This window comes from Streptomyces sp. NPDC001292 (assembly GCF_042896465.1).
GTDB lineage: Bacteria > Actinomycetota > Actinomycetes > Streptomycetales > Streptomycetaceae > Streptomyces.
Genome location: NZ_JBIAXG010000015.1, coordinates 115344 through 157372, shown reverse-complemented (window position 1 = coordinate 157372; position 42029 = coordinate 115344). Strand labels below are relative to the sequence as shown.

The following is a 42029-nucleotide window of genomic DNA, read 5'->3' as shown; positions in this document are numbered from 1 at the left end:
GGACCGGGGACCGAACGACACCGACACGGGGACCGAGCCCACCGGGGACCGGGGACCGAACGACACCGACACGGGGACCGAGCCCACCGGGGACCGGGGACCGAACGACACCGACACGGGGACCGAGCCCACCGGGGACCGCGGACACACGGTGCCTCTGCGGAGCAAGACGGCCACGAAGCCCCGGACTAAGACCAAGGGGAAGCGCGCCCGGTCCCGCAGCCCGCAGACGCAGCGCGCGCCGCGGGAGCTCGAGCAGTCGGTGGACCAGCTCGTCCAGCAGGTCCGTCCGCACGTCTCTGCCCTGCTCGAACGGGACGGCAACGAGTCCGTCACCCGGGTCCAGCTGCGGGAGATTCTCCGCCGTGAGGGCCTGAAGGGCGGCCGGAACGACCGGCTGAGCCTCGTCCTCCAGGAACTGCGGAGTGACGCCACCACGACGACAAGGAGCTCCGCCCGATGAAGACCTGCCACCAGTTCGACACCGTCCGTGCGGAGTACGAGCGGGAGATCGGCTTCATGCTCGCCCACTCAAAGCGGCACGAGGGCAGGCCGGCGGCGAAGTCCAGCGCGAAGCAGGCTGCCTCGACGAAGCAGCGGATGGCCCGCGCGCTCAACAGCCACGTCGGTCGCTGCCCCGAGTGCGGCTGAACCGGCAAAACCCCGCTCAAGGCCCCCTAATCGCAAAGGGGGGCCCGGCTCCGTGCCGGGGCCACCCGCCCCGCTTGAGGAGACACGCCTTGATTCCGCGTCCTGTTCGCTCATCCGAGGCCACGGTCGTCGAGGCCAGCGCCTGGGCGGACGTCCTGGTCCGCCGGAGACTCCTGCACGCCGCCGTCCTCGCGCCTACCGGCCAGTGGCTCGTCCAGGGCCACTCAGAAGGATCCGTCCGCGTCCTTACGGGACCGGCCGACGTCCTCGCGCTGGCCGCGAGCATCCAACAGCACACCCGCTCCACGAGGCCCGAATCCTGATGACGAACCCCACCCAGACCGGCACCGCCCCGGAACCTGCTCCCAACTCCAACTCGGTCTCGGGGCGAGCAAGTTATCGGCCAAGACACTCTTCCCCGTCGGGGAAGCGCGCCTTGGCCAAGCCCGCCCCGGGGGTGGCGAGAGCGGACCAGCACCGGGGGGTGCTGGTCCGTGAGACAGCGACCGAGGGCGGATCGCAGCCGGAGGAGACGCCTTCACTGCACAAGCCGCGCGCCGCGAAGAGAACCTCGCGCAAGCGCTCGCCCAAGCCGCCCTCGCACAAGCGTGATTACGTCTGCAGCGTCCGCCTGAACGGCGACGAGAAGACCCTGCTCTGCGCTGCCGCCACCGCGACCCGTACGAGCCTGCCAGGCTTCCTCGCCCGCAGCGGGCTCGCCGCCGCTCACGACCTCGACAGCACCGCCGCCGCCATCGCCGGCCACCGCGAGCTGATCGCCGAGCTGTTCGCCGCACGCCGGCACCTCGGACAAGTCGGCAACAACCTCAACCAGATAGCCCGGGCCATCAACTCCGGCGGCCAGCCAGCGGAAATCGACGCGGTCGTCGCGGCGGTCCAGCGCGCCGTGACCCGCGTACAGGCAGCCACAGACCGACTGCTGGAGCAGCGCTGAGCTGGCTCCCCTTACCGCCCCGCATCCCGCCACTCCCAGCGACGACCTCGGACAGCAGCATGATCCCCCGGATACAAAAGCGCGGGCAGCGCACCATCGGTCTCCTCTACTACCTCTACGGGCCCGGGAAGCACGAGGAGCACATCGACCCGCACCTGGTCGCCTCGTGGGACCACAACGCTCCCGACCCCGGCCGCGACCCGTCTGCCACCCTCAAGCAGCTCCAGCAGCTCCTGGACCAACCCGTCGAGAACATCGACCAGGCTGACCGGCCGAAGAAGCACGTGTGGCATCTGTCCGTCCGCAACAGTGCCGAGGACCGGATCCTGACCGACGAGGAGTGGGGCGAGGTGGCCCGCCGGATGGTCGCCGCCACCGGTATCGACTACCCCGAACAGGGCGCGGGCTGCCGGTGGGTGGCCGTCCGGCATGCCGACGACCACATTCACATCGTCGCCACGCTCGTCCGTGAGGACGGCTACAAGCCCGACCTCGACCACGACGCCGCTCGCGCCCAGGCCCAGGCCCGCGCCTTGGAAGCGGAGCTGGGCTTGCGCCGGCTCAACAAGGGCGACGGCACCGCGGCCCAACGCCCCACCAGCGCCGAGCGCCACAAAGCCGAACGTCAGGGCCGCGAGCGCACCGCGCGGGAGGAACTGCGCGAAACCGTGCGCCGCGCGGTGGCTGGCGCCAGCAGCGAGACCGAGTTCTTCGACCGGCTGGCCGCCGCCGGCCTGATCATCCGTAAGCGCGTCGCCCACTCCGGCGACCTGCTCGGCTACAAGGTCGCCCTGCCCGACGACCGCAACAAGGACGGCGAACCGGTCTTCTACCCCGGCGCCCGCCTGGCCCCCGATCTTTCCCTGCCCCGTATCCGGGAGCGCTGGTCCGCCGACACTCGCGACCAGGACGCCACACCGGCAGATGTGCCCGCCCCTGCGGCGCCGAGCGACCCGGCCGCCGCCCGCCGACGCACGGCCTCGGCCGCGTGGAACGCGGTGCTCGTCATCGAGCACGGCGACGACGCCATCGCCGCCGCGTACATTGCCGCTGCCGGCGAGGTCCTGGACGCGCTTGCGAAGACCTCCGCGGCCCGCACCAGGCGCGAACTGCGTGACGCCGCCTTCGCGTTCGAGCGGGCCTCCCGCTCCCACGTCCGCGCCGAGCGTGGCCACGACCGAGCGCTGCGGCAGGCCGCCCGTGACCTCGTCTATAGCGGTCCGGCGTTGGGCCGCGGCGAGGACGGCGCGACCACCGCGATGGCGATCGACATGCTGTTCTTCCTCATCACCGCCGCCGCCCACTGGCACGCGAAGAAGAACCACGCCCAGCAGGCCACCGCCGCCCGCCAGGCCGCCGAACATCTGCGCGCCGCCTACCAGGCCGCCGCCGCCCAACCCCTCGGTGCCCTCTACCAGCGAGGCCGGCGCCTGGGCCGGGCGCTGCGGCAGCGGCAGACGACGGTGCTGCGCACAGCGCTGCCGGAGTTGGCCGAGCAGATCCTCGCCGAGCCCGGCTGGTACGCGCTCGCCGCCACCCTCGCCGACGCCGAAGCCGCCGGCCACGACCCGGCCGCCCTGCTCGCCGACGCCGCGGGTCGGCGGGAGCTGGACACGGCGGAGTCCGTCAGCGACGTCCTGGTGTGGCGGCTGCGCCGGGCAGCGGACCTGCCTGCGGATACCGCCGGCATGGTGCCCGACGCTCACGCCGCACAGCGCTCGGCACAGCGCGCCGGGCAGCACATCCCCGGACAGGCCCGGCCTGGGCGTGGCCGGTCGTGACTGTGGACTTTGTGAATTGAACAGGTCAGCGGACTTCGCGCACGATCATGACGCGTGCAGGACGAGACGAGGGAGGACACCGGGTGTTTCACCGGATACGACGACGCCGCCGCGCGAAAGAGGAAGAGTTCAGTGAGGTGCAGCGCCAAGCGTGCGAGGCGTGGCTGCGGATGGCCGACCAGGTGCCGCCGGTCCTGCAGATGCAGGAGGAGCATCAGCTCGCGGAGCCGGCGCCGGTTGTGGACGACTTCCTCCCGCCGGAGCTGCGCGTCCCCAGCCACGACCAGCTCGACGGCCGGGTGATGCCCTGGCCGTGGCCGGTCGTCCTGGACGGCGAGGTCGTCGCCTGCGCCGAGTGCGGCGCCTACCGCGAGTGGCTCATCCTCTCCACCCACGACCAGGTCTGGCTGCGCTGCCAGGCCGGCCACGAGCAGCACGAGACCCGTCTCGACACCGCGTGGTTCAACCGACACTCCGGCCCGGGAGATGCCATCCACGCCACGTTCGAGGACTGCCTGCGGCACCTCGGCCACCGCTGACCTCCACTCCTTCGACCCCTTCTCGGGCCCACGGGCCCGCACTGTCCAACCGTCACCGAGCACCACAGGGGTCAGTTCACCCATGCGCGTTCGCCTCACCATCACCGCCCTCGGCCTCACCGCCGCCCTCACCCTGCCCGCCTGCTCCGCCGGCACCAGCCAGGCGAAGTCCACCTCCCCGTCCTCCGCCCCCGCAGACCACCCGGCCACCACCAAGCAGAGCGACGCCCCGCTGTCGTCGGCCGCGCTTCAGCCCCGCCTGCTCGACGAGAGCGACCTCGGGTCCGACTACACCCGCAAGCCGGAGGACACCTCCAGCCACGACGACGTCACCGTCACCGGCTGCCCCGCCCTGGAGAAGCTGGGCGGCGACGCGGCGGCCAGCGGCTCCCTCGACTTCCCCAACAAGGCGAAGGTGTCCTTCACCTACACCGGCGGCAGCGCCGGTTCGGAGGTCTCCGAGGAGCTGTACAGCGACACCTCCACGAAGCTGTCCGACGGCATCGATCGGATCTTCGACGCCATGACCGGCTGCCCGACCTACCAAGTCGTCTCCGGCAGCACCGCCATCAACGTGACGTCACAGAAGACGACCGCGCCCCGGCTCGGCGACCAGCAGTGGAGCCAGCTGATGACCTTCACCTCCGGTGGGCAGGACAGCGTCGTCAAGCAGACCGCGATACGTGAGGGAAGCCTGCTCCTCATCGTCTCCGGCGCGCCAGCCCTGGTCGGCCAGCATCTCGACAAGGCCCTCGCCAAGGCGACAGCAACCCGCTGACGCGCCCGCAACGGCGCCCTCGACCACCACGGTCGAGGGCGCCGTGTCGATCCGAGGATTCAGAGCATCCGGGTGAGCGTGCTGGGCGTCGCCGAGCAGCGGCCGGCCTAGGGTGGCGGGTCAGACGGCCCTCGACTTGAACCGCCATACCGCGTGCTCCATCCCGCCCGGTTCGTGTCCGAGGGCAGCGGCGGCCTCCTCGTACACAGCTCGCAGCTCCTCGTACTGCAGGCCCGTGACGCCGGCATCCGCAGCGAAGGCCCGCAGGTGTACGTCCACAGCGACGTGCGATCGACCGACAAGGTTGCCCTCCACCAAGAGCAGCCTGCTGGTCGCCGGTGAGGAGCTCACGGCCGTCCACAGCCGGTACGACAGTCTCCGGTCCGACAACGCTGGGTCCTCCGGTGATGCCCGCGGCCGGGTGGGGACAGCAAGCTGGCCATAGCCCGTGCGCGACGCGACAAGGGCGAGAGCGTCACCAACATTGCCAAGGCGCTAGGAGTCCACCACGCCACCCTCTTCGCCACCTGGCAGAGAGGGCCTGAGAGAGGCGCACAGGGGCGCAGTCAGGCGCTCACCTCGGAGTGCACCGGAACGGGCGGGCGCACTCCCGTGAGTGCCTCCGCTCGGGCGAGAAGGTGGGGCGCAAGGTCGGGGTACCAGCCACGGGCAACGGCTTGCAGCATCTCGGCCAGGGCCGCGAGTTCCCCGATTCGACCGGCGGGGGTGTCGAGGATGGCCGCGAACTCTTTGCGGATGCGGGCGGCTACGTCGGGTACAAGCAGGCTGTTGGCGTGGAGAAGCCCCGCGTCATAGCCGAAGGGCACCAGGCCCCACCGCTCCCAGTCCAGCAGGCACAGGGGCTCGGCGGTGAGGTTGCCCCAGTGCAGGTCACCGTGACCGGTCACCCGCTCCACCTTGGCGGGGGCCGGGATGCCGAGGAACTGGGGGAAGGCTCGTTCGATCCATCCGTCCCGGACGGTCGTCTTCACACCCTCCGCTTCAGCGAGCAGGGCAAGGGCTTGGCGAAGGTTCGCCCACCATTCGTCAGGCAGCGCCGGATCGTGGTCGATGTCGGCTCTGTCCGGGGACACCACGGGTTGCCTCAGGTAGTCCAGGACTTCGGCCTCGAAGGCCCACTCGCCGTCAGTCCAGTCGTGCACCCCGTGCAGGCGGGGGCGCGGGACGCCTTCGGGTAGGAGCTGGGAAGCCCCGACGATGCCCTCCCCCTGCTTCCTACCCGCGTTCCTCTTCGCCGTCCGGCTCACCCGTAGCCACCGGTCCTCCGCTCGGCGTCCGAGGGTGACACCGAGGAAGCCCCACGCCAGCGGACCCGTGCAGGTGAGGCCCAGTGCCTTGGCCGCCCGGTCGTGGGCTGCCTCCATCAGGGCTCGTACCTCCTCATTCACCGGCGAGTTCATCCGTCACCCTCCTGAGTTCCTGGGCCGTCAGCGGCGCAGCCAGAGCCTTGGCCATATCGTCCCAGTGCTCGCGGGTGCTCGCGGAGGTGAGGACGACATCGAGGCCGGGGCACGAGCCAGCGGCCAGCATGGCAGCGGCTGCGGCCGACAGGCCGGGGCGGATGAGGTTCACCAGTTCGGGTGTCATGGCGTCGAGGAGTTCGCCGCCGTGCAGGGGCGCAGAGCCGAACGTGATCAGCCCGGCGTCCTTCGCCTGTACCAGTGGTCCGCCGCCGTTCAGGGCCTGTGTGATCGGGGCATCCATGATCAGGCTGACGGGCATCTGCATGCCCGTGAAGTGATGCTCGGCGGAACCAGCCGCCTGGCGTGCGAGCGCGAGCAACTCGGCGACACTGAACGCTCCGGAGGTCAGGCCCGACCAAGTGGCGACGCCGTACCCACCGATCCTGCCCGCATGGGCGAACTCCTCCAGCGCCGTGAAGGCTTCCCGCACACGCCCGTGCAGAGCGGCGCGGTCAAGGCCGTGCCCGTGGTGCTCTGGGTTGTGCACGAACACCAAGTCCACGCGCCCGAGCGCGGCCAAGGACCGCTCCGTCTGCCAGCGGAGGAAGCCTCGCTCAAGGCTGTGCCTACCGGCCGCCTCTTTCCGGGTGAGCACGCCCTCAGCCAGGGCGCTGCGGCCTTGTTCCTCCGTGAAGAACCCCGTCTTCGTGGCTACCCGCACGGTCGGGTATTCCCCGAGCACCGGGCGCAGCTCCTCATGCGCCTGACCACGACCATAGTTGGGTGCCGTGTCCACCCAGGGGCTACCTGCGGCCAGGGCGGCGCGTGCCGCCTGACTGACGGCACGCACGCGGTATGTCCCCAGGCAGAGCGTGGCGGTCACAGCGCCGTCCCCACGACTGCGACGGCGTGGCCGGCGATGAGGACGGAGACCAGTTCGGCCACCTCCTTGACCTCAAGCCCGGCGGAGTCGGCCACCTCCCCCAGCGTGGTCGGCTGGTTGGTCAGCAGCGCGCCCAGCGCGGGCGCCGCGGACTCAGCGAAGTCCCACGCGGTACCCGCCGCGGAGAAGGTGACCGTGCCCTGTTCGCGGTTGGCCGTCAGGCGACCTCTCGGAGCGGTGAGCTTGACCGTGATCTCTCTCCGTGCGGGGAGTCCGTCCACGTAGGGCAGGGACGGAATCGCGTGGCCCAGGTCTGTCGTGTCGATCGACTCCGCCCACCGCTCCACGAGGCGGGGGTCCGCCATCATGTCGGCCACCTCACGTCGTACGGCGTCGATGAAGTCCGACTGTTCCGCCAGCGAGCCGAAGCGCGGGATGTCCCTGCGCAGTGCGAGGGACGCCCGGAGCTGATCGACGACCCAGAGCATCAGGTCAGCGCCGGTGTGCGGGACCATGCCGAACGTGAGGTGTAGGGATTCCGTCCCCTGATCGGCGGTGACCGAGTGCCACCAGCCCCGCGGCAGGTAGAGCACGTCGCCCGGGGACAGAACGAGGTCCGCCACAGGGTCGCCCTCCGGCTCCTCCGGTGACTCCACGTCCCGGAAGGTGGGCGCCTCACGGGTCATTCCCCACAGGCGCCACCGCTTCGAGCCGTGCAGTTGCACCACGACGACATCATGGTCGTCCCAGTGCCGGCCGAAGCCCTCCCGCTCGGTCCACGAGGCGTACACGTTGGCCTGCACGGAAGTCCCGAGGAAGCGTTCCAGCCCCTCCGCAGCCGCCCCCACGGCGGGGTGGATCTTCTCCACCGCGTCGAGGACCAGTGACGCCCCATCCCTGAGCTGGGCGTGGAAGTCGGACGGCTGGATACGGGACCAGGTGACCGCGCGGCGGTTCGTTGTCGGAATCGCGTAGCGGTGCAGCGGGACCATCTCGCCGTCAGCCGACAGGCGCAGCCGGGGCGGCTCCAGCCGCTGCGTGGCAATGATCCGGTTCAGGTCGTCCCAGGAGAACAGACCCGCCACGTCGGCGACGCCGGGGAAGTGCGCGTACGAGCGGTGGTACGTCTGGGCGAGGAACCTGTCCCCGCCCAGACGCCCCGCCCACGAGGCTGCATCACGCAACGTGGGCGCTCCCGTCAGTCGTTGCCGTCGGAACGGCCACTGCTGACGTCCGACTCCTGCTCGGCACGCGTGCGCGCGGCCACGATCTTCCGCTTCGCGACGAGCAGTCCACCCCCCTCGGGGGCGGCCGACGTGGTGTTCTCTTCCACCATCGGACTTACCTCTCTCTTCTCGGGGACTCCCACCGGGATTCCGGCAGGAAGCAAAGGGACAGCGACGAGCGCGGCGGACGCCGACCTTGGCGACGACGGGCGCCCCGTGCACCGCGGGCACCCGCACGGCGGGGACTTGGTCGGCGAACCCGAGATCACTGCGTTGCGGTGGTTCACCCGCACCATGCGCACCGAGTCGTACATCCGGCCCCCGTCGTATGACACCCGGAGAGTCATGCACCCGGTCGTCATGAGCGCACACCAGCGTCAGGGCCGAACCTCCGCCGGTACCCCAGCCGCCACCCCACGCCGTAGCGGACCCACTTTTCGTTTCGCCCGGTCGCTGCCATGGGGGAAATCATTGGCCTACAAAGCGACGGCTGTGTAGTTCTTTCCCGTCATGGACTAAAGATCATGAACGGCAGGCGGCGGACCACTCCGCCAACAAGGCTCGCACTTCGTCCCCGAACAGCGCATAACCCTCAAGCGTGGAGAACAGTTCCAAGTGCATTTCGATGTCACGTGGATCTCTCAGGATCACGACACCGGTGGTGTTCTCCACGGTGGCCAGGGTGTCGTCATAGATGGTGAAGGTGTCCATCGGAGCCATGGGCTTGTATCCCGCGATGGGGATGACGCCGAGCTTCACGTTCGCAAGGTGGGTCAGTGAGGCCAGCCGGTCAATCTGCATCGCCATCGCAGCCGGGGGCAGGAGTGGCCACCTCACAGCCTGCTCGGTGAGAATGAAAGTGAACCGCTTCTTCGTGTCGTAAAGAACCTCCTGCCGCTCCAGCTTCCTCGCGATCGTCTTAGTGACATCGGCCGGAGAATGGGCAAGGCTGGCGCGGATGTACTCAGGGGTGGACAGCAGTCCTGTAATCATCGAGAGCAGGAAGAAGCGGAACTCCGTGGACGAGGATTCAAGGGCGGCAAGTTCAGTCTGCTTCTTCTCCAGGCCCCTACGCCGGAGCGAGCGCAGGTCTTGCCATTCGGTGTTGGCCAGCCTCGCGAGGGCAACGACCTCCTCGATGACCTCGGGCGGAGCCACCACGGCCCGGAGGATCCTTTCCAGATCCAGCAGACTCGGCTGAACTTTCCCATTCTCGATCCGACTGATCTTCGATTGGGACATGTTGCAACGCCGAGCGAGCCGGTCCCCAGTGAGGCCGGCTCGCTTGCGTAGTTCTTTCAGCAGGGCCGCCAGTTCCTGTTTCGGCTGCCCGAGCTGCTCAGGATCGAACGTCACCCGCTGCTCACGTACTCCAGGAACGGCACGGATTTGGCAATGGCAATCCGCTTCCACTGCCGGTAGGGCTCCGGGTCGCCCTCGTACAGCTCCCGGTTTATCTGTGTCCCGTCCGCCCGGTAGTTCATCAGGACCACCTTGGACTCGTCGAACATCCAGAAGTCCTGATCTGGAAGTCCCGGGTTCTCCCGGTCGGTGAGGTCGAGGATACGGATATCCTCGCCCGCCTTCACGTGGTGCCGGTAGTAGTACTCGAATTCGAACCGAAGGTAGTCCGAGAGCGGGCGGGTCACGACGTGCACCCTGCCGACTCTCTTTCCTTCCGAGGCCCACTGCCGGACCTCATCCATCCAGGCCGATGTGTAATCGTCCGGCGACTTCTCCCCGGCGAGGAATCGCTTCAGCTTCTCCGCTTCCTGGGGCATGGTGTAGACGGGCAGCGTCTCCAGCCTCCACGCCTCACGCTCCATGGAATCGAAGCAGTCGTTCCAGGCGTCACCATCCAAGTGCACGGAACGCCTCCCTGAGAACCGCCTCCGGGATTTCCACAAGCCCTTCCCCGGCGGGCGGGGTGAAGGCGTCGGACACGTCACCCTGCACCACGAACGACCCCGCGGCCGTGCGGTACACGTTCGGGCAGTCCTTCTCTCCGCACTCGCCGTTGCCATTGCCCGTGAGCCGGGTGAGTGCCGAACGCTCGGACATGCCAAACCCCCTTGCTCTGGCCCCGATTGGGCCGCCTGCCCATGACGTTAGAGGGGGCCGGGCGCAGCGTCTATGCACGAACACGACTATGCGTGTCCTCGCATAAACCCGTGCGGCCGGAGGGGCGCAGCCGAAGGGGAGGAAGAGGAGCGGCAGGGTGCGGGGGCTGACTGAGGGACCCCGTCCTACCTGCTCCCGGCAGCAGGCCACCCCGGTGCAGGCTGCCTTCAGGGCCGCCTACCGCCTCCCGCCCGTGAACGCGGTAGCGGTCGGCACGGACAACCCCGACCACCTGCGAGAGCTGACCAACGCCCAGAGCTTCGCGGTGGACGAGGAGGCCGTCCGCCACTACCGCAGCCTCCTGCGCAACCGCCGTCAGGAGTGAAGCTCGGCGATGAGCCGCGCCGCCTCCTCCCGGGCGGGCTCCAAGCGGGGATCCTGGGGATGGGCGTGCGGCCCTACGACCTTCGCACAGAAGAACAGGGCCATCAGCCGGCCAGACCTGCTCTCCAGGTCTGGCCGACGCTCCGCCCACACTCGTTGTGCCAGGGCAGGGACGGCGAGGGAGTTCCCCCAGAGGGTGACCGCGTCCAGTCCGCGCGGCGCCATCCCCCAATCCTCCCAATCGATGATGCAGAACTCGGGCCCGGTCACGTTCGCCCACGTCAGATCCGCATGTGCTGGCGTCCACTCATCCACGGTGGCGTCTACTTCGGGGAAGACTGCTCGGATCGTCCCAGTCACCAGTTCCTGGGTGGCCGTCTCTGTGTCCGGAGTGGCTAGGCGGTGCGTGCGCTGCGCGGCGAGTGCGTCCAGCGAAGCATTGAGTGCCGCCCACCAGCCGTCCGACAGTTGAGGATCCTCGATCACCAGAGCGGCTTGCCCAACGGGCGGGGCGGTGACCAGCACCATTTCGTCTGCCCGCCACATCACCGGCTCGTCCCGCTCGCGCCACGCCAGCCCCGCGTACCACTTCGGCATAGACACTCCATGCAAGACCGCTGCGGCCTCGGTGCCGTTCCAGCCCTGTGCTCCGATCCGGTCGAAGCTGCGCCGCTCAACCCTCACCCACGTTCCACGGTCCGTCCGCGCCCCAACCGAGCGCCGCTTGCACACCACGGTGTCACGGAGCAACTGCATTTGAAGGGACCGCTCCACGTGTTCGAGAACGTCATCAACCGGCTCAACACGCAAGTCCACGGCCCGTGCACCAGGCGAAGAGAGCGTCATCTGGACTCCTTGGGCCCTCGCTGTGGGGTAGGGGCGACCTGCCGTCAGGTGAAAGCACCCGTAAGTTGATTAATGTAGTGGGTGATGTGCGGCATCCTGTGCGGCAGTTGATCGAGCGGGAAGAGGCGGAGCGCCTGGCATTCGCCAAGGACGAGGTCGGTTGCGGCAACTTCCCCCCTCTACGGAGCGAGGAACAGCTGCGGCGGGATGATCTGCGGCAGGAGGGACCGCGACGGCCCGCGAGACGCTGGATTAGACGGGCGTGTGCTGTGCTGTACGGCGCGGTCTGGTTGAGCGGATCCATCCGGCGACGGGTGTCCACTGCGTGTACCTGGCAGGGGACGCAACGAACAATGATGCGGTTGAAGAGCGGCTTGGGTGGCGAAGAATGCGGCGGGCCTGTAGGTTCTCAATTTCAGTGTCAGGCGCCGACCCTGTGACCTGGATATTTCCCTTGAGTCTCACGTTGTGTCGGCAGGCGGCTGTCTCAGATCGGTGTCATTTCCTCAGGCTGTCCAGCAGGCTGCAACGCGGCCCGGGGCGTCACGAACCTGCATCGGCAACCATCCGTTCCACCCACTCACACACCTTCGTTGCACACGAACGTCCCGAGCGTCGTCGCTGACAAGCGCCTGCGGGACTACGGACGGGTTGATCAGCCCATAATTGGAGTCAGTGCCGAGCGACCCGGCGCATCGCACCCGCCCCGGGTGCACTCACCGCGATCGGAGAGCATCGTGAAGAACAGCGCGTTGTGGCGAGTGGTTGACAACGAGAGTGGTACCCAGTCCATCGTCAGCTCGCCCTCCGAGGCGGTCGCGTTCGTCAACAGCCGGTTCGACACCGATGACGACGACGAGCCGTTCAGCATCACCGAGGTCGGTCCTCTCCTTCCGAAGCCGCTCGGGGTCATCACTGCATGGGCTGCCGAGAAGGACGGCGAGCGAACCGACGGGCGTACTGCCCCGATCACCATCAGGCCGGTTGTGACGGACAACGCCAGCGAGTGCGATGACGTCGTGCTCTGGGGCGACGTGTACGTCTCCTGGGACCACGACATGTACACCGTCGAGGAGCCGGACAGCTCCGAGTACAGCGAGGCTTACAGCGCAGCCGAGTTGAGCGCGATCCTCGACGAGTACGCCGATGACTACGAGTACGCGCCTGAAGGGCCTGAAGGGCCCGACAGCCACAGGTGGCCGAAACCGGAAGAGTTGATCACCTACGGCGCCCAGGAGTGCGCCAAGCGGTTCGGGCACCTCGACGACGACGCCCTGCTGTGGCTCGCTGCCACCCGCATCACGCTCGCCGTGTGGCGCAACACACCCGTCGAGAACTGGCATGCCGGGAAGAGTCCGCTGCACGACGGCACAATGATGCGGATCAACGCGGCAACCACCCGACTCGTGCGCTCGATGCTGTCGTTCGACCATGTCGACTGGATCGGTCTCGGTCTCGCGATCGTCAACCCGTCCCGGGTTCTACCGACCGGGCAGTCTGTGCTCGAGCTCGGGCTGGCCTGCCACAACCCTGACGACCCGGCACACGAGGATGATCCGCGCGTAGAACTCGCGGAGATGGCACAGGTCGCGATCTCATGGGGGCGAAGGTACTGCCTTAGCGAGAAGGAGTTCGGTCTGCGAACCCTGGTCGAATCCTTGTGCGCGTTCGACAACGGCTGGTTCGGAGCACCGAGTTGGGGGCGCATCGTCGATCGGTTCCTTACGGCTGTCGACGACCGGGAGAATGCGCACTGGCGCATACACCGGGACAAGCCTTGGTTCGACGAGTGGTTCACCAACCGGCCGGCCGACATTGCGGACACCACGGAATTTCGTCGGCTGCTCCTTGCCGGGCCCGACCTGCTGTCCGAGGAGGCCGCCGAATGGTGCGTGGATGGCGCCATCGGCTACGTCTGTCAGGACGACCACGCAAACGGCTGCCCGCTGTGCGGTATCCCGCTGGCAACGGAGTCCTCAAACGAGTGACGGCAGTGGCCAGCGATTCTCAATCCCGTGTCAGTTCGGCCAGTCACATGACATCGCGACTGAGAAAATGACACGGGATCTGAAAACCTACAGGGCCGCTTCATGTCCGTCGACACGATCTACCCGCCGATGCTGGCAGCACTGGAGGAAGACGTATGACCGAGCAAACGGCACAAGAGCGACCGGGCATCGCAGCCGCGATCGTGGTACAGGACGGCGCCGTGCTCATGGTTCGCCGCCGGGTCACGGAAGGTCAACTGTCTTGGCAGTTCCCGGCGGGCGAGATCGAGGGGACGGAGACCCCTGAACAAGCAGCCGTGCGAGAGACGAGCGAAGAGGTCGGCATGGAGGTGACCGCTCTCAAGGTCCTCGGAGAACGGGTTCACCCCAAGACTGGCCGGAAGATGACCTACGTGGCCTGTGTCGTAGAGTCCGGCGCTCCTTACGTGGCGGACGACGATGAACTGGCTGAGGTGGCATGGGTCCGGCATGCCCAGATTCCCGCGTACGTGCCATACGGCCTCTTCGACGCGGTGCAGGTATATCTCGACGCCGCACTGAGCCGGTAACACCTCGGTGCGTGCTGCGGACGGAGGACGAGGCAGCTTCGGGTAATCAGACCGCCCTCCCGACGAGCTAAGGAACTGGTCGTGGACACTGAAATCGGCCTGATCTGCCTGCTGTTGGTTAGCCGTGGCTTCGCCATTGCCTCGTCGACCAAGTGTTCACTCATGGAGTGCCAGAGCTTCAGGTTGTATAACTCTCGTGCCACCTTCGTGTCTCCCGCGGACCGCGCTCGGCGGCCGACGTCTCATTTGTGTGCGTCCGGTGGCGTAAGACGCTGCCGCCATGGGTGGTCCGGCACGGTTACTGCGATGGCGTTCGCCAACCAAATGCGTTGAGGTTCGCCGAGCAGCGGCAGTACCGCTTCGAAGTCTGTCTCATCCTTCTCCCGTGTCGCCTTCGCCTTGTAGTAGAGCTGCACCTCGGGCGCCAGGTAGGGGATACCAGTCCCGCTTCTTCGTCCCAACCGCTCGATCGGAAGCCGGATCCGTGGGGTACGCCGAGAGACCCAATGGGTGCCCTCCGCCTCGTCCAGCATGAGCTGCACGGACCAGGGTGCCTCAGGCGTGCGTCGGCACCAGGTGTCGTGGAGGGGCGGCTGAAGAGTCTCCCCAGAACGCCACGGGCGCAGCCGCCCCATGCCAGGTGGGTCCGCCACGTACAGGTCCCAGTCGGTCAAGAGATCGCGCACGCGAGCTTGGTCCCGTCGGAGGACGAGGACATCGAGATCGCCGTGCGGGCGTAGCTCACGGCCGACGGCGAGTTCGATCGCGTACCCGCCAGCGATCCTCCACGGGAAGTCGGCCGCAGCGAACATGACAGCTAGATCTTCGGGACGAGCCGGCACCCAGCGCCCCACTCCCTCAATACTCACCTGTCCATGCTCTCAGTGAACGAGGCCCCGGAAGGGAAATCCGACGTAGGCCAGCCATGCACAGAGGCCAGCTATGGGGTGAGCCGGTTCGGTCCGCGGAAGAGGAAGGTGGCCTCGCGGATCGACTCCAGACCGAGCAAGACCATGAGTACGCGTCCAAGGCCCATGCCCAGCCCGCCGTGCGGTGGGCACCCGTACCGGAACGCGTTCAGGTAGTCCTGCATCGGCTCCGGACTCATGCCCTTCTCGGCGGCTTGCTTCAGCAGCACGTCGTAGCGGTGCTCGCGCTGGGCGCCGGTGGTGATCTCCAGCCCCTTCCAGAGCAGGTCGAAGCTCAGGGTCACGCTCGGGTCGTCGGCCGGCCGCATGTGGTAGAAGGGCCGGATGCCCACGGGGTAGTGGGTGATGAACACGAACTCGTGGCCGGTGGCCTGCTGGATGTGGGCGCTGATGCTCCGCTCGCCCTCCGGGTCCAGGTCCTCCTTGGTTCCTTCCGCGTCCCATCCGCCCTTGCGCAGGATGTCGTGCGCCTTGGCCATGGTGATGCGGGGGAAGGGCGTCGTGGGGACGGTGATCTCCACGCCGAACTGCTCCCGGACCGCATCGCCGTGTGCACCGGCGACCTTGGTGATGGCGTGGGCGAGCATCTGCTCCTCGAACGCCATAACGTCCTCGACGCCGTCAATCCAGGCCAGCTCGACGTCGACGCCGGTGAACTCGGTGGCGTGCCGGGAGGTGAACGACGGCTCTGCACGGAAGACGGGGCCGATCTCGAAGACCTTCTCGATTCCGGCCGAGATCGCCATCTGCTTGTAGAACTGCGGCGACTGGGCGAGATAGGCGCTGCGATCGAAGTAGCCGAGTTCGAAGACCTCGGCGCCAGACTCCGAGGCGGTTCCCATGAGCTTGGGGGTGTGCATCTCCGTGGCGCCCTGGGCATAGGCGTACTCGCGCATCCCCTGCTCAAGGGTGGTCTGCACGGCGAACATCAGCTGAGCGGCGGGACGGCGGCGTACGTCCAAGAACCGCCAGTCCAGGCGGTGCTCCAGGCTGGTGTGCTCGTCGATGGGCAGCGGTGTCGCGGCCCGGTTCAGGACCTCGACCCGCTCCGGGATGATCTCCAGGCTGTGGAGCTTCACGATCGGGTTCTCGACGACGCGGCCGGTGATCCGCACCGCGGACTCCGGCGTGAGCTGCTGCAGGGCGGCCTCGATGTCGTCGCCTGCGCTGCCGCGCCGGTGGGTGACCTGCACCATGCCCGTGTGGTCGCGTACGACGACGAACTGGACCTTACTCAGCAGGCGCAGAGTGTGCGCCCAGCCCGACACGGAAACGGTTCGACCCAAGTGCTCGTGCAGGTCAGATACCAGTACACGATCGGTCGTATGGATCATCGCAGCCCTCCCGGGCGTCATGGTGATCCCTTGGGGCCGCGGGCGAGAAGGGGACTCGCGGTTCCACCACGCCTTCACCACCACTCGACAGTGGCGGCCTCATTCGTGGCCGGTAACGGGGCCAGCCGGCGGGGCATTGGACCACATGGCCGTTCCTCCCCGCACTCAGGAGGGTCTTCACTCTGGGGCGCGAGGCTGCCTTCCCAGCTGCCAGCAGCTCTCTCGGCTCGCGTGATCCCGGGCTACTCGTCTCCGTCATCGCGTTGTAACGGAGGATAGCGAGCCAGGGCCTCGAGACGACAGCGAGATTTCTGCTAGGTCGTGATCGTGCCAGTGGGCAGGTTCGGAAGCAGGTGCGGCCACCTGACGATCAACGGCGCCAGGAAGGAGGAGGTGTAGTCGCACTGATGATGACGCTACCCGGGGCGCAGCCTACGAGGCTCAGTCAGCGAATGGACGGACACGGATCCGCGTGACAATTTCGTGGCGCCGGGAAACACAGCTCCCCCATCCTGACGGAATGCCCGACATCATCACCTCGCGCCTTCAGTACAACGCCACAGCGGTACGCCCAGACTGGAAGGACCTCCCACAAGACGTTCGCCAGCTCATCACCCGACGCCTCGGAGGCTCAGTACAGGCCGGGCGCAGCGCAGGGAGCGGATTTACCAGCGGCTTCGCCGCTGTACTCCGCGGGGCCTTCGGACCTCTGTTCGTCAAGGCGGTCAAGAGCCTCGACAACAGAGTGGTGGCCGACTCCTACCGCAGGGAAGCGTTGATCAACCAGGCGCTCCCGGCAGAGATTCCGGCGCCGCGCCTGCAGTGGATTGAGGAGCACGACGGATGGGTCGTTCTCGGCATCGACGCTGTCCCCGGTGGCCGCATGCCCACCACACCGTGGAAGCCTGATGAGCTCACGGCCACCCTCGACACGTACAGGATCACAGCAGAGGCACTCTCCACCCCACCCACAGCACTCCAGCATGTGGGCCTCAAGCCGGTGGGTGACGGCGGTGACTTCGCCGACTGGCGCAACCTCGCCCGAGGCGCCACGCCCACGAACGCCCTGCCTTCCTGGGTACCACTCGACCTACTGGACGTGCTGGCCAGCCTGGAAAGCGGATGGCGGGAGGCCGTCGCAGGCAATGCCGTCCTCCACCACGACCTACGACAGGACAACGTGCTGATCGATGCGTATGGCGCCGCGTGGATCTGCGACTGGAACTGGCCCTGCCTGGGTGCAAGCTGGTTCGACCTCGTCCTGCTCCTGGCCACCGCCTACGCCGACGGGCACGACGCCACCGCCCTGTTCACCCAGCACCCCACCGCCCGCGGAGTCGCCGACGAACAGCTCGATGCGGCGCTCGCCGCTCTCTCCGGTTTCTTCCTCACCTCCGGCGGACAGCCCGCAGCAGACTGGTCACCGCATCTTCGCCAGCAACAGACGTGGTGTGGAGAGGTCACACTGCGATGGCTGGCCAACCGGCGTGGTTGGGCACTCTGACCTGGGGCCCACCCGTTCAGTGTGCGACAGACAGCCCGCTCAACTCAGGCCGAGGGCGGTGCTGTCAGGACACCGCTCGGGATCCACTTGCGCAACACCTCGGGTACCTCCACCGTGCCGTCGGCCCGCTGGTGCTGCTCCAGCAGCGCGGGCACAAGCCTGCTCGTGGCCAGACCTGAGCCGTTCAGCGTGTGGACGAACGTCGACTTCCCCTGTTGCGGCCGGTAGCGGATGTTGCCACGCCTCGCCTGGTAGTCGCGGGCGTTCGACACCGAGCTGACCTCGACGTACGCCTCGATGCTCGGCAGCCACACCTCGACGTCGTACGTCTTGGCCATCGCTGCGCTGGTGTCCCCGGCCGCCAGTCGCGTGATCCGATAGTGCAGGCCCAGTCCCTTTACCAAGTCCTCCGCTCTGCCGAGAAGCTCCTGGTGTGCGGCGTCCGAGGCGTCCGGGTGGGTGAACTGGAACAGCTCGACCTTGTTGAACTGGTGACCGCGCAGGGTCCCCCGTTCAGCCGTGCGGTAGCCGCCGGCCTCCTTGCGGTAGCACGGCGTGTACGCGACGTACTTCCGAGGCAGCTCCGTCTCGGGCAGCGTCTCGTCCCGGTGCAGATTGACCAACGCTGTCTCCGCGGTCGGTAGCAGGAACCGCTCCGGACCTTGCTCCCCCTGCTCCAAGGCGAAGACCTCGTCCGCAAACTTGGGGAACTGGCCCGCGGTGTACCCGGCCGCGAAGGTCAGGATGTGCGGTGGCAACACGAACTCATAGCCGTCCCGCACATGGGCCTCCAGGAAGTGGTTCAGCAGCGCCCACTCCAGGAGCGCGCCGTCACCCCGGTAGATCCAGAAGCCGCTGCCGCCGAGCTTCGTGCCCCGCTCATAGTCGACCAAGCCCAGAGTTCGAGCGAGCTCCACATGGTCCCTGGGCGTGAAACCGAACTCCGGACGCTGGCCGGCTTCACGAATGACCTCGTTGTTCTCCTTGCCCCCGGCCAGCACGTCCGCGTCGGGTAGGTTCGGCAGCGGATCAAGGAAGACCTGACGCGCCTGCTCCAGTTCGATGAGCCGCGCCTCGACGGCGGTCAGCTGCTCGCCCACGGCCGATGCTTCACCGTGCAGACTTGGCACGCCCTCGCCAACCCGCTGCCGTTTCGCGATCTCGCCCGAGATCCTCTTGCGCTCCCCACGGAGGCGTTCCATCTCAGCCCGCACCTGTCGGTAGTCGTCGTCCAGTCGAAGAAACTCGTCGAGGTCGACGTGGACCGCCCGCTTGGCTAGCGCCTGCTGGACATGGGCTGGGTTCTGGCGAATCAGGGTGACATCGATCATCCTGCCGTGCTCCGTTCGATCAGTCATCATGACGTGATCCCTTGGGAGCGCGGGCGAGAAGGGGCAACTCGCGGTGCCACCGCGCCTTCGCCACCAGCAGATGGTGGCCTCATTCACGACCCGGTCACGGGGGTCAACCGGCGGGGCATTGGACCTTCCCTAAGGCCGTTCCTCCCCGCACTCGGGAGGGGATTCACCTGGGGCGCGAGGCTGCCTTCCCAGCTGCCAGCAGCTCTCTCGGCTCGCGTGATCCCTGGCTACTCGTCTCCGTCAACGCGTTGCCCGGAAGAATAAGTACGCGGCGATCAGGTCCGCAATCGAGAATCGCTTCAGCGGCTCCCGCAGCGTCCAGGCTTCCCCTTTTCTCACGGCCACGGATGCCCAAGACCTCCTCGCCGTTGCTGCCATATCCTCCCCAGGTGGCAACGACCAAGGTTGACTGGGCGTACGAACTGGCTGGTGAGCTGCTGAGTCGCAGCCTCCCGCGCAGGTGGGCACACTCGCAGGGCGTTGTCGCTTGCGCCCAGACGCTGGCGCCGCTGGCCGGTAACAGCGCCGAGGTGCTGGAAGCGGCTGCGGTGCTGCATGACATCGGCTACGCGCCCCCGCTCGTCTCTACTGGATTCCATCCGCTGGACGGAGCACGGTATCTCCGGGACGTGCACGGGGCGGAGGGACGGGTTGTCCGCCTGGTCGCGAACCACTCGTATGCGCTGCTCGAAGCCGAGGAGCGTGGCCTCCGGACTGAGCTGGCCGACGAGTTCCCCCTCCTGGATGATCCGCTCCTCGTGGACGCGCTGGTCTACTGCGACATGACCACGACGCCGGACGGCCGACGGACGACGCCCCATGAGCGGCTGCAGGAGATCTTGGGCCGCTACGGCGAGGACAGCGTGGTCGGGCGTTTCATCCGCCGGGCCGCCCCGCACATCCACGCGAGTGTGGATCGCGTGCGGGCGGCTGCGGTCGAGGCCGGCGTGGAGCTGTAAGTCCGAGCAGTCAGCCGAGGTAGGGGTAAGCCCCGGTCAGGTAGTGGCCGATCTGCTCGTGCATGCTCGGGTGGATGTCGAGCTCGTCCAGGTCGTCCGGGTGAACCCAGCGCACGCCGTCGGCCTCCTCATTGACGGTTGGCTTGCCCCCTACGGGGCGGCCGATGTACACGGCCTCGTACTGCTGCCGGATCTCGCCGTCGGTGTACTCGATGATGTGCTCCGGGTTGGAGTAGACGCCGAGGAAGCCGGTGACCTCCGCGACGATGCCGGTCTCCTCCTCGCACTCGCGGACGGCGCACTGCGCCGGGCTCTCGCCGATGTCCTGGGCTCCTCCGGGCAGGGCCCACTGGCCGGTGTCGCGGCGTCGCTGGAGAAGGATGGCGCCTTCGTCGTTGATCACGAGCAGGTTGCTGGCAGGGATAAGGGTGTTGGCCTTGGGGGCCTTGGGGTCGTGGTAGTACTCGGTCCTGCCCACGGCAGTGCTACTCCTGTCTGTCGGGCGCCCAGGGGCGCGCGGATGCCCACACGGCCTCGAAGCTGTCGCCGTACCGCTGGAACCACTCCCCGCCGTCTATGTTGCGGAGCTGGAGTAGCGGGTTGGCGCTGGCCAGCTGGCCCCAGATGTGCGGGTTGACCATGAGGTGGTCGTCGTAAGGGTGAACCTGGACGAACGATGGCACTCCGGTCTGACAATCGGGGCGAGATCGTGGAACGCATCGTCTGGGCAGGCAAGATGGCACTGCTGGTGGGGATTACGGGCTCTGTCGCCGCTGTCGTCACATACTGCCGTCACGGTCCGAACCCCTCAGCGCACCGGCAAACACAGCAGCATGAAGCCCGCCCTTCCCGAAATCGGGGAGGGCGGGCTTCATGCGTCGAATGAAGGACGGAAGCCGGCGTTCAGCCAGCCGGGGCGCGCAGGAGCCGGTCCCGCGTGCTCGCCGGCAGCACCCGGCGCAGGACCGGTGCGGTCGAGCTGAGCGAGGCGGCGAACGCGGCGACCAGGTCGTGCGGGACGCTGGCTGCGAAGGACGCCGCCCACAGGCACTGCGTGCCCAGCGCGGGCTCGGCCCATGCCTGCCATCCGGCCGGTCCCGCAGCGTCGGCCCCAGCGACCAGGGTGCGCGGGTCGGCGTCCTGGATGAGGGGCGGGACCTCGCCGAGGCTGAGGTGGGAGGTGAAGGTCGGGTCCGTCGCTGCCGCGTGGGGCTGGTCGATGTCGCGGAGCCAGCCGTGGGCGGTGACCGCGTCGAGGACCAGCTCGGGCCCGGCGAAGGACACGGCGGGCTGGTCCCGGGCATCGAGCGCGACGAGGAAGTCCGTGAGGACCTCGCCGGGGACGTCTGGGGTGAAGTAGGCCGACCACTGGGCGAGCGGGTTGTTCGTGTCCGCACGGGCGGAGATCTGCCAGGCGATCGGCAAGTCGCCCAGGTGGAACGGCTCGTCCGCCAGGCTCCACTGCGCCCAGCAGCGCGCGTCGGGGCTGATGTGCAGGACGGTGCTGCGCAGGACTTGGCGGTCCTCGGGTGCTTCGTCCGGCTCGTGCCGTCCACGGACGATCGTCAGGCTCGTCCAGCCCAGGCCGGCGAGCGTGTCGGCGACGGTGTCGTAGAGGCGCCCATCGTCACCGGCCAGGTGCCGGGGGCCGACCCAGAACGCGAGCTGGCCGCCGCGTGGAGTGGACGGGTTGGGCGGGAATTCGGGGTACAGGGGCGCCTCCAAAGGGCTCGGTGCGGGTCTAGTTGCCGCCGGCACGGCGGCGGGGGCGGCGCGGCGGTGCCTGCGTGTCGCCCTGCCAGGTCAGAGCGACGGCGACCTCGGGCGGCAGATGGCCGAGCTGTGAGCCCTCGTCTCGGCCTTCGGCGAGGTAGACGACGGTTTGGCCGGTCTCGTCCACGGACTGCACGACTTGCGCCAAGCGGTGTGCCATCGGAAAGAACGGGTTCATGGCCTGGCGGACGGGAGCACTGCGGTCGCAACCAGACAGCAGGTCGATGAGATCGCCGACGGTCATCTCCGTGGACTTCATGAACGGCCTCCTTGGGTGAGGAAAACGGTGAGCGGTGGAATCAGCCGGCGGCCTGGCAGTCAGCCGGCCACCCTCCCAGCGAGGACTACGCGTGGGGCACTGTCATACGCGACGTGAGGTTTCCAGCACGCGCGCCACGGCGGCAGCGACGATGTCGGCCGGCGTCTCGGTGTCGAACGACAGCTGGTAGCCGCGTACGTTGGCCGTGCCGGTGACGGCGATCTTCCATCCCTCGCCGTCGGTGCCGGGACGACCGAGCGGGAACCAGCCGAGGTAGAACCGGCCGTCCTTGGAGCTGACGTGTACGTCCGCACGATCGTCCACGATGAGGTTGAAGTCCTCTGCGGAGAACTGGTCCATGACGAGCGTGGGCTGGCCAGGACCCAGCTGCCACTCGCGCAGCCGCAGGGCTTCGACGGTGGTGGAGAATCCAGGGCCGGCGGGAGCCACGGTCACGGGTAATCACCTCTCTGACCTGGGGTTTCTTGCAAGGTCGTCTACGTTGACATGCTCTCGCGCACGTTGGCCAGTCCTTCCGCGATCTTTCCTGTCTGCCCCCGGCGAACTGCTGTCCTTCGACACTGAAGTTAGTCGACGTCGTCGCTCTGATCTGGGGCGACTGGCTTCCTTGTCAAGGCGTCTGCCCTCTCGCCACCGGGCACAGGACGGCGAGGAGTCCTTGGCTTCGCCAGGCGCGAAGGGCCAGCCCGTCGCAACGTCAATCCCACCGTCGTGGCAGACGTACTCGGCCCCGGGAAACTCGCGCAGCCACGCGGCCAGAGTCGGGGCGGAGCGGTCGGGCAGGACGTCAATCCGCTCAATTGACGGCGTCGATGCCGAGGTGCTTCGCCACCCCGGCGATCTGGCAGCCAGAGGCGCAACCGTCCGGCGATCGCCATCCGGGATCAGGTTTAGGTTTTCCGGGCCAGTCCGGTGGCGATGAGGTGTTCCCAGACCGTGAGACCTCGTCTTTCGCCCATGTCCCACGCGATGTCGGTCTCGTCGGGACGCCACAGGGAAGCGGGGGCGATCCCGGGGTCGTTCCAAACCGTCTAGCAGGGAGGCGATTTCCGATTTCGCTGTCAAGGCGTCTGGGTTGGCGACGCGGGGCTTCGGCTTCGCCTGGGGGGAACTGCGCGACCCCAGACGTCGCCGCGGCGACACCCTCAACCGCCCGCGAGGCATGGGGAGCTCAGCACCGGAGTATTCCGGCGGGCGACGTAGTGCGTCAGCTGATCCTCAAGACCGCGAGTTGGCAGACCCCATCAGGCCCGTGTCCGGCGTGTCAGTCTTCCTCGTCCCAAGATTCATCGAGTTCGATGTCCAGGGCTCCGATGCCCATCGGCGGACGGGACGCAGCCGCTCGGACGAGCCAGTCATAGGTGCGGATCTCAATGCGATTCTCTTCCAAGAACTCGTTGCGCATCGCCTCGGTCGGCGCGCCAGGGTTGTCGCGTCCAATGATGATGAGTCCGGGGGGATTCACCCGGATACCTTCAAGCCCTGTGCCGCCGCGGTCCTCGGGAGAGCCAGCTGTGTGGAAGTGTTCTGTGATCCACCGGCGCCAGTCCCGGATCTGCTGCGTGGCCTTGCGGAGCTCTTTTGAGGGTTGCCCGTCGTTGAGGACTAGCCGGGCGGTGGGGCTTTCCAACTCGACGAGCCGCCAGATCACGCCCATGGACGTGACCCCGCCGACTACGAAGTCGGCCACGAACTTGTCAGCGAACCGCACTTGGTGCCTGACGAAGATGTGGTGGTTGCCGGTGACCAGGTGCCCGAGGATCTGCGGGTGCTGTTCCAGGACGAGCTGCATCGGTCGTTCGTCCGGAGCCTGAGCGAGAGCATCTTCCAGAGCGCGCAGATCACCCAGGTTGGGCGGGTCTTCTACCCTCCACTTGTGCAGCCGCTCCAGCTGTCCAGTGCCCAGCACATGCGCGTTCTTCCGCCGAAGCGCGGACTGTTGCTGCGCCTTGGCAAGGGCATCCACGTACTCCTGCTCGCCTGGCCGAATGATGCGCTGCACGTGCTGTGGCCACGCCCACTGGCCACCACCGCCACGGAAGTAGAGCCTTCCCGAGGCAGCGATCGAGGAGATCACGTCGAAGCGGTCCCCGGGCCCACTGCGGCAGACAACCACCTGGCCGGGCTCGGGCTTCCAGATCTCAAGGCTTTCCGCCACACGCTGAGCGTGTAGGGCACTGATCCATCCGTGGGCGAGCTCCCGATCGATGCCTGCATCCGGCACGACAGCACCGGTCGACTTCGCTAGATCATGCAGATACGAGGACTGCCCATAGGTGCACTCGCGGGCTCTGCCCAGTTCGAGCGGCCCCCGCAGATGCATGCGCAGGATGCCCGCCGCCACAGCAGCTGGAGTGTCTCCTGCTAGGTCCACATCCAGACCGGCAGCAAGCTCCAACTGCGCCGCCGTGGGAGCGGAACGGTATCGCTTCAGTTCCGCCGCGACCGACGCCCACCGTGGTGCGGTCACCGTCATCGCTCCTTTGCCGTGCAGGTCATCATTCAGATCACAAAGTTCTTCCTCTCCGGCCAGCAGCTGACTTGTTTTGCGTTCGCTCAGAGCTGGGCGGAAGACACGCTGCGTGAGGGTATCGATACCACCCCGGACGCGGGGAGAGTTCCCCGAAGTCGGCATGTGACGAAGCCGCTGCGCCACCAGCGCCACAGGGCGATCAACCTCGCATGACTGGGTTGCTGTCGCCGACGCCGAACGGCCGGGTTCACTGTCAAACGCCTCGCTCGCATGACGAGGGACAACTGCCGCCCGACGACATCGGATGGCATTCAGATGGCGTCACCGCATCTCACGACCGCTGGCTGCTCGGTGGCCCATGTGCCACAGATGGGAGACCACTTGTTTCCCGTGCCAGTCGACCATGTCTCGTTGTCAGTGCCTTGCGCCACACTTCGAGGATGATCCTCGTACTGATCGAAAACCCACGCCTGTTGGTCGCCTTACTCGCTCTGATCGCAGCCGTCTACGGTGCGCGGCGTGCATGGATGCGCTGGGCGCGCCCGGTGGTACGAGCCCGGGTAGATACCTTCTCGGCCGACACCGAACGCAGGATCTCCACCGCGATGCGGGAGGCCCTGGAAGGCGTCGCGACCCGCGGACCGGAGACTCGTGGCCTTGTCGCTGTATCCGTCCGGCGCTGGGCGCGAGCCATGCCCACGACCATGCTCTGGCAGCTCGCCGTCGTGCTCGTGGTGTTCCTGCTCGTAGACCTTGGCCCCATACCGCACGACATGAAGACCTGGGTTGCCGCAGCGCGTGGGGAGTGGGATGCGATAAAGAGCCTGCCGGGAAAGGCCGTTGCTCTGGGGCAGCATCCGGGCCGGTTCTTGCCGCTTCGGTTTCTCTTTTTCTGCTTGATGTTCGGTCTAGCCCTCTTGGTGTGCTGGCCCGCGCACCTGGCGCGTTCAGGAGGCGAGGCTCAGCTCACCGGTTCGCCGAGGCAGACGCATAGGCGCGAGGCCGCCGAAGCTGCCGCACTGAACTGGCCGGTCGTGGCACTGGCCGTGTGCGCAATCCAGTGCGGCCGTGCGTATCACGAGTTGCAGCGACAGTCCCAAGCGCCGACGGGAGTGCTGGAGCGCAAGCCAGTCTCCGTGAGGCGAGCGGAGAACGTGATCAAGCAGGCATGGCGCACGTGCTATCGGGTCGGCCCGTTCAACGGGGTGCGCCGCCACGACCGGAAGGTGCTCAAACAGCACGCCGAAAAGGTCATAGCCGCTCTGAGGAGTGCCGAGAGTCGCCAGTACAAAGACCCCTCGGGTGCGCTGCCCGAGTTGGCGACGATGCTCTTGGTGATCGCCGAACGGTACGCACAAGGCCGAGTCTCACAGCTGCTGGACGACGAGCAGCTCGAGAACGTACAGGTCCCGCGGGATTGGGGGTGGCTACGGCTGCTGTTCGGCGGAGTGCTGATCACAGTCGCGCTGGTTGGCGTGGCACAGATAGGGCTACCCGACACCGCCGTAAGCCCTGTAGCGGCACTGCTCATCACGCTGGTTCTCACCATGGTCTACCGAGGACGCCTTCCGAGCCTTGGCGACCTGATCGACATCATGCGGGGTGCGGATCGACGCTAGCCGATGATCATCAGCGCCCAACACACCAGAGGTTGTCCAGGATTGTAAGACTCACCAGCATGGCCGTGGCGCAAAGTGAATCCAGAACCAGCGGGCCAGGAGCGCAATTGCGGCCGGAGGGCGCTGGAACCTACCTCGGCCCCTGTCCGTGATGCTCCTTGATACCCGGCGCCGGGAGACCTCGAGGCCCGTGCCAGAGTGATCGACATGATCCCCGCAGAAGTTCCCGACGAGCCGCCGCTCACGTATGCCGACAGCTTCGACGTGCCGGTCCTGTTCCGTAACGGGCCCGCGAACAAGCCGCGCAGACAGTGGCGGACGGCCGAGCATCAGCCGTGGGCCGGGTCGAACGGCTTCCCGGCGGCCGACGGCTGGTACGCCCCGACCACCACGTGGCGGGAGATCATCAAAGCCGCCACCGAGGTCGGCCGGGACGTCACCCCGCACCTGCAGAACCAACCACGCTACGCACACGGCGAACTGGTCGCTCGGGTTTCCCCGCTGTACGCCTACCTCGGCGCGCACTCCGTCGAGCCCCGTCACCCTGTGCCTGGGTCCAAGGGACGACGCCTGACCTGGAACCCGGTGTACGCGCACGGCACCGAGCGCAGCGCGAAGAACGCCGCCGGCTACCGGCTGGGCATGACGATGACCGAGTGGGCCTGCCGCTCGCTGCTGGGCCTCGGTCAGACTCAGCATCTTGAACTCGGCGGCCCCATCCCGGCTCTGTACGACACGTTCAAGGATCCAAAGAAGAAGCTGCCCGACCTGTGGGGGCGCCACGAGGCAGAGGAGATGTACTGGCTGATCGAGGCCAAGGGGGGCGACGTCGGCCTGGGCACGCTTCGCAAGGGGTGGGCGCAGCTGGCGGCCGGCAGCCAGATCCTCGGCGCGTACGCGCACCGCACCGTCCTGGTCGGAGCATCCGTACGGCCCGGTGACGATCTCTTTCTCACCATCGACCACGACCTGCACCCCGGCCAGCCGCCCATCAGCCCTTACGGGTCCGGCATCGACGAAGAGGCGGTGGGCCCGGGCAACCTGGAAGACCACCTCAGCGACAGCGACGACGCGCTCATCGGCGCGGCCCGCGCCCAGATGCTCACCTACCTCGCCTTGCGCTCCGCTCCCGCCTCGCAACTGCGCACCGTGCCGGTGGCCGCCGACCGCACTTCCCGCCGCCGACGCACCGGGCTCACCACGCCCCTGGAGCACGACGGGCTCACCCTGGCCATGCGGGCCGACGCCCGCGGAGCAGCGCTCCAAGCCGAGCAGCAGACCTTGCGCGCCGGTATCCGCTCCATGGGGCTCGACGACTTCCTCACCTGCCGCATCCCCGGAACCGAAGTGCATCTCGGCATGTCCCGGAAGCTATTCGCCGCCTGCGAGCGCCTCCACGAGGAAGACCTAGCCATCGCCCGGCGCACTCCAGGACTTCGCGCCGAGGACGAGTCGAGCTTCGACCAAGAACTCAGCGACGAAGCCCAGGAAGAACAGCGGCTCACCCAACGGCGGATCTTCCGCGAACAGCAGGAGGAAGCCCGCCCCCGGCTGCGCCTCTTGCTCCGCGACGCCTACGAGCGGGGTGCGACGAGCGACTGGAGCGAACTGCTGCGCCGCCCCCAGGAGCCGGCACTCGACCTGGAAGGCGACGCGAGTCTTCTCGAAGCGGCGACCCCAGAGACGTACCTGGCTGTCAGTCGCTACGACCTGCCCCCGGTACGCGCCTAGATCTCCACATCAACCGACCCCGAACGGTGGCGGTGCGTTCCGGGGAGCCGCTCACCCAACCTGGATGACAGGGCGGTAGGTCAGCTGCCGTCGGCCAGCTGGAGCACCGTACGCACGGAGACGATTCGCTGATCTTGGGGCGCGGCCGACAGTCGGAGGCGGGAACTGATCACCGGCCGCTGGTCCTCATCGGCACCCCCAAGGGCGGTCCGCAGCGTCAAGGGCATCACGGGCCGCTGGTGTGGCGGGAAGTTCCCTACCGATTGTGCGTCCGTGAGCGCCGACTGAGCGTCAGCGTGCATGGTGCTCAGGTGCTCACGCGCCCGCCCCTCAGTGTCCAGGGTGGATCACGACTGCGTGGCGGAACGGCAGTCTACGGAACCGCCGGCTGCACCCTGTTGGTCCTGGCGGACACACAACTCCAGCAGCGTCGCGAGGCGCAGATGGGGCCTCCTCCGGATGGCGCCGCCTCCCATCCGGGCGAAGGAAGTATCGCGTGCGCCGCCCGTCTCGCTCCCGTGTGAGGTAGCCGACTTGTTCCGGTCCTCGATGATGCTCTGAACGGTGCGGTTCGGCGTCGATAGACGCCAGCAGGCCCCCGGATTCGCTTCACGGGGGCCTGCGGCGGTGGTTGATGTTCGGCTAGTTGCTCTTGCTGTTGTCGTCGGGCTCGGACTCGGTCGTCGTACGACGGCGGACGGCGACCAGGGTGACGACGCCCGCGATGACGAGGATCCCCGCGCCTGCGGCGATCCAAGGCGTGGCGTCGGCACCGGTGTGGGCGAGGGAGCCTGCCGGGGTCGGCGGCGAGGAGTCGCCGTCCGGGGCCGTGGCTGCGGTGGACGAGGAGTCAGCATCCGCTGTGCCGGTGTCCGGCGCTGAGGGCTTGACCCCGCCGGTCCCGTCGCCCGGCGTGTCCGCAGGAGTCGGGGTGCCGGTGGGCTTGGACGTCGGCTTGTCCGAGGGGTGGGGCTTCGGGCTGGTGGCGGTTTTGGTGTTGGTAACGGTCACCGTCACCGGAGCGCCTGGGCCCGCGGTGAATGTCTTGGACGGCTTGTAGCGGTCGTATCCGGCGGGTGCCTTGACCTGCTTGACCCAGAACTCCATGTTCCGGCTCGACACCGGCAGCTCCCCTGAGGCCGTGCCCTTGTCCCCGGTCGTCAGGGTGAGCAGCGTCGATGTGCCGGTGCCGATGTTCACCGTTGCGCCGGGCAGGAGCTTGCCGGTCTTGTCGTCCTTGGCCTGCAGGAGAACCTTGGCGGCCTTGAATGGGTCGGTGATCGTCAGTCGCGTGGTGGCGCCAGGCGTGATGATGACGTCCTGGTCGGCGACAACCTCGTGGAGCGGGCTGTTGGAGGCGGTCTCCTTGAGTCGGTAGATGCCCGGGGCGAGGTCGGGGAAGGTCAGCTTGCCCTGCGCGTCGGTTGTCCCGTGTCCGGCCTCCTGGCCAGCTGAGTTGAGCAGCAGGAACGCGGCGCCGGGGAGCCCATCGCCGGCCGTGTCCCTGGTGGTGATCTCGACGCTGCCCGCGTCCGGGGCCGGTGTGTCGGCAACGGTGGCCGACGCGGAGGGGGTCGGTTCGGAGGGTTGGGCGTTCGCGGCCGGCGCCCAGGTGAGGGTGCCGGTCACTGCGGCGACGACTGCGGCGGATCGGACGGCGCCACGGACGAAACGAGCGTGCACGAGGAAGGGGGCTCCTTGATCGGTTGGTGGAAGGTCGGTCACCGCACGGGGATTCAGCGGGTGCGGGCTTGGCTGCGGGTGGCTGGCGGGGCGGGCGCCCGGTGCGCTGCGCGGCTCGCCGCGGGGCTTGGCGTGGTCGCGGCCCAGGCGCCGGGGAACCAGACGGTGGTGTACTGCTCGATGGCGTCGCGCAGCCCGGTGGTGACGGCTCCCTCCCAGGGTGGCCGACCGGGGCGGCGGTTGGTGCTGAACGTGCCGTACTGCTTGGTGTTCGGCCGGGTGTTGTGGGCTTCGTCGCGGCGGTGGAAGGTGCCGTGATCGAGGAAGCTGAGGGCGACCACGTCGATTTCACCGCGGTCCGGGTGGATGACCGCCACACGAAGTCCGCCGTAGGTGTCCGCGTGGATGGTGGCGGTGAAGTCGATCCGCAGCCGCAGCGGTGCGCCCGGGACCGGGGCGGCGAAGTAAGTGGCGCCCACGACGGCGTGGTCGTGGAAGGGGAGGCACAGTTCGGCGAAGAACTCGGCGGCGTGCAGGGACAAGGGGGATCTCCGGTCGGGGACAGGCCGGCGCTATCGGCGCGGGCCGGGCAGGGCCGGTCGGCTGTTGGTGCTCCACCGAGGGACACTCGCAGCCGGCAGCGCGGCCGGCCGGCGAGAGGCAGCCCGCTGCACGTCGAGCGGAGTTGGGGCCTGCGGCTGCGGTGGGATGATGGGGGTGAGCTGGGCCATGCCCTCGATGTAGCTGAGGGTGTCCTGGCGCCACCGGGGAAGCGGAGCCGGATCGGCGACGCACTGGGTGACTGCGGTGAGCAGGGCGACGGGGGTGTCGGTGCTGGCCGTCGCGTACCAGACGGGCCGGTCGATGGATCTTCCCGCCCACAGCTGCCAGCGAGCGTCACGGGTGGTCAGCTCGGCTTCCGGATCGAGGTCCCCGGTGGTGAACTCCAGACCGGCGAGGCCGTCCGGGGCCTGGACGGCGAACACGCCCCAGCGGGGACGGTCGATCTCCCAGCCTTGTTGCAGGAGAGGCACGACGGCGAGGAAGGGATCGTGCTCGTCGGTTCCCGAGACCGGTCTGGCGAGGTAGGCGTCCGGCCCCTGTTCGTAGGCGGTGGCGAGGGCGGTGGTGAACGCCTGGACGAACTCGGTGGGGACGCGGTCGTTGAAACAGACGCCCCATGTCGGCGGGCCAAACTGGTCCTTGTAGGCGTTGATGCGCCAGAGCCCGTCGTCCTCGCCTTCGGGCAGGTAGCCCAGGCGCATGCGCCGGTCGGGAGCGTTGACGTACACGTTGCCGAGGTCGTCGTGCTGGACGTCCCAGCCATGGTCGATGAGCGGGGTGAGGGCGGGGTCGCCGGTGTTGGTGCTGCTGGCGAGATGGCGCGGTGAGACGAAGACGTCTCCGTCAGGCGTGTGAGGGTCGTCGTGGAGGGACACGGGTTCCTGATTGGCGGCGTGGGCGGATGAGTCAGTCAGCGGGCAGCAAAGCTGCTCGTAGGGCGTCGGTCGAGCCGGTGTAGTGCAGCGTGCGAAGGCCCAAGCGGGCGGCGGCCTGGCAGTTGTCGGGGCGGTCGTCCACGAACAGGACACGTCGTGGATCACCGACCCCGGTGGCCGCCAGCGCCTGCTGGTAGATAGCCGGGTCGGGCTTGCACAGCTGCAGGCGGGCCGAGTAGAGCGCCTGGGTCATCATTCGGCGCCAGTCGTGGGTGTCCAGCACCGTACTGAGGTGGGCGGGTGCGTTGGACAACAGCACCATCGGCAGTCCGGTGGCATGGGCGCGGCGCAGGACGGACAGGACGCCCTCGTCGGTCGCGGTCCACATGTCAGTGTCTGCGGCGAGGAGTTCGCGCAACAGGCGGGGGCCCGGATGGAAGCCGAGGACGCGGGCCCAGTACGCCAGGTCGCTGAGCTGGCCGGCGTCGTAGAGGTCGCGGGCGTTCCAGAAGACGCGCTGGAATGCTGCGAGATCGTCTTCGGGCCAGGAAGCGGTACGGGCCAGCCGTAGCCACTGGGCGCGGGTGGGCTGCAGGCCGAGGACGCCGTTGTAGTCAAGGATGACGGCGTCGGGGCCGGTGGGGCGGGTCAAGGGGCGGTGTTCTCCAGGGCTCGGCGGGTGAGGGCGGCGAGAGCGGCTGCGAGGAGGGCGGGCAGCAGCAGGGCCGTGGGCAAGGTGGTGGCGCTGGCGAGGGCGCCGATGACGGCGGGGCCGGCGAGGAGGCCGAGGTAGCCGGTGACGGAGACCGTGGCGACGGCCCTCGGGCCGTGTCTGCCGGCGGCGGTGATCAGGGAGGGGACGGTGCTGGACAGGCCGAGCCCGAAGACCGCCCAGCCGGCCAGCGCCGCAAGCACGCTGCCGACCAGGACGCCGGTGGTCAGTCCGCCGGCGGCGAGCGCAGCGCCGGTGCGGACCACGGCAGGAGCGCCGAAGCGGGTCGTGAGCCAGTCGCCGGTGAGCCGGCCGATCGCCATGCCCATGCTGTAGAGGGCAAACGCTGTCGCGCTGAGGGCAGTTGTGGCGTGCAGCGTGTGCAGGTGCACTGCGGCCCAGTCGGCCGCCGCCCCCTCCCCCAGCAGGCTCGCAGCCGCCAGCGCACCCAACAGCCACACACCTCCCGCCCGGCCCTGACCGGCCCCCTGGGGCTCCGGCAGCTTGGGCTGGTCGGCGCCGCTCAGCGCGAGGGTGCGCGGCCCGGCCACGAGCACGGTCGCGGTCAGCGCGAGGCCGGTGGCCATAAACAAGGCGCTGTGGGCTGTGCGCGCAGTGGCAGCGGCCAGGGCGGCACCGCCCAGGGCACCGATCGAGTACGCGGCGTGCAGGGAGGACATGACCGGCCGGCTGGCGGCGTTCTGGCAGCGAACCGCCGCGGTATTGGCGGCGACGTCCAGGACACCGTGCGCGGCACCGAAGGTGACAGCCGCCGCGAGTAGCGAGGTCAGCGTCCTGCACTGCCCCAGCACGGCGAGAGCCGCTCCCAGTGCGACAGCTCCGCCAATCAGGAGCAGGGGAAGTCGGTCGGGCCGGGCGAGTCGGCCGCCGGCCTGCAGTCCGGCAACCATGCCGACAGCGGCGGCGAGCAGGACGAGCGACAGGCCGGCGGTGGTGAGGTGAGCGGCGTGCTGGACGGCCGGCATCCGGGCGCCCCAGACCGCCATCACCACGCCCAGGCCGAGGAAGTAGCTGGTCAGCAGGACACGGCTGCGGCGCACGGAAGCGTCGGCGCGGGTCATGCGGGGCGGCCACCCGCAGCAGGCTCGTCGGCCGTGTGCGGCACCAGGGCGACCTGCAGATGGCGCACAGCCTGCTTGGCGCGGGCCTGTGCGAGGTCCGCGGTGGGCGCGGTGGTGATCAGGTAGCCGATACGGGCGGTGAACATGTTGCCGCCGTCGGCCGGGAGGAGCAGCTGGTCGCCGACCTGGTGCTGGAAGTGCACGCGTTCCAACCAGCGCGGGCTGACGCCGTCGAATCCGAGGCGGAGCAAGGTGCCGGAGGTGTCAGGGTAGAGCAGCTGCATCGCGGCGGCCGAGGACCGGGTCGGGGTGAGGTCGGGGGCACGGCCGCAGGCGATGTCGGCGGCGGTGCGCGGCAGGTCGATGCCGGTGGCGAGCTGGACGAGATGGCCGATCATGTCACCGGCGATCCGGCCGTTGACCTCGACCAGCCGCGGCCGGCCGTCGACCAGCCGCATCTCGACATGGGAGACGCCGTCGGTGATTCCCAGGGCGTGGATCGCGGCGCGTGCCGCCGGTGCGACCACGTCGAGCAGTGGGTCGGCGGCGTCGACCGAGTGGGCCAGTTCCTCGAAATACGGCGGGGCGCTGACCGTCTTGCGGGTGACGGCCACCACGGTGGTCTCACCGCCGTAGGTGACACACTCGGCCGACACCTCGGATCCGTCGAGATACTCCTCCACCAGCACGCTGGTGGACTCGAGTCCCAGCCCGGCCGCCTGGTCGGCGAACGCGAAGGCGGCGGTGAGCTGTTCGGGGGTGTCGGCGCGGATCACCCCGATGCTGGCCGCGTGCGCGGCGGGCTTCAGCACGACCGGGTAGCCGATCCGCTCGGCCGCCACCTGGGCCTCGGCACGCGTGCGCACGCTCACCGAGGCTGCCGACGGAACCCCGTGCCGGGCGAACAACGTACGGGAGGTGGCTTTGTTGCGGCATGCCTGCATGGCTTCCGGGGCAGTGGTGGGCAGGCCAAGCTGGCGGGCGAGGCGGGCGACCGGGACGAGGTACCACTCGGTCCAGGTGAACACGCCGGCAAGGTCGTAGCGGTCGGCCAGGTCCCGGCCGGCGGCGGACAGCGCCGCCTGGTCGGTCGGATCGGACACGACCACGCAGTCCCGCAGGTACGGCGTCTCCCACGAGGGCTCTTCGCCGGTGATCAGGACGACGTCGTAGACGGCGGCCACGGACTGAAGGCAGTACCCGCGGTACGCCTCGGCCTCCATGTCGGATGCGGCGACGACCAGGACGACAGGACGGTCGGGCAAGAACAGGCTCCTCAGAATCTAAAGAGGGGGCAGGGATATGTGGACGGCGGCCCTCGGCGGCGCAGAGCCGCTGAGTGTCCGGCGAGCAGCCGCCGCGAGCGGGGCCGGCGGAGCAGAGCGGCGAAGTCGGTGCCGGCCGAGGATGCTTAGGCGGGAGGAAACCGAGAGCTGTCAGTCGGCACGACGGCGGCGCAACTCGAACGCCGCAGCCCAGTGCGGGTTTTCGCTGATCAGCCGACGGGCGTAGAGGGCGGTGAAGTTGTTGTTCAGCCCGGCGACTCCGTACGGGAGTTGGCGGCGCAGGTCCTCGAAGAGGTCCTTCACGCCGACGCGTGTGGCGCCGGAGGCCAGACGGCGGGCGGCCATGCGTTCCAGGGCCCGGTAGACGTTCGGGTTGTGGGCGTCGAAGGCGTGGAACTGCTCGGTGATGGTGCGACCGGTCGCGCGGTGCGATCCGAGGACGGCGATAGACATGAAGTTCTCCACAGGCTGAGGACGCAGCAGGGTCAGGTGCGCAGGACGGGATCGGTGCGAAGGCGGGCGAAGGAGCAGAACAGGCCGATGGCCTGCAGGGCGGCGCATGCGGTGATGACGTGTCCCAGTGCGTCGGGCGGAGTGAGCGCGGTGAGTACGCCGGCGACGGGGAAGGGCAGCAGGAGGATGAGGATGGTCGCCGACAGGGTGCTGCCGAACTTCTCCGGAGGGATCAGGCGGGAGCGCAGGGTGCGCAGGACGACCGTCATGCCTCCTTCGCCCGCCATGAGGACCGCGACTAGGACGAGGTAGGACCGGTAGTCGGGGGCCTGGGCGGCGGCGAGACAGCCGAGTGAAGCGAGGGCGGCGCAGGCGGCGCCGACCGGCCACAGACCGAGGCGGTCGATCGCAAACCGGCAGAATGTGACGCTGAGGAGCGTCGCTGCGGCAGCGGCGGACCAGACGAGGCCGACGGCGGTGGTGGACTGCCCGAAGTGCTTGACGACGATCACGGGGCCGGCCGCTTGGAGAAGGCCGGTGGCCAGGTTGGACAGGGTCAGCCCGGTCACGAGCCAGCCGAGCGCGGGCAGCGAGCGGATGGTGCGCCACCCGGTGAGCAGTCCGGCGCCGGACTGCCCCTTCGGCGCGCGGGCCGGTGCCACGGGCGAGGGCGGGGTGCGCAGGGCGAGCATGGCAGCCAGCAGCGAGAGCACGCTGATCATTGCGAGCATCGGCGGCGGCCCGGCGAGCAGGAGCACTGCGGCGAACGCCGGCCCGGCCAGGGTTGCGGTCTGGTCGATGCCAAGCAGGACGGCCTGGACACGGTGGGCCCGCCGTCCTGCTCGCCGTCCGGCGGCGGCGCCCGCGGTCTCGGCCGCGATATAGCTGAACTCGGTGAGCACGCCGGTCGTCGCCGCCAGCACCATCACGGTCGCGCCCGCCACGGTGCCGGACGGGTGGAGGTGGAGCAGGACCGCGCCAGCGGCGAGGGCCAGCGCCCTCCCCAGGGAGGCAAGGTGGAAGACCACCGAGGCACCGCGCCGGTCAACGACCGAGCCGGCCCACCCGAACGCAGCCAGCCGCGGAATCCACTCCAGGGCGAAGGCGGCGCCCGTCAGCGCAGCGGATCGCGTCGTGGCTAGGACAAGCAGCGGGATGCCGTAGGTGGACATCGTGAACGCCAACGCGTCCGCCGTGCGCGGCAGGTAGATGCTGCGCATCAGCCCGCCGGTGTGGCGTGCGTGCCGCGGTGTGACCGCTGCGCTCACGCGACCGGCTCTGGCTCGGGCACCCTGGCCACCTGGGGGTTGTCGGCCAGCCACTGGATCAGGAGGGTGCGGGGACGGGCCAGCCCCGCCTCGGCACCGTCGCCGGTCAGCGGAGAGAGAGCGTCGGCGCGCTCGGTGGAGAGCGACGGTGCCAACAGGTCGAGGACGTGCCGGATACGGCGGCTGAACTCGCAGACGGGGGCCGGGACGGCCTGACGCCGGGCCCAGCGAGCCATCGCGTCGTACAGGTCGGCCAACTCCGCTCCTGCCTCGGTAAGTTCGAGACCGGAGCCGGATGCGATCCGGACGAGGCCGTGGGCGCGGGCCGTGTCGGAGGCGCTTCGCAGTTGGTGCGTGGAGAGGTCGGGCAGGGTGCCGGCCAGCCGTCGCGGCGGTATGGCGCCGTTGTCGTCGATCTCGGTGACCAGGCGGATCAAGGAGCGCGAGGCGAGAAGTTCGACGGCGTGGCGTACTTCGGCAGGGGTGAAGGGGGTGCTCATCGGCGCGGGCCTCCCGCCGGGATGGCTGCCTTCGGGCGGGCGGTCGTAGCGTGCGAGAAGAGATCGCGGTGGTGCCACGCCGGAGAGGATGCGGTCGTGCGAGCGGGTGGGAGCGCCGCGGGGGTCGGCCGTGGCTGGCTGCTGAGCCACGGCCTCGGCGCGGGCTTCGCCTGCGGGTGTCCCCAGACCGGGTGTTGAGCCGCCTGGTCGAGGCTCTGCCCGGCGGACCAGGCGGACAGGGCGCCGAGCACGGGGCCAAGGCCGTCGCCGGCTGCGGACAGCCGGTAGGGCTGGCCGATGCCGTCGGTGTCGACCAGGCCGTCGGCGACGAGCTGCCGCAGCGGCGGATAAATGTTGGTCCAGTCGCTGCTGGGCATCACGATCCGGGCCAGAGCCCGGCCGCTGACCTCCTGTCGGGACTTGAGCACCCACAGGATGGCGGCGGCGTGGCGCCGGGTGAGCAGGGTGAGGCCGTCCTCGATCTGCTCGATCGCGGGCAGCGGACCGTCCGCCTTCTCCAGGTGTTCCTCGGCCCAGGTGACGATCACCGGCAGGACTGGCAGCAGGGCCGCGCCACGTTCGGTGTGGCGGTAGCTCACGTGCCGTGCGGTGTGTTCGGTGCGTTCGACGAGTCCGGCGTCGCACAGAGACTTGAGCTTGGGGTGGAGCTGGCCGTTCTGCAGCCAGGACACCTTGGCCGCCAGCTCGCTGTAGCGCAGCGGCGGGCCGGAGAGGGCCAGGAGGATCCTCACGTTCCAGCGTGGGGTGATCATGGCGAGGGCCTCGGTGACCCGGGCGATGTCGGCGTCGGTGTCAGGGGGCAGAGCGGTGATGGCCAAGGGAGGAACTCCTGGGTGAAGGAAAGAGAGAGATCGCCTGGGTCAGCGGCTGTGTGCCGGGCTCGGCACCGGTAGAGGCGGAGCTGGAACGGAAGGCGAGGGAGCCGGCGGGGCAGGCGTCGGGGCCGGGACGCGGGCCAGGCTCTGCAGGACGGCGGCGACCGACTTGGCCTGGACGTCGCGGACGGCGACGGCTTCGGCGAGCCGGCGTGCACCGTCGAGGAGGTGGGAGACCTCGTGCGGGTCGATCTGCCGCTCGGGGTGGATGAGCCGGGCGAGGTGGTCGCGGTGGACGTCGATACTGCGCTCGGCGAGGGCGAGGTCGTCGTGCATGCCGAGCAGGGCGGAGAGCATGCCGGGCGGCTGGTCCTGGGCGTGGGCTTCGAGGTCGGCGAGCGGCGCGCCGTACAAGTCCTCGATCCGTCCGGCTATGTCGGTGGACGTGAGGTGGGGCAAGCGTGGGCTTTCACGGTCGGCGGGCCCGGGCCGCCCCGGCACGCTGCGGTGCCGGGGCGGCAGACGGGGGCAGGGTTGCGGTGGCCCTGAGCTGAGCCGTTCGTACGGGCCGAGCCTGCTGGGCAGGCGGGGGCATGGTGCGCAGCAGTACGCCGAGGGCGGCGCGGTAGCCATCGCGGGCCTCCAGTGCGGCTTCCAGCCACTGCGCGTCGAAGCGGAGCTTGTCCGCCGACAGTTCGCCCATGTCGCGGTCCGGGTCCATGTCGGCGTGGACGCGGTCGCGGACGCGGGCGACCTGCTCCTCGGTGAGCGCCAGGAACGAACGCAGCTCCAGGGCACGGGCGAGCGCGGGCGAGGCGCCTGGGCCGGCAGCCGTCTCGTACAGCTCGGGTAGCGGGTTGCCGAAGACCTTCTGCAGGTCGGCGTCCATGGTGCTGGCCTTGTCCCAGCTCATCGGGCGGTCCTGGCCGACCGCCACGCCGACGCCGGTGCGGCTGTGCCGGCAGGCCGGTTGGGGGCGCTGGTCTGCACCGCCGGGCCGGTGCGGGGCCGGAGGCGGGCGAGGCGCTGGGCGGCGAGGTCCTTCTTCCCCGGAGCGTCCGGGTCCAGGAGCCACCGCACGACCATGGCCCGGCCGTCGCGGGCGGTGACGGCCGCGTTCACCCGGTGGGCGAGGCCCATCGTCGGATCGTCGACCTCGCTGGGCTGGGTTTGCAGCGCAGCAACAAGATCGTCCTCCGCACGTTCCAGCACGGACTGGGCCTCGACGAGAAGGCCATGCCACTTGACGACGTCGGTGGCATCGGGATTCGCGGTCGGCGCGGCGGCGACCGCGGCCTTCAACTGCTCCATGCCCATGCCGAAACGCGCTTCGATCCGTTCGGTGAGCACGCCCACGACATCCTCAGACTCATCGGATATGCCATCGGGCAAAGGGAAATCTCCTGTTCTGGAAAGGCCGATCCCTGGGGTGGGAGGGGCTGCCGTACCCGGTGACTCAGCCGCTTACGGGCACCTGCTGGGGCCTGTCAGTCCAGGCACATTCGGACGTCGCGGTAGACGTACGTGCCGGAGACCCAGCCCTTGACCCCGGTGGTCTTGTCCGTGATGTAGAGCCAGTTGCCGCTCTTCTTGTGCACGCTGAAGCGGTGGCTCTTGTAGAGCACGCCGAGCGCGGTGGAATGCGTGGTGGCCTTGGACCGGATGGTCACGGCCGCGGTGTGCACCTCGTACGGCAGCGGCGGCTGGGACGAGCAGCTGCTCGCAGGGGTCGCGCTGGCGGTGGTGGCGGACAGCACCGGCAGAGCGAGTGCGCCGAGCATGGCCGCGGATATGGCAATTCGGGTGGAGCGCATGCGGAAGAAACCTCCGTGAAGGCATAGGGATTGCGGGGAAGGTGCCGCGGGTGTTGTCCCGGCGGCTGTATAAGAGTCCGGAGATTCGCCGGTTTGGCTAACCGGCGATCGTCGGCTATGTTGCGCCGCCCTGGTCGGCTTTGACGCTCAGCGTGAGCGGCCCGGTGGGCGCGGCGCAGGGGCCTTCGGCAAGCTGGCCTGGCGGTTGGCGGCGGCTGCAGGGCGGACCGGCGGGAGAGGGCCGGCCTGGCCGGTGAGGCGGTCGTCGCACCACTGCAGTGCCTCGCCGAGCGTGTCGAAGCCGCCCTCGCGTAGGGTGTGCGTCCACGTCTCGGTATCGACCTCTTCGACCACGACGCGGCACGGTGAGGGGGCTCGCTCGTCCAGGGCGCGCAGGGCCACGACGATGACCATGTCGTCCGGGTCGTCGCTGGTGTAGGAGTAGCCCATGGCGTAGTGGTCGCCGTCGCCGGCGAGGCGTCGCTCCAAGGCTCGCGTGGCCTCGTCCGCCGGCGGCGGGCCCAGCGGGGCGAGGGCGATGGCATCGGGCGGACAGCCACGGTGGATGAGCCAGGACTGTGCCATCGCGGGCAGCGGCAGAGGGGCATGCTCGAAGCTGAACGTCCGCTTCTCGTGGTCCCGTTGCAGATGCACGGCGAGCACCTGCGGCATGCCAGGGTGTCCCGAGGTGGCGGTGCGGTCGAACAGGACGTAGTAGCTGTGCGGGCCGTCGTGGTGTTCGGCGAGGGGAACGAGCATGTCCTCGTGGACGGCGACCTTGCGGTAGAAGTCGAGGTACTTCTCCTCGTCGGCGTCGAGGTCGTCCAGATCGAAGTCGACTTGGGGGATGGACTTCCGGTCCGGCGCCGGGTCGGTGGGAGACAACAAGAGCCTTTCGGTGAAGTCAGCGCCGCTGCGCCGGGGTGGGCCGCGACGCGCCGGGGCGAGCCGAGACCTTCGGCGCCTGCACCGTGGGAGCCCGGCGGGCGGCGAGCAGCGCGGCCCGTCCGGCATCGGTGAGAGCGACCGGCTGGCCGGCGTGCAAGGCGTGGCCGGTGTCCCGGACGACCAGGCCGGCATCCTCCAACTGCTGCAGCTTGGCGTGGGGGATGCGGGTACCGGAGGCGGCTGTGACGGACATCCGGCCGGTCAGCAGGTGTTCGTAGAGCTTGGCGCCGCCGGCGATGGCGAGCAGCGCCGCCTGGTCATCCGTCGAGAGCTGCCGGGCGTCGGGCGTGCAAGCCGCCGCTGCTGCTTCGATGGGCTCCAGGGCGGCGAGCACCTTCCTAGCCGCGGCGTCCCGCGCGGCGGTGGCCTCTTCCAGCTGGTCCACGGTGCGGTTGATGCGCGTGAACAGGGCGCTGTCGACGTCGAAATCGCCGCTGGACAGGCGGTTGAGGAGCCGGAGGTAGAAGGTGACCCTGGTCTGGGCCTTGGCCAGTTCACGGTGCCGGTCGACCAGGTGGGCGTGCTGCTCGTCGAGGATGCCGCGGTCGCGGTAGGCCCACAGGGTGTCGACGTCGTGCCCGGTGACGGCTTGGAGGCGGTGGTCGAGCGGGGAGACCGCACGCCGGGTGGGTGCCGGCGCGGGTGGAGGGTGCATAGGCGGACCTCTGTGCGTTCAGCGGGTGTGATGGTGCGCGGGGTTTGGGGCGGGACGGGGCAGCCCCGGCAGTGCGGTGGGCGGCGGACCGGGCCGGGGTACGAGAGCGCGGGTGGTCAGCTGCGGGGAACGCGAGCGTGCCGCATGGGTGCGGGCGCTCAGCGGCCGACGAGTCATCCCCAGGCGGCGGCCGACCTCGTCGTAGACGTCGTTGCCTGCTCGCGGCCGGATGGCGACGACGTGGATCTCCTTGGGATGCGCGGACTCTGCGGGTGCCGGGCGGACGCCGTAGACGACACGCCAGTCCTTGCGCGAGTCCACGAACAGCTTCCTGAATCCCTCCAGGTCACCGTCGAGACGCAGGCCGAAGCGCTGCGCGTTCACGACTTCCTGCAGGTAGGCGAGGGTGAGGTCGCGTATGTCGCTGGGGGCCTGGAGGAGATCGGTCAGCGCGCGGGGGTCGAAGCTCAGTGCGAAGGCGGGCTGTCCCGCTCCCGCGGTCATGACGTCGGCTCGTCCGGTTCGGCGGCTTGTGTCGTGTTCGCCGTCTCCGTGCGCACGGACGGCGGCGGGCCGGGCAGAAGGCGGTGCGCGGGCCGGTCGGGCGAGGTCATGCAGGCCGACAGCGGCCCACCCGGCGCGCGGATCGCCGCGACGGCGTGGGTGAGGAAGTCCCGGTGCCACACGAACAGACCGGACAGCCCGGCTTCGGGATCCTTGTGCTGCTGGTAGGCGAGCCACAGGGCGTGGAGCCAGGCCACCACGTCGTCGTGCTCCTGCCACTGCAGGCACCAGGGAGCCGCGGTGGTGACCTCCGCCCCGTACACCGGGAGGAAGAAGTCATCCACCCAGTCGGACAGGGCGTCAAGTTCGTCCTCGCGTTCTTCTCCATCGAGTTCCAAGATCGGGCGGGGCTCCGGTGGAGCGGCGGGAGGCGGCCCACCGAGTCCTGGCATGCCGAAGGCCGCGAACGGTGATCCGCTGGGCGGCGGGGCGGACGCGAGGTGGTCGAGCTGCTGAGCCTGTTGCGCCGACTGCTCCATGAGCCGCCGCACGCTCGCCTCGATTCCCTCCAGCTGTCGATCCGGAATACGAACCGGCTCCAACTCGCCATCGTCAGGCGACTTTGTTGATTCGGGCATTGAAAAGCTCGGCCTCCTACGAGACACGGGATGAGAAAAGGATGGAAGCGTCTGCGCGCGGCCCATCCGGGAGCTGCACGGCCACTACGGCGGTATGTCGCCGACGGCTACGCTTGGGGAGCCGGTCGCCTTGGCAGCAGGCAAGGACGGGGCTCAGCCGGTA

General features: G+C 68.8%; 50 protein-coding genes and 1 pseudogene (1 of these 51 only partly in view). 14 read left to right on the top strand and 37 right to left on the bottom strand.

Translation table 11 applies throughout. The features are described 5' to 3' along the window. The 7 genes and pseudogenes from ACFY4A_RS18420 to ACFY4A_RS18390 all read left to right on the top strand — a co-directional run. A pseudogene (locus tag ACFY4A_RS18420) lies at positions 1-463 on the top strand (hypothetical protein); the annotation flags it as partial. Continuing rightward, positions 460-651: a hypothetical protein gene (locus tag ACFY4A_RS18415; protein WP_055493674.1), complete on the top strand. Its 192-nt coding sequence runs from the start codon at positions 460-462 to the stop codon at positions 649-651. The pseudogene ACFY4A_RS18420 and the gene ACFY4A_RS18415, both read left to right, overlap by 4 nt. 89 nt (positions 652-740) lie before the next feature. Then, a complete protein-coding gene (locus tag ACFY4A_RS18410; protein ID WP_006143111.1) occupies positions 741-974 on the top strand; it encodes a hypothetical protein in 234 nt (77 codons plus the stop codon). A gap of 113 nt (positions 975-1087) precedes the next feature. Then, positions 1088-1606: a plasmid mobilization relaxosome protein MobC gene (gene mobC / locus ACFY4A_RS18405; RefSeq protein WP_390830439.1), complete on the top strand. Its 519-nt coding sequence runs from the start codon at positions 1088-1090 to the stop codon at positions 1604-1606. Positions 1607-1665: 59 nt separating this feature from the next. Continuing rightward, on the top strand, positions 1666-3387 hold the full coding sequence (locus ACFY4A_RS18400) for a relaxase/mobilization nuclease domain-containing protein (RefSeq protein WP_390830438.1): 1722 nt from the start codon (positions 1666-1668) through the stop codon (positions 3385-3387). Between the two features lie 83 nt (positions 3388-3470). Then, the gene (locus ACFY4A_RS18395) at positions 3471-3926 is read left to right on the top strand and encodes a hypothetical protein (protein ID WP_366841711.1); all 456 of its coding nucleotides are present in this window, start codon (positions 3471-3473) and stop codon (positions 3924-3926) included. Positions 3927-4008: 82 nt separating this feature from the next. After that, a complete protein-coding gene (locus ACFY4A_RS18390) occupies positions 4009-4704 on the top strand; it encodes a hypothetical protein (RefSeq protein ID WP_390830437.1) in 696 nt (231 codons plus the stop codon). Positions 4705-4824: 120 nt separating this feature from the next. Here the strand turns inward: ACFY4A_RS18390 and ACFY4A_RS18385 are convergent, their stop codons facing one another. From ACFY4A_RS18385 to ACFY4A_RS18350, 8 genes are all read right to left on the bottom strand, one after another. Continuing rightward, positions 4825-5094, bottom strand: a complete 270-nt coding sequence (locus ACFY4A_RS18385; protein ID WP_366841713.1) for a hypothetical protein — start codon at positions 5092-5094, stop codon at positions 4825-4827. A gap of 176 nt (positions 5095-5270) precedes the next feature. Further along, positions 5271-6125, bottom strand: coding sequence for a hypothetical protein (locus ACFY4A_RS18380; RefSeq protein ID WP_366841714.1), 855 nt, complete (start codon positions 6123-6125; stop codon positions 5271-5273). Beyond that, complete coding sequence (locus tag ACFY4A_RS18375; RefSeq protein WP_390830436.1) at positions 6106-7011, bottom strand: aldo/keto reductase; 906 nt, start codon at positions 7009-7011, stop codon at positions 6106-6108. Before ACFY4A_RS18375 ends, ACFY4A_RS18380 begins: the two co-directional genes overlap by 20 nt. Next, on the bottom strand, positions 7008-8195 hold the full coding sequence (locus tag ACFY4A_RS18370; protein WP_366841716.1) for a JmjC domain-containing protein: 1188 nt from the start codon (positions 8193-8195) through the stop codon (positions 7008-7010). Before ACFY4A_RS18370 ends, ACFY4A_RS18375 begins: the two co-directional genes overlap by 4 nt. A 14-nt stretch (positions 8196-8209) precedes the next feature. Further along, positions 8210-8347, bottom strand: a complete 138-nt coding sequence (locus ACFY4A_RS18365) for a hypothetical protein (RefSeq protein WP_006143122.1) — start codon at positions 8345-8347, stop codon at positions 8210-8212. Positions 8348-8759: 412 nt separating this feature from the next. Next, a complete protein-coding gene (locus tag ACFY4A_RS18360; RefSeq protein ID WP_061915928.1) occupies positions 8760-9593 on the bottom strand; it encodes a helix-turn-helix transcriptional regulator in 834 nt (277 codons plus the stop codon). Further along, positions 9590-10105, bottom strand: a complete 516-nt coding sequence (locus ACFY4A_RS18355; protein ID WP_055493665.1) for a DUF6879 family protein — start codon at positions 10103-10105, stop codon at positions 9590-9592. The genes ACFY4A_RS18360 and ACFY4A_RS18355 overlap by 4 nt, the downstream gene beginning before the upstream one ends. Next, entirely contained in the window at positions 10089-10298 is a 210-nt protein-coding gene (locus ACFY4A_RS18350; RefSeq protein ID WP_055493664.1) for a hypothetical protein, read from the bottom strand. Before ACFY4A_RS18350 ends, ACFY4A_RS18355 begins: the two co-directional genes overlap by 17 nt. A gap of 157 nt (positions 10299-10455) precedes the next feature. Here ACFY4A_RS18350 and ACFY4A_RS18345 point away from each other — a divergent pair, with 157 nt between their 5' ends. Next, complete coding sequence (locus ACFY4A_RS18345; protein WP_390830435.1) at positions 10456-10683, top strand: hypothetical protein; 228 nt, start codon at positions 10456-10458, stop codon at positions 10681-10683. Here ACFY4A_RS18345 and ACFY4A_RS18340 read toward each other — a convergent pair. Beyond that, positions 10674-11528 carry a hypothetical protein gene (locus tag ACFY4A_RS18340; RefSeq protein ID WP_334540769.1) on the bottom strand — a complete coding sequence of 285 codons (855 nt, stop codon included), beginning with the start codon at positions 11526-11528 and terminating at the stop codon, positions 10674-10676. The two genes, ACFY4A_RS18345 and ACFY4A_RS18340, sit on opposite strands and share 10 nt — an antisense overlap. 737 nt (positions 11529-12265) lie before the next feature. Between ACFY4A_RS18340 and ACFY4A_RS18335 the strand changes: the two genes are divergently transcribed. Beyond that, positions 12266-13516: a hypothetical protein gene (locus ACFY4A_RS18335; RefSeq protein WP_234377037.1), complete on the top strand. Its 1251-nt coding sequence runs from the start codon at positions 12266-12268 to the stop codon at positions 13514-13516. A gap of 155 nt (positions 13517-13671) precedes the next feature. Then, complete coding sequence (locus ACFY4A_RS18330) at positions 13672-14085, top strand: NUDIX hydrolase (RefSeq protein WP_390830434.1); 414 nt, start codon at positions 13672-13674, stop codon at positions 14083-14085. Between the two features lie 242 nt (positions 14086-14327). Here the strand turns inward: ACFY4A_RS18330 and ACFY4A_RS18325 are convergent, their stop codons facing one another. Both ACFY4A_RS18325 and aspS read right to left on the bottom strand, forming a co-directional pair. Further along, the gene (locus tag ACFY4A_RS18325) at positions 14328-14897 is read right to left on the bottom strand and encodes a nucleotidyltransferase domain-containing protein (protein ID WP_390830433.1); all 570 of its coding nucleotides are present in this window, start codon (positions 14895-14897) and stop codon (positions 14328-14330) included. Positions 14898-15025: 128 nt separating this feature from the next. Further along, the gene (gene aspS / locus ACFY4A_RS18320; protein ID WP_390830432.1) at positions 15026-16348 is read right to left on the bottom strand and encodes an aspartate--tRNA(Asn) ligase; all 1323 of its coding nucleotides are present in this window, start codon (positions 16346-16348) and stop codon (positions 15026-15028) included. A gap of 520 nt (positions 16349-16868) precedes the next feature. On the opposite strand from aspS, the gene ACFY4A_RS18315 reads away from it, so the two are divergent. Next, positions 16869-17852: a hypothetical protein gene (locus ACFY4A_RS18315; protein ID WP_390830431.1), complete on the top strand. Its 984-nt coding sequence runs from the start codon at positions 16869-16871 to the stop codon at positions 17850-17852. Positions 17853-17896: 44 nt separating this feature from the next. On the opposite strand, the gene serS is transcribed toward ACFY4A_RS18315, so the two are convergent. Beyond that, positions 17897-19183, bottom strand: coding sequence for a serine--tRNA ligase (gene serS / locus ACFY4A_RS18310; protein WP_390830430.1), 1287 nt, complete (start codon positions 19181-19183; stop codon positions 17897-17899). A 419-nt stretch (positions 19184-19602) separates the two neighbouring features. On the opposite strand from serS, the gene ACFY4A_RS18305 reads away from it, so the two are divergent. Further along, positions 19603-20172: an HD domain-containing protein gene (locus ACFY4A_RS18305; protein ID WP_390830429.1), complete on the top strand. Its 570-nt coding sequence runs from the start codon at positions 19603-19605 to the stop codon at positions 20170-20172. 10 nt (positions 20173-20182) lie between these two features. Here the strand turns inward: ACFY4A_RS18305 and ACFY4A_RS18300 are convergent, their stop codons facing one another. The 6 genes from ACFY4A_RS18300 to ACFY4A_RS18275 all read right to left on the bottom strand — a co-directional run bounded on the left by ACFY4A_RS18300 (position 20183) and on the right by ACFY4A_RS18275 (position 24890). Further along, positions 20183-20650 carry an NUDIX hydrolase gene (locus ACFY4A_RS18300; protein ID WP_390830428.1) on the bottom strand — a complete coding sequence of 156 codons (468 nt, stop codon included), beginning with the start codon at positions 20648-20650 and terminating at the stop codon, positions 20183-20185. Between the two features lie 7 nt (positions 20651-20657). Then, positions 20658-20855 carry a hypothetical protein gene (locus tag ACFY4A_RS18295; RefSeq protein ID WP_390830427.1) on the bottom strand — a complete coding sequence of 66 codons (198 nt, stop codon included), beginning with the start codon at positions 20853-20855 and terminating at the stop codon, positions 20658-20660. Between the two features lie 220 nt (positions 20856-21075). Beyond that, positions 21076-21897, bottom strand: coding sequence for a DUF317 domain-containing protein (locus tag ACFY4A_RS18290; protein ID WP_390830426.1), 822 nt, complete (start codon positions 21895-21897; stop codon positions 21076-21078). Positions 21898-21913: 16 nt separating this feature from the next. Then, positions 21914-22204 (bottom strand): hypothetical protein, encoded by a 291-nt coding sequence (locus tag ACFY4A_RS18285; RefSeq protein WP_390830425.1) that lies wholly within the window; start codon positions 22202-22204, stop codon positions 21914-21916. A 102-nt stretch (positions 22205-22306) separates the two neighbouring features. Continuing rightward, the gene (locus ACFY4A_RS18280) at positions 22307-22660 is read right to left on the bottom strand and encodes a DUF317 domain-containing protein (protein WP_006143137.1); all 354 of its coding nucleotides are present in this window, start codon (positions 22658-22660) and stop codon (positions 22307-22309) included. Positions 22661-23489: 829 nt separating this feature from the next. Next, positions 23490-24890 (bottom strand): Shedu anti-phage system protein SduA domain-containing protein, encoded by a 1401-nt coding sequence (locus tag ACFY4A_RS18275; protein ID WP_390830424.1) that lies wholly within the window; start codon positions 24888-24890, stop codon positions 23490-23492. A 248-nt stretch (positions 24891-25138) separates the two neighbouring features. Between ACFY4A_RS18275 and ACFY4A_RS18270 the strand changes: the two genes are divergently transcribed. Both ACFY4A_RS18270 and ACFY4A_RS18265 read left to right on the top strand, forming a co-directional pair. Then, on the top strand, positions 25139-26317 hold the full coding sequence (locus tag ACFY4A_RS18270; protein WP_390830423.1) for a hypothetical protein: 1179 nt from the start codon (positions 25139-25141) through the stop codon (positions 26315-26317). Positions 26318-26524: 207 nt separating this feature from the next. Then, on the top strand, positions 26525-28048 hold the full coding sequence (locus tag ACFY4A_RS18265; RefSeq protein ID WP_390830422.1) for a gamma-glutamyltransferase: 1524 nt from the start codon (positions 26525-26527) through the stop codon (positions 28046-28048). Positions 28049-28690: 642 nt separating this feature from the next. Here the strand turns inward: ACFY4A_RS18265 and ACFY4A_RS18260 are convergent. The 19 genes from ACFY4A_RS18260 to ACFY4A_RS18170 all read right to left on the bottom strand — a co-directional run. Then, the gene (locus ACFY4A_RS18260) at positions 28691-29731 is read right to left on the bottom strand and encodes a SpaA isopeptide-forming pilin-related protein (RefSeq protein WP_390830421.1); all 1041 of its coding nucleotides are present in this window, start codon (positions 29729-29731) and stop codon (positions 28691-28693) included. Between the two features lie 53 nt (positions 29732-29784). Continuing rightward, positions 29785-30273, bottom strand: coding sequence for a hypothetical protein (locus ACFY4A_RS18255; RefSeq protein WP_006143140.1), 489 nt, complete (start codon positions 30271-30273; stop codon positions 29785-29787). A 30-nt stretch (positions 30274-30303) separates the two neighbouring features. Then, positions 30304-31170, bottom strand: coding sequence for a DUF317 domain-containing protein (locus ACFY4A_RS18250; RefSeq protein WP_360964980.1), 867 nt, complete (start codon positions 31168-31170; stop codon positions 30304-30306). Positions 31171-31201: 31 nt separating this feature from the next. Then, entirely contained in the window at positions 31202-31822 is a 621-nt protein-coding gene (locus ACFY4A_RS18245) for an HAD family phosphatase (protein ID WP_189925673.1), read from the bottom strand. Next, entirely contained in the window at positions 31819-32964 is a 1146-nt protein-coding gene (locus ACFY4A_RS18240) for an MFS transporter (protein WP_390830420.1), read from the bottom strand. Before ACFY4A_RS18240 ends, ACFY4A_RS18245 begins: the two co-directional genes overlap by 4 nt. Continuing rightward, a complete protein-coding gene (locus ACFY4A_RS18235; RefSeq protein WP_390830451.1) occupies positions 32961-34187 on the bottom strand; it encodes an ATP-grasp domain-containing protein in 1227 nt (408 codons plus the stop codon). The genes ACFY4A_RS18240 and ACFY4A_RS18235 overlap by 4 nt, the downstream gene beginning before the upstream one ends. Positions 34188-34400: 213 nt before the next feature. Then, the gene (locus ACFY4A_RS18230) at positions 34401-34703 is read right to left on the bottom strand and encodes a hypothetical protein (RefSeq protein ID WP_390830419.1); all 303 of its coding nucleotides are present in this window, start codon (positions 34701-34703) and stop codon (positions 34401-34403) included. 32 nt (positions 34704-34735) lie between these two features. Next, on the bottom strand, positions 34736-35971 hold the full coding sequence (locus tag ACFY4A_RS18225) for an MFS transporter (RefSeq protein WP_390830418.1): 1236 nt from the start codon (positions 35969-35971) through the stop codon (positions 34736-34738). Then, positions 35968-36471 carry a regulator gene (locus ACFY4A_RS18220; protein ID WP_390830417.1) on the bottom strand — a complete coding sequence of 168 codons (504 nt, stop codon included), beginning with the start codon at positions 36469-36471 and terminating at the stop codon, positions 35968-35970. The genes ACFY4A_RS18225 and ACFY4A_RS18220 overlap by 4 nt, the downstream gene beginning before the upstream one ends. Then, positions 36468-37310 (bottom strand): winged helix-turn-helix transcriptional regulator, encoded by an 843-nt coding sequence (locus ACFY4A_RS18215; protein ID WP_006143148.1) that lies wholly within the window; start codon positions 37308-37310, stop codon positions 36468-36470. The genes ACFY4A_RS18220 and ACFY4A_RS18215 overlap by 4 nt, the downstream gene beginning before the upstream one ends. Positions 37311-37352: 42 nt before the next feature. Continuing rightward, positions 37353-37766, bottom strand: coding sequence for a hypothetical protein (locus ACFY4A_RS18210; RefSeq protein WP_006143149.1), 414 nt, complete (start codon positions 37764-37766; stop codon positions 37353-37355). 10 nt (positions 37767-37776) lie between these two features. Then, positions 37777-38220: a hypothetical protein gene (locus ACFY4A_RS18205; RefSeq protein ID WP_390830416.1), complete on the bottom strand. Its 444-nt coding sequence runs from the start codon at positions 38218-38220 to the stop codon at positions 37777-37779. Further along, positions 38217-38699, bottom strand: coding sequence for a hypothetical protein (locus ACFY4A_RS18200; protein ID WP_390830415.1), 483 nt, complete (start codon positions 38697-38699; stop codon positions 38217-38219). Before ACFY4A_RS18200 ends, ACFY4A_RS18205 begins: the two co-directional genes overlap by 4 nt. Positions 38700-38794: 95 nt before the next feature. Then, a complete protein-coding gene (locus ACFY4A_RS18195; RefSeq protein ID WP_388232700.1) occupies positions 38795-39121 on the bottom strand; it encodes an SH3 domain-containing protein in 327 nt (108 codons plus the stop codon). A 147-nt stretch (positions 39122-39268) separates the two neighbouring features. Next, complete coding sequence (locus tag ACFY4A_RS18190) at positions 39269-40009, bottom strand: hypothetical protein (RefSeq protein ID WP_390830414.1); 741 nt, start codon at positions 40007-40009, stop codon at positions 39269-39271. Positions 40010-40025: 16 nt separating this feature from the next. Further along, on the bottom strand, positions 40026-40724 hold the full coding sequence (locus ACFY4A_RS18185; protein WP_390830413.1) for a hypothetical protein: 699 nt from the start codon (positions 40722-40724) through the stop codon (positions 40026-40028). Positions 40725-40742: 18 nt separating this feature from the next. After that, the gene (locus ACFY4A_RS18180) at positions 40743-41228 is read right to left on the bottom strand and encodes a hypothetical protein (RefSeq protein ID WP_390830412.1); all 486 of its coding nucleotides are present in this window, start codon (positions 41226-41228) and stop codon (positions 40743-40745) included. Further along, on the bottom strand, positions 41225-41767 hold the full coding sequence (locus tag ACFY4A_RS18175) for a DUF4913 domain-containing protein (protein WP_061915836.1): 543 nt from the start codon (positions 41765-41767) through the stop codon (positions 41225-41227). The genes ACFY4A_RS18180 and ACFY4A_RS18175 overlap by 4 nt, the downstream gene beginning before the upstream one ends. Before the next feature lie 252 nt (positions 41768-42019). Next, on the bottom strand, positions 42020-42029 hold the final stretch of the coding sequence (locus ACFY4A_RS18170) for a DNA-methyltransferase (protein WP_390830411.1). It continues 746 nt past the right edge of the window; the window shows 10 of its 756 coding nt (coding positions 747-756); the start codon falls outside the window, past its right edge — the gene reads right to left on this strand; it ends in the stop codon at positions 42020-42022.

Excerpts from the sequence above, each read along its gene's own strand:
- ACFY4A_RS18185 (WP_390830413.1), bottom strand. The coding sequence starts at position 40,724 with ATGCACCCTCCACCCGCGCCGGCACCCACCCGGCGTGCGGTCTCCCCG.
- ACFY4A_RS18205 (WP_390830416.1), bottom strand. The coding sequence starts at position 38,220 with ATGAGCTGGGACAAGGCCAGCACCATGGACGCCGACCTGCAGAAGGTC.
- ACFY4A_RS18340 (WP_334540769.1), bottom strand. The coding sequence starts at position 11,528 with ATGACGCTCTCTTCGCCTGGTGCACGGGCCGTGGACTTGCGTGTTGAG.
- ACFY4A_RS18415 (WP_055493674.1), top strand. The coding sequence starts at position 460 with ATGAAGACCTGCCACCAGTTCGACACCGTCCGTGCGGAGTACGAGCGG.
- ACFY4A_RS18350 (WP_055493664.1), bottom strand. The coding sequence starts at position 10,298 with ATGTCCGAGCGTTCGGCACTCACCCGGCTCACGGGCAATGGCAACGGC.
- ACFY4A_RS18240 (WP_390830420.1), bottom strand. The coding sequence starts at position 32,964 with ATGACCCGCGCCGACGCTTCCGTGCGCCGCAGCCGTGTCCTGCTGACC.
- ACFY4A_RS18325 (WP_390830433.1), bottom strand. The coding sequence starts at position 14,897 with ATGTTCGCTGCGGCCGACTTCCCGTGGAGGATCGCTGGCGGGTACGCG.
- ACFY4A_RS18315 (WP_390830431.1), top strand. The coding sequence starts at position 16,869 with ATGCCCGACATCATCACCTCGCGCCTTCAGTACAACGCCACAGCGGTA.
- aspS (WP_390830432.1), bottom strand. The coding sequence starts at position 16,348 with ATGATCCATACGACCGATCGTGTACTGGTATCTGACCTGCACGAGCAC.
- ACFY4A_RS18180 (WP_390830412.1), bottom strand. The coding sequence starts at position 41,228 with ATGACCGCGGGAGCGGGACAGCCCGCCTTCGCACTGAGCTTCGACCCC.
- ACFY4A_RS18175 (WP_061915836.1), bottom strand. The coding sequence starts at position 41,767 with ATGGAGCAGTCGGCGCAACAGGCTCAGCAGCTCGACCACCTCGCGTCC.
- ACFY4A_RS18265 (WP_390830422.1), top strand. The coding sequence starts at position 26,525 with ATGATCCCCGCAGAAGTTCCCGACGAGCCGCCGCTCACGTATGCCGAC.
- ACFY4A_RS18330 (WP_390830434.1), top strand. The coding sequence starts at position 13,672 with ATGACCGAGCAAACGGCACAAGAGCGACCGGGCATCGCAGCCGCGATC.
- ACFY4A_RS18380 (WP_366841714.1), bottom strand. The coding sequence starts at position 6,125 with ATGAACTCGCCGGTGAATGAGGAGGTACGAGCCCTGATGGAGGCAGCC.
- ACFY4A_RS18390 (WP_390830437.1), top strand. The coding sequence starts at position 4,009 with ATGCGCGTTCGCCTCACCATCACCGCCCTCGGCCTCACCGCCGCCCTC.
- ACFY4A_RS18365 (WP_006143122.1), bottom strand. The coding sequence starts at position 8,347 with ATGGTGGAAGAGAACACCACGTCGGCCGCCCCCGAGGGGGGTGGACTG.
- serS (WP_390830430.1), bottom strand. The coding sequence starts at position 19,183 with ATGATCGATGTCACCCTGATTCGCCAGAACCCAGCCCATGTCCAGCAG.
- ACFY4A_RS18400 (WP_390830438.1), top strand. The coding sequence starts at position 1,666 with ATGATCCCCCGGATACAAAAGCGCGGGCAGCGCACCATCGGTCTCCTC.
- ACFY4A_RS18270 (WP_390830423.1), top strand. The coding sequence starts at position 25,139 with ATGATCCTCGTACTGATCGAAAACCCACGCCTGTTGGTCGCCTTACTC.
- ACFY4A_RS18235 (WP_390830451.1), bottom strand. The coding sequence starts at position 34,187 with ATGGAGGCCGAGGCGTACCGCGGGTACTGCCTTCAGTCCGTGGCCGCC.
- ACFY4A_RS18195 (WP_388232700.1), bottom strand. The coding sequence starts at position 39,121 with ATGCGCTCCACCCGAATTGCCATATCCGCGGCCATGCTCGGCGCACTC.
- ACFY4A_RS18220 (WP_390830417.1), bottom strand. The coding sequence starts at position 36,471 with ATGAGCACCCCCTTCACCCCTGCCGAAGTACGCCACGCCGTCGAACTT.
- ACFY4A_RS18230 (WP_390830419.1), bottom strand. The coding sequence starts at position 34,703 with ATGTCTATCGCCGTCCTCGGATCGCACCGCGCGACCGGTCGCACCATC.
- ACFY4A_RS18285 (WP_390830425.1), bottom strand. The coding sequence starts at position 22,204 with ATGAAGTCCACGGAGATGACCGTCGGCGATCTCATCGACCTGCTGTCT.